At 66.3% G+C, this 57671-nt stretch carries 56 protein-coding genes, 1 tRNA gene and 1 pseudogene (1 of these 58 running past the window's edge); 21 read left to right on the top strand and 37 right to left on the bottom strand.

What is annotated here, in order from left to right; genetic code table 11:
- The 3 genes in view from JZ792_RS21010 to JZ792_RS21000 are tightly spaced (at most 31 nt apart) and all read right to left on the bottom strand, a layout consistent with a single transcriptional unit that may run on beyond the window.
- Positions 1-509: the 5' portion of an SDR family oxidoreductase gene (locus JZ792_RS21010; protein ID WP_438804357.1), read on the bottom strand. 1273 nt of this gene lie to the left of the window's left edge; the window shows 509 of its 1782 coding nt (coding positions 1-509); its start codon is at positions 507-509; its stop codon lies off the left edge, out of view.
- Positions 510-540: 31 nt separating this feature from the next.
- Positions 541-1644, bottom strand: coding sequence for a PDR/VanB family oxidoreductase (locus JZ792_RS21005; RefSeq protein ID WP_216912495.1), 1104 nt, complete (start codon positions 1642-1644; stop codon positions 541-543).
- The gene (locus JZ792_RS21000; RefSeq protein ID WP_216912494.1) at positions 1641-2537 is read right to left on the bottom strand and encodes a metal-dependent hydrolase; all 897 of its coding nucleotides are present in this window, start codon (positions 2535-2537) and stop codon (positions 1641-1643) included. Before JZ792_RS21000 ends, JZ792_RS21005 begins: the two co-directional genes overlap by 4 nt.
- A gap of 270 nt (positions 2538-2807) precedes the next feature.
- Between JZ792_RS21000 and JZ792_RS20995 the strand changes: the two genes are divergently transcribed.
- Entirely contained in the window at positions 2808-4205 is a 1398-nt protein-coding gene (locus JZ792_RS20995; protein ID WP_216912493.1) for a WS/DGAT/MGAT family O-acyltransferase, read from the top strand.
- 125 nt (positions 4206-4330) lie between these two features.
- Entirely contained in the window at positions 4331-5071 is a 741-nt protein-coding gene (locus JZ792_RS20990) for an SDR family oxidoreductase (protein ID WP_216912492.1), read from the top strand.
- On the opposite strand, the gene JZ792_RS20985 is transcribed toward JZ792_RS20990, so the two are convergent.
- The gene (locus JZ792_RS20985) at positions 5065-6081 is read right to left on the bottom strand and encodes a YdcF family protein (protein WP_216912491.1); all 1017 of its coding nucleotides are present in this window, start codon (positions 6079-6081) and stop codon (positions 5065-5067) included. The genes JZ792_RS20990 and JZ792_RS20985 overlap by 7 nt on opposite strands.
- A complete protein-coding gene (locus tag JZ792_RS43520; protein WP_438804358.1) occupies positions 6078-6362 on the bottom strand; it encodes a hypothetical protein in 285 nt (94 codons plus the stop codon). The genes JZ792_RS20985 and JZ792_RS43520 overlap by 4 nt, the downstream gene beginning before the upstream one ends.
- Before the next feature lie 88 nt (positions 6363-6450).
- Here JZ792_RS43520 and JZ792_RS20975 point away from each other — a divergent pair, with 88 nt between their 5' ends.
- Positions 6451-6978, top strand: a complete 528-nt coding sequence (locus JZ792_RS20975) for an AAA family ATPase (protein ID WP_216912489.1) — start codon at positions 6451-6453, stop codon at positions 6976-6978.
- A 148-nt stretch (positions 6979-7126) separates the two neighbouring features.
- On the opposite strand, the gene JZ792_RS20970 is transcribed toward JZ792_RS20975, so the two are convergent.
- From JZ792_RS20970 to JZ792_RS20955, 4 genes and pseudogenes are all read right to left on the bottom strand, one after another.
- Positions 7127-7852 (bottom strand): energy-coupling factor ABC transporter ATP-binding protein, encoded by a 726-nt coding sequence (locus JZ792_RS20970; protein WP_216912516.1) that lies wholly within the window; start codon positions 7850-7852, stop codon positions 7127-7129.
- Positions 7837-8598: a cobalt ECF transporter T component CbiQ gene (cbiQ, locus tag JZ792_RS20965; RefSeq protein ID WP_216912487.1), complete on the bottom strand. Its 762-nt coding sequence runs from the start codon at positions 8596-8598 to the stop codon at positions 7837-7839. Before cbiQ ends, JZ792_RS20970 begins: the two co-directional genes overlap by 16 nt.
- Entirely contained in the window at positions 8599-8967 is a 369-nt protein-coding gene (locus JZ792_RS20960) for a PDGLE domain-containing protein (RefSeq protein ID WP_308165381.1), read from the bottom strand.
- Between the two features lie 51 nt (positions 8968-9018).
- Positions 9019-9660, bottom strand: a pseudogene (locus JZ792_RS20955) (energy-coupling factor ABC transporter permease); the annotation flags it as partial.
- 115 nt (positions 9661-9775) lie between these two features.
- Here JZ792_RS20955 and JZ792_RS20950 point away from each other — a divergent pair.
- Positions 9776-10120 carry an ArsR/SmtB family transcription factor gene (locus JZ792_RS20950; RefSeq protein ID WP_405180229.1) on the top strand — a complete coding sequence of 115 codons (345 nt, stop codon included), beginning with the start codon at positions 9776-9778 and terminating at the stop codon, positions 10118-10120.
- A gap of 171 nt (positions 10121-10291) precedes the next feature.
- On the opposite strand, the gene JZ792_RS20945 is transcribed toward JZ792_RS20950, so the two are convergent.
- Positions 10292-10930: a carboxymuconolactone decarboxylase family protein gene (locus JZ792_RS20945; RefSeq protein ID WP_216912485.1), complete on the bottom strand. Its 639-nt coding sequence runs from the start codon at positions 10928-10930 to the stop codon at positions 10292-10294.
- Positions 10914-11507, bottom strand: a complete 594-nt coding sequence (locus JZ792_RS20940) for a VOC family protein (RefSeq protein WP_216912483.1) — start codon at positions 11505-11507, stop codon at positions 10914-10916. Before JZ792_RS20940 ends, JZ792_RS20945 begins: the two co-directional genes overlap by 17 nt.
- Before the next feature lie 131 nt (positions 11508-11638).
- On the opposite strand from JZ792_RS20940, the gene JZ792_RS20935 reads away from it, so the two are divergent.
- The 4 genes from JZ792_RS20935 to JZ792_RS20920 all read left to right on the top strand — a co-directional run bounded on the left by JZ792_RS20935 (position 11639) and on the right by JZ792_RS20920 (position 16346).
- Positions 11639-12271 carry a TetR/AcrR family transcriptional regulator gene (locus tag JZ792_RS20935; RefSeq protein ID WP_216912481.1) on the top strand — a complete coding sequence of 211 codons (633 nt, stop codon included), beginning with the start codon at positions 11639-11641 and terminating at the stop codon, positions 12269-12271.
- A gap of 66 nt (positions 12272-12337) precedes the next feature.
- Positions 12338-13588, top strand: coding sequence for a CaiB/BaiF CoA transferase family protein (locus JZ792_RS20930; RefSeq protein WP_216912479.1), 1251 nt, complete (start codon positions 12338-12340; stop codon positions 13586-13588).
- Positions 13589-13731: 143 nt separating this feature from the next.
- On the top strand, positions 13732-14916 hold the full coding sequence (locus tag JZ792_RS20925; RefSeq protein WP_216912477.1) for an acyl-CoA dehydrogenase family protein: 1185 nt from the start codon (positions 13732-13734) through the stop codon (positions 14914-14916).
- 80 nt (positions 14917-14996) lie between these two features.
- The gene (locus tag JZ792_RS20920; protein WP_216912475.1) at positions 14997-16346 is read left to right on the top strand and encodes a phosphotransferase family protein; all 1350 of its coding nucleotides are present in this window, start codon (positions 14997-14999) and stop codon (positions 16344-16346) included.
- A gap of 118 nt (positions 16347-16464) precedes the next feature.
- On the opposite strand, the gene JZ792_RS20915 is transcribed toward JZ792_RS20920, so the two are convergent.
- The 8 genes from JZ792_RS20915 to JZ792_RS20880 all read right to left on the bottom strand — a co-directional run bounded on the left by JZ792_RS20915 (position 16465) and on the right by JZ792_RS20880 (position 25249).
- Positions 16465-16755: a hypothetical protein gene (locus tag JZ792_RS20915; protein ID WP_216912473.1), complete on the bottom strand. Its 291-nt coding sequence runs from the start codon at positions 16753-16755 to the stop codon at positions 16465-16467.
- 84 nt (positions 16756-16839) lie between these two features.
- The gene (locus JZ792_RS20910; RefSeq protein ID WP_216912471.1) at positions 16840-19059 is read right to left on the bottom strand and encodes an MMPL family transporter; all 2220 of its coding nucleotides are present in this window, start codon (positions 19057-19059) and stop codon (positions 16840-16842) included.
- Between the two features lie 579 nt (positions 19060-19638).
- Positions 19639-20577 carry a hypothetical protein gene (locus JZ792_RS20905; RefSeq protein WP_216912469.1) on the bottom strand — a complete coding sequence of 313 codons (939 nt, stop codon included), beginning with the start codon at positions 20575-20577 and terminating at the stop codon, positions 19639-19641.
- 160 nt (positions 20578-20737) lie between these two features.
- Positions 20738-21190, bottom strand: coding sequence for a hypothetical protein (locus tag JZ792_RS20900; RefSeq protein WP_216912468.1), 453 nt, complete (start codon positions 21188-21190; stop codon positions 20738-20740).
- 28 nt (positions 21191-21218) lie between these two features.
- Positions 21219-21920: a hypothetical protein gene (locus JZ792_RS20895; RefSeq protein ID WP_216912514.1), complete on the bottom strand. Its 702-nt coding sequence runs from the start codon at positions 21918-21920 to the stop codon at positions 21219-21221.
- Positions 21921-22081: 161 nt separating this feature from the next.
- Positions 22082-22891, bottom strand: a complete 810-nt coding sequence (locus JZ792_RS20890) for a CbbQ/NirQ/NorQ/GpvN family protein (RefSeq protein WP_216912466.1) — start codon at positions 22889-22891, stop codon at positions 22082-22084.
- 14 nt (positions 22892-22905) lie between these two features.
- Entirely contained in the window at positions 22906-24435 is a 1530-nt protein-coding gene (locus tag JZ792_RS20885; protein WP_216912513.1) for a nitric oxide reductase activation protein NorD, read from the bottom strand.
- Between the two features lie 205 nt (positions 24436-24640).
- Positions 24641-25249: a TetR/AcrR family transcriptional regulator gene (locus JZ792_RS20880; protein ID WP_216912465.1), complete on the bottom strand. Its 609-nt coding sequence runs from the start codon at positions 25247-25249 to the stop codon at positions 24641-24643.
- 297 nt (positions 25250-25546) lie between these two features.
- Between JZ792_RS20880 and JZ792_RS20875 the strand changes: the two genes are divergently transcribed.
- Together JZ792_RS20875 and JZ792_RS20870 are read left to right on the top strand one after the other, a co-directional pair.
- Complete coding sequence (locus tag JZ792_RS20875) at positions 25547-26161, top strand: TetR family transcriptional regulator (protein WP_216912464.1); 615 nt, start codon at positions 25547-25549, stop codon at positions 26159-26161.
- A gap of 129 nt (positions 26162-26290) precedes the next feature.
- The gene (locus JZ792_RS20870) at positions 26291-26776 is read left to right on the top strand and encodes a hypothetical protein (RefSeq protein ID WP_216912463.1); all 486 of its coding nucleotides are present in this window, start codon (positions 26291-26293) and stop codon (positions 26774-26776) included.
- Between the two features lie 114 nt (positions 26777-26890).
- Here the strand turns inward: JZ792_RS20870 and JZ792_RS20865 are convergent, their stop codons facing one another.
- The 8 genes from JZ792_RS20865 to JZ792_RS20830 are packed head-to-tail and all read right to left on the bottom strand — an operon-like array spanning position 26891 to position 33195.
- Complete coding sequence (locus JZ792_RS20865) at positions 26891-27724, bottom strand: methylamine utilization protein (RefSeq protein ID WP_216912462.1); 834 nt, start codon at positions 27722-27724, stop codon at positions 26891-26893.
- A 28-nt stretch (positions 27725-27752) separates the two neighbouring features.
- Positions 27753-28055 (bottom strand): cupredoxin domain-containing protein, encoded by a 303-nt coding sequence (locus JZ792_RS20860; RefSeq protein ID WP_308165379.1) that lies wholly within the window; start codon positions 28053-28055, stop codon positions 27753-27755.
- A gap of 2 nt (positions 28056-28057) precedes the next feature.
- The gene (locus JZ792_RS20855) at positions 28058-28393 is read right to left on the bottom strand and encodes a plastocyanin/azurin family copper-binding protein (protein ID WP_216912460.1); all 336 of its coding nucleotides are present in this window, start codon (positions 28391-28393) and stop codon (positions 28058-28060) included.
- Between the two features lie 9 nt (positions 28394-28402).
- Positions 28403-29974, bottom strand: coding sequence for a multicopper oxidase family protein (locus JZ792_RS20850; RefSeq protein WP_216912459.1), 1572 nt, complete (start codon positions 29972-29974; stop codon positions 28403-28405).
- Positions 29971-31275, bottom strand: coding sequence for a hypothetical protein (locus JZ792_RS20845; protein ID WP_216912458.1), 1305 nt, complete (start codon positions 31273-31275; stop codon positions 29971-29973). Before JZ792_RS20845 ends, JZ792_RS20850 begins: the two co-directional genes overlap by 4 nt.
- Positions 31272-31946 (bottom strand): methylamine dehydrogenase light chain, encoded by a 675-nt coding sequence (locus JZ792_RS20840; protein ID WP_216912456.1) that lies wholly within the window; start codon positions 31944-31946, stop codon positions 31272-31274. Before JZ792_RS20840 ends, JZ792_RS20845 begins: the two co-directional genes overlap by 4 nt.
- Before the next feature lie 34 nt (positions 31947-31980).
- Positions 31981-32592, bottom strand: a complete 612-nt coding sequence (locus tag JZ792_RS20835) for a thioredoxin domain-containing protein (RefSeq protein ID WP_216912454.1) — start codon at positions 32590-32592, stop codon at positions 31981-31983.
- Between the two features lie 21 nt (positions 32593-32613).
- Complete coding sequence (locus JZ792_RS20830; protein WP_216912452.1) at positions 32614-33195, bottom strand: MauE/DoxX family redox-associated membrane protein; 582 nt, start codon at positions 33193-33195, stop codon at positions 32614-32616.
- Between the two features lie 320 nt (positions 33196-33515).
- On the opposite strand from JZ792_RS20830, the gene JZ792_RS20825 reads away from it, so the two are divergent.
- The 4 genes from JZ792_RS20825 to JZ792_RS20810 all read left to right on the top strand — a co-directional run bounded on the left by JZ792_RS20825 (position 33516) and on the right by JZ792_RS20810 (position 42314).
- A complete protein-coding gene (locus tag JZ792_RS20825; RefSeq protein WP_216912450.1) occupies positions 33516-35003 on the top strand; it encodes an APC family permease in 1488 nt (495 codons plus the stop codon).
- Between the two features lie 2 nt (positions 35004-35005).
- The gene (locus tag JZ792_RS20820) at positions 35006-35770 is read left to right on the top strand and encodes an IclR family transcriptional regulator (protein WP_308165378.1); all 765 of its coding nucleotides are present in this window, start codon (positions 35006-35008) and stop codon (positions 35768-35770) included.
- A 446-nt stretch (positions 35771-36216) separates the two neighbouring features.
- Positions 36217-38217, top strand: coding sequence for a hypothetical protein (locus tag JZ792_RS20815; protein WP_216912447.1), 2001 nt, complete (start codon positions 36217-36219; stop codon positions 38215-38217).
- A 515-nt stretch (positions 38218-38732) separates the two neighbouring features.
- The gene (locus tag JZ792_RS20810) at positions 38733-42314 is read left to right on the top strand and encodes an ATP-dependent DNA helicase (RefSeq protein ID WP_216912446.1); all 3582 of its coding nucleotides are present in this window, start codon (positions 38733-38735) and stop codon (positions 42312-42314) included.
- A 565-nt stretch (positions 42315-42879) separates the two neighbouring features.
- Here JZ792_RS20810 and JZ792_RS20805 read toward each other — a convergent pair.
- The 4 genes from JZ792_RS20805 to JZ792_RS20790 form a co-directional block, all read right to left on the bottom strand.
- Positions 42880-43095 (bottom strand): hypothetical protein, encoded by a 216-nt coding sequence (locus JZ792_RS20805; protein ID WP_216912444.1) that lies wholly within the window; start codon positions 43093-43095, stop codon positions 42880-42882.
- A gap of 114 nt (positions 43096-43209) precedes the next feature.
- Positions 43210-43464: a hypothetical protein gene (locus tag JZ792_RS20800; RefSeq protein WP_216912442.1), complete on the bottom strand. Its 255-nt coding sequence runs from the start codon at positions 43462-43464 to the stop codon at positions 43210-43212.
- Positions 43461-43778, bottom strand: a complete 318-nt coding sequence (locus tag JZ792_RS20795; protein WP_216912440.1) for a hypothetical protein — start codon at positions 43776-43778, stop codon at positions 43461-43463. The genes JZ792_RS20800 and JZ792_RS20795 overlap by 4 nt, the downstream gene beginning before the upstream one ends.
- 34 nt (positions 43779-43812) lie before the next feature.
- Positions 43813-43974, bottom strand: coding sequence for a hypothetical protein (locus JZ792_RS20790; protein WP_216912438.1), 162 nt, complete (start codon positions 43972-43974; stop codon positions 43813-43815).
- A 20-nt stretch (positions 43975-43994) separates the two neighbouring features.
- Between JZ792_RS20790 and JZ792_RS20785 the strand changes: the two genes are divergently transcribed.
- Genes JZ792_RS20785 through JZ792_RS20770 form a run of 4 tightly spaced genes read left to right on the top strand, consistent with a single transcriptional unit; the run spans position 43995 to position 46205 of the window.
- A complete protein-coding gene (locus tag JZ792_RS20785) occupies positions 43995-44330 on the top strand; it encodes a WXG100 family type VII secretion target (RefSeq protein ID WP_216912436.1) in 336 nt (111 codons plus the stop codon).
- Entirely contained in the window at positions 44327-44617 is a 291-nt protein-coding gene (locus tag JZ792_RS20780) for a WXG100 family type VII secretion target (RefSeq protein ID WP_216912434.1), read from the top strand. Before JZ792_RS20785 ends, JZ792_RS20780 begins: the two co-directional genes overlap by 4 nt.
- Positions 44618-44626: 9 nt before the next feature.
- Positions 44627-45901, top strand: a complete 1275-nt coding sequence (locus tag JZ792_RS20775; protein WP_216912432.1) for a hypothetical protein — start codon at positions 44627-44629, stop codon at positions 45899-45901.
- Between the two features lie 7 nt (positions 45902-45908).
- On the top strand, positions 45909-46205 hold the full coding sequence (locus tag JZ792_RS20770; protein ID WP_216912430.1) for a hypothetical protein: 297 nt from the start codon (positions 45909-45911) through the stop codon (positions 46203-46205).
- An 841-nt stretch (positions 46206-47046) separates the two neighbouring features.
- Here the strand turns inward: JZ792_RS20770 and JZ792_RS20765 are convergent.
- Positions 47047-47322, bottom strand: a complete 276-nt coding sequence (locus tag JZ792_RS20765; RefSeq protein ID WP_216912428.1) for a class I SAM-dependent methyltransferase — start codon at positions 47320-47322, stop codon at positions 47047-47049.
- A 207-nt stretch (positions 47323-47529) separates the two neighbouring features.
- Between JZ792_RS20765 and JZ792_RS20760 the strand changes: the two genes are divergently transcribed.
- Positions 47530-49479 carry a hypothetical protein gene (locus JZ792_RS20760; protein WP_216912426.1) on the top strand — a complete coding sequence of 650 codons (1950 nt, stop codon included), beginning with the start codon at positions 47530-47532 and terminating at the stop codon, positions 49477-49479.
- A 299-nt stretch (positions 49480-49778) separates the two neighbouring features.
- Here the strand turns inward: JZ792_RS20760 and JZ792_RS20755 are convergent.
- Positions 49779-49851: transfer RNA gene (locus JZ792_RS20755), tRNA-Asn, on the bottom strand.
- A 311-nt stretch (positions 49852-50162) separates the two neighbouring features.
- Between JZ792_RS20755 and JZ792_RS20750 the strand changes: the two genes are divergently transcribed.
- Complete coding sequence (locus JZ792_RS20750; protein ID WP_216912424.1) at positions 50163-50408, top strand: hypothetical protein; 246 nt, start codon at positions 50163-50165, stop codon at positions 50406-50408.
- Positions 50409-50988: 580 nt separating this feature from the next.
- Here the strand turns inward: JZ792_RS20750 and dnaG are convergent.
- From dnaG to JZ792_RS20730, 4 genes are all read right to left on the bottom strand, one after another.
- A complete protein-coding gene (gene dnaG / locus JZ792_RS20745) occupies positions 50989-52908 on the bottom strand; it encodes a DNA primase (protein WP_216912422.1) in 1920 nt (639 codons plus the stop codon).
- A gap of 55 nt (positions 52909-52963) precedes the next feature.
- Entirely contained in the window at positions 52964-54226 is a 1263-nt protein-coding gene (locus JZ792_RS20740; RefSeq protein WP_216912420.1) for a deoxyguanosinetriphosphate triphosphohydrolase, read from the bottom strand.
- On the bottom strand, positions 54226-54921 hold the full coding sequence (locus tag JZ792_RS20735; RefSeq protein WP_438804356.1) for a YdcF family protein: 696 nt from the start codon (positions 54919-54921) through the stop codon (positions 54226-54228). The genes JZ792_RS20740 and JZ792_RS20735 overlap by 1 nt, the downstream gene beginning before the upstream one ends.
- Before the next feature lie 154 nt (positions 54922-55075).
- Positions 55076-55753: an MBL fold metallo-hydrolase gene (locus JZ792_RS20730; protein ID WP_216912418.1), complete on the bottom strand. Its 678-nt coding sequence runs from the start codon at positions 55751-55753 to the stop codon at positions 55076-55078.
- Between the two features lie 50 nt (positions 55754-55803).
- On the opposite strand from JZ792_RS20730, the gene JZ792_RS20725 reads away from it, so the two are divergent.
- A partial coding sequence (locus tag JZ792_RS20725) for a TPM domain-containing protein (protein WP_216912416.1) occupies positions 55804-57671 on the top strand: 1868 nt, incomplete at its 3' end.

Raw genomic sequence — 57671 nt, 5'->3', positions numbered from 1 at the left:
GACAGCAGTTGGGTGAACGGCTGCCACAGGTTGCGCGGGGTCGGCCGAGAGAGCTTGGCGCGCACCCACTTTCCGAGATGATCGAGGTTCGGACCGGATACCGAGGTGAACGAGGCGACCCGCGCGTCGGCGCCGGGTTCGCAGACGGCTTCCCATACCTGGATCGAGCCCCAGTCGTGGGCGAGGACGTGCACCGGTCGATCCGGGCTGACCGCGTCGGCGACGGCGAAGAAATCGGAGGCGAGCGCCTCGAGACGGTAGTCGGCGGCGCGGTCGGTACGGGTGGATCGCCCGTGTCCCCTGGTGTCGTAGGTGACCACGTGGAATCGCTCGGCCAGCAGCGGTACCACCGCGTCCCAGAGGTGGTGGGTATCGGGCCATCCGTGCACCAGGACGACGGTTTCCGCGGCCGGGTCACCGTACTCGTAGGCGGCGATCTCGAATCCGTCGTTGCGCACAACCCGTTCGGTGACCGCCTCGTCGATATCGGTTGTCGTCATTGCCGTCATCTCCTGATTCCCCTGGTGTGCACCGATGTCGTCACAGGTCGAGCACCAAACGCCCACCCTCGGCGCGCGACACGCAGACGAGCATGTCACCCGCGGCGTGCTCGGCCGCGGTGAGTACGGATTCGCGATGTTCCGGTTCACCCGCCAGTATGCGCACCGTGCAGGTGCGGCAGAAGCCCTGGCGGCACGAGTACGGCCGATCCGGGCGACGCTCCAGTATCGCGTCGAGCGCGGAGCGGTCTGCGGCGACTTCGAATACCTCACCGGTGGAGGCGATTTCGATCTCGAAGGGTTGCCCTTCGACGATCGGCGGCGGCGAGAACCGCTCGGAATGCAGTTCGACACGCCGGTCGCGCAGTGCGGCGGCGACGGCGGTGGTCATCGGGGTCGGCCCGCAGCAGTAGACGGCGGTCGTGGCGTCGACGCCGGGTAGCAGGGCCGCCGCGTCGGGTAGTCCGTGCTCGTCGTCGGTCCTGATGGTCACCCTTGTACCGAATCCGGCGATTTCGTCGAGGAACGGAATGGTGTCGCGGCTGCGGCCGGTGTACACCATGGACCAGTCGAGGCCGAGTCGCCGAGCCAGGCGCGCCATCGGCAGGATCGGGGTGATGCCGATGCCACCGGCGACGAAATGCACTCGGGTGGAGGGTGATCCGTATCCCGGGAGCGCGAAGGGGAAGGCGTTGCGCGGGCCGCGCACCACGAGGGGTGTGCCTGGGATCAAGTCGTCGTGGACTTCGACCGAACCGCCGCCGCCCTCGGGGATGCGGCGCACGGCGATCCGGTAGCCGTGCCGGTCGGCCGGGTCGCCGCACAGCGAGTACTGGCGGAGCCGTCCGGACGGCAGTTCCAGATCGAGGTGCGCGCCGGGTCGCCAGCGCGGCAGTTCCCCGCGATCGGGAGCTTCCAGCCGCAGGCTGACGACGTCCTGGTCGCGGGCCTCGATCCTCCGATCGGTCACCACGAGGGCCTGCCTGCGGTCGCGTTCGGGGGTTCCGACCTCACGGCGGTTGACGATCGTCGTCCATTTCAGCCGCGCCGTCGCGACGGCGTCGAGCACGCGGACCGCGCGGTCACGCTCGCGTCTGCCGAACAGATCGGTCGGCAGTTGTTCGGGGACGGGCCGCGGGCTCACGAGGCCCGCGCGGCGGGTGATGTCGCCAGGTAGGCGACGGCCTGGGCGGTCGAACCCACCGATTCCGGGTTGTAGCCGGGTTCGAAGGTCGACAGCGCGCTGCGCAGCAGTGAAGGCATTCCGGGCAACGTGCCCCGCCACATGGCGCCGAAGACGCGGGTGAGCAGGCGGGGGTAGCCGAGATCGGGTAGCGCGGGGTCCTGGTGGACCATGAATTTGGTACCGCGCACGACCAGGGTCAGGAAGACGGGGAAGACCAGACTCATGACCGCCGCGCGCCGCAGGTAGCCCGCGCCGAAATACACCGCGACGTCGTGCGCGACGTGCCGATGTTCGACCTCTTCCGCCCCGTGCCAGCGGAACAGATCGGCCACCCGTGGGTCGGCGTCGAATTTCTCCAGATCGGCATTGAGCACCCAGTCACCGAGGTAGGCGAAGAAATGCTCGAGGCAGGCGATGATCGCGAGCCGCTCCACGAGTTGCTGGTCCCCCACCGCGCCGTCGACGTCGCTCGAACCCAAGGTCTTGCGGAAGAGGTATTCGGCTTGACGCACATACGGCAGTGGATCGACGCCGTTGGCGGCGAACACCTCGCGCAGCACCCGATCGTGCGTTTCGGCGTGCATGGATTCCTGGCCGATGAAACCGAGCATCGCCTCGCGGAGTTTGTCGTCCTTCACGTACGGCAGCGCCTCGGAATAGGCGGCGCAGAACATGCGCTCGCCTTCGGGCAACAGCAGGTTCAGCGCGTTGATCAGGTGCGAGGCGATCGGTTCGGACGGCATCCAGTGCAGCGGGGTATCCGACCAGTCGAACCGGACGTTGCGCGCGTGCAGGGCGACCTCACCGGGATCGGTCTCCGGCCGCTGCTCACCCCAGCGAAGTAGCTTCATCGGTACTCCTCGATCTCACCCATCCACGCGGCGACCGCACCGGCGGCCACGATCGCGACACTGCGTCTCGCCGCGTGACTGTATCAACGATCATACGCATATATAGAACCGCGAGTAACACACATGTTGTCGCGACTCGATATCGCAACTCATACGGATTGGGGTCGTTGCGAGAGGGTAATCACACAGCGAGAAATGGAGCCCGTCCACTGTGATCGATCACGCAGCCGTTCGACCAAAAACTAGAACACGTTCTAGTAGGATTTCGCTATGGAACGATTAACCGGATTGGATGCCAGCTTCCTCTACCTCGAGACCGAAACGCAGCACCTGCACATCTGCGCACTGCTGCTACTCGATCCGGCCACGGACGGTGCCGCGTACTCCTTCGACGCATTCCGCGAACACCTGGACCGAAGACTCCCCCTGATCCCGCAGATGCGCCGCCGCATGCGCGAGGTCCCGCTCAACCTTGACCATCCGGTGTGGGTGGAGGACCCCGAATTCGAACTCGACGGTCATCTCCACCGGTGGCAGATCGCGGCTCCCGGCGGCAAGGACGAATTGGCCGACACGGTCGGCGAGATCGCGAGCACACCGTTGGATCGCGAACGTCCCCTGTGGGAGATGCACGTCGTCGAAGGGCTCGAGAACGGCAGGATCGCGGTGCTCTGCAAATATCACCACGCCACCGTCGACGGCATCACCGGTGCCGACATGCTGATGCAGCTGTGCGATACGGAACCCGACGCCGACCAGGCCGTGCCGACCGAGAAATGGGAGGCCGAACCGCAGCCCGCGACCTGGAAATTGCTGACCGACGCCGTCGTCCGCTTTCCCGGCCGGGCGGGAGTCGTCGGCATGGTGCCGAAAACCCTCGGCATGCTCGCCGGTTTCGCGCGGCGGCGGCACAACAACGAGCAGGGCATGGCCCTGCCGTTGACCGCGCCCCGCACACCCTTCAACAAGGCCATCGGCCCGGACCGCGCCGTGGCGTTCGTCGAATCGGACCTCGATTCCGTCAAACGGATCAAGAAGGCGTTCGGGGTGACGGTCAACGATGTCGTGATGACGGTGATCGGCGGCATCCTGCGCACCTACCTGGATAAACACGACGAGTTGCCCGATCGCTCACTCATCGCCTCGGTCCCGGTGTCGGTCCACGACAAGTCCCGGCATTCCGAGGGCATCAACAAGGTGTCCTCGCTGTTCGCCGAACTCGGCACCGAAATCGACGATCACGCCGAACGGCTGCGCGCGGTGTCGGCGGCGAATCGGCACGCCAAGAGCGAACACGAGACGATCGGCGCGGATTTCCTCCAGGACTGGTCGGAATACGCGCCACCCAACACGTTCCAACTGGCGGCGCGGATGTATTCCGCGCTGCGACTGGCCGAATTCCATCCGGTCGTGCACAACCTGGTCGTCTCGAATGTGCCGGGACCGCCCATGCCCCTGTACTTCCTCGGACTGAAGGTGGAGGGCATGTATCCGTTCGGCCCGGTCTTCCACGGCGCGGGGCTCACCGTCACCGTGCTGTCCAACAACGGGAATCTCGATTTCGGTTTCATCGGATGCCGGGAACTGGTGCCCGATATCGGCGCGCTCGCCGACGCGGTACCCGACGTGATCGACGAATTGCTCGTCGCGGCAGCCGAATCGTCGTAGGCGCACGCCGTCCTGTCCGCCACCGCCGTCCTACGCCCTGCGAATGGCACGGATGCCCCTCCGCACGCGGCATATCTGTAACGTGTTCCAGAAGTGCGTACGAGACAGACCGACGGAGGTTCGCAATGGGGCGATTGACCGGCAAAGTGGCATTGATCAGCGGTGCGGCCCGCGGCATGGGCGCGGCGCACGCCGAGGCGATGATCGGTCACGACGCCCGCGTGGTGCTGGGCGATATCCTCGATGACGAGGGCGCCGCGCTGGCCGAGAAACTCGGCGACAACGCCGCCTACGTCCACCTCGATGTGCGTGACAAACAGCAGTGGCTCGATGCCGTCGCCGAAACCACCCGTCGTTTCGGCGCGCCGAATGTGCTGGTGAACAACGCGGGCATCGTCAACGGCAATCTGCTGGTCGATTTCGAACTCTCCGAATGGCAGCGCATCCTCGATATCAACCTGACCGGCACCTTTCTCGGTATGCAGGCGGTGACACCGGGCATGATCGAGGCGCGCGGCGGTTCGATCGTCAACATCTCCTCGATCGAAGGCATGCGCGGCAGCCCTGGACTGCACGGCTACACGGCTACCAAATTCGCGGTGCGCGGACTCACGAAATCCGCGGCACTCGAATTGGCCCAGTACGGGATTCGCGTCAACTCGGTGCATCCCGGATTCATCAGCACCCCCATGACCGAGGGGATTCCGCCGGACTTCCTCCAGATCCCCTTGGCTCGGGCGGCCGATCCGTCCGAGGTGTCGGCCCTGGTCACCTTCCTGGCGTCCGACGAATCCTCGTATTCCACCGGTTCGGAATTCATCATCGACGGCGGTCTCACCGTCGGCGTGCCGCACAAGAGTCAGTGAGCCGACACCCAGGGAACTCCGACCGTCAGAACCACGAGGGGCGGTAGCGCCAGCAGGGCCAGGCACGCGGTCGTATTCATCCACTTGTATTCGACGATCAGCCCGACGAATTCGCGTAGGACGGCGCTGGGCAGGTAGTAGTACGCGGTGCGCGCGCCGACGACTTCCGCGTCCAGTTCGAGTCTGCGAGCCAGGATCGCGGTGCGCAAGATGTGGAAATTGCTGGTGACCAACACCATTCGCGTGCTCCCACCGCGATCGCCCAGCAACTCCGCGGTGAACAGCAGGTTCTCGTTGGTATTGGTCGACCGGTCCTCGTGTACGACCTTTTCCGGAGGCAGACCGTTCTCGACCAGGTATGTCGACATGGCGAGGGCCTCGGAAACCTCCTCGTCCGGCCCCTTCCCACCGCTGGTCACCACGACCGGGCTTCTGCCCGAATCGAATTCGGCCCGGAAGACCGCGAGCGCGCGATCCAGCCGCGAGGCGAGCAACGGCGGCACCCGTCCGCCGTCCAGACCCGCGCCGTGCACGACGATGGCGTCCATCCCCGGCTGGTAGCCGAGCCGTCCGTAGAGGAAGGCATAGACCAGGAAGGCGATCAGCGACAGGCCGAAGTAGCCGATCACCAGGGTGAGCGACGCCGCCCCGACCGCGATCCAAATACTTTCGGCGACAACGGCTGTCACGAAGAGAACATAGGGAAACAAGAGTACGAGCCCCGCACCCAGCGACAACACATTCGGGAGACGCAACCCCTCGCGGGCCACCATCTGCACGCCGTTCCCGACCAGCAGCCCCGCCAGCGTCAACACCGCCACCGGCGAAAGAACGATCACCACCACCGCCAGCAACCGCAGCATCCCGTCACCCGCCGCGGTGACCAGCGACACCCCCGCGAAGAGGGCACCGAGTAGCAGGAACACGCCATTGCCGAGCCGACGCCGATCGGTATGGAACCGCGCCGCGAACACACCGAACATGACCAGGCCGATGGCGAGCAATATCACCTCGCCACGGTACGCGGGGTGTCAGCGCGAGTCCGGGTGGAGGTGGGGTGCGGCAACGCGCGGGTGAACGTGTGATGCACCGTGACCCGGCCTGGGCGGACATTCGCCGCCCCCGGCGACAGGTTCCCGCGAGTTCCCGCCGTGATTGTCCGTGCAGGCCGTACCGTTCGATCCACCACCAACCGCAACCGCCGCGAGAGGTCCGAGCCGAATACCCGCTCCGGGTCGACGGCGTCACGCACCGCGCGCCATTCGTCCAGCCGCGGGTACATGGCTCTGATCGTCTCCGGGTCCGCGCGGGAGGCCTCGGCGAAATAGAGTCCGGAAAATGGGTGGCAGGCAGTGCTCGGGACTCGAGAGGATCGGTGGATGTCCGCAGCCGTCTATCTGATCACCGGCATACAGGCCGCGGGGAAGTCCACCGTCGCGCAGGCGCTGGCCGAGCGGCTGCCGCGGTCGGCGCATGTGCGCGGGGATGTCTTTCGGCGTTTCGTGGTCGGTGGGCGGGCGGAGATGTCGGGGGAACCGAGCGCCGAAGCTGTCGAGCAGTTGCGGTTGCGGCACCGGTTGGCGGCGCGTACCGCGGACGGCTACGCCGATGCCGGGTTCACGGCGGTCGTGCAGGATGTCGTGCTCGGTGAGTTCCTGCCGTTCACCATCGGATTGATCCGTACGCGGCCGCTCTACGTCGTCGTACTCGCGCCGCGACCCTCCGCCGTCGCGGCGCGTGAAGCCGCGCGGGACAAATCCGCCTACGGGACGTTCACCGTCGAAGCGCTGGACAGCGCGTTGCGGGAGGGGACGCCGCGGCTGGGTCTGTGGCTGGATACGACCGATCTGTCCGTCGCGGAGACCGTCGATCGAATCCTCGAGCAGGCGCGGCCATGGTCTTCCTGATCGGGGCGATGACATAGCGCAGCGCGCCGGGCCCGTCGGGTCGCGATCAACTCGAGCGATGCGCGGCCGACAACTCCTCGTCACCGAGAATCTTGCCAACGGGCGCGTCGGCCACGACGTGAACCGCATCCGGAACGACCGCCCGATCTCAACTCAGCCGATGTGCGGCCAGCAATTCCTCGTCGCCGAGGATCTTGTCGATGGGTCCGTCGGCGACGATGCGGCCGGCGTCGAGAACGACCGCGCGATCGCAGACACGCTGCGCGTACGGCAGGTCGTGGGTGACCAGGACCAGGGTGGTCGGGAGGGCGAGCAGGATGTCGGCGAGTTCGCGGCGGGCCACCGGGTCCAGGTTGGCCGCCGGTTCGTCGAGGACGAGTACTTCGGGGCGGCATGCCAGGACGGTGGCGAGTGCGGCACGGCGGCGTTCGCCGAGCGAGAGCCGGGCCGGTGAACGGTCGGCACGGTCCGACATCCCGACCGCGTCGAGCGCGAAACGCACACTCTCGGAGAGAATTTCGCCGCGCAGGCCGAAGTTGGCGGGACCGAAGGCGACGTCCTGTTCGACGGTGGGCATGAACAGTTGATCGTCGGGATCCTGGAAGACGACTCCGACACGCTGCCTGATGACGCGCACCGTCGACCGATCGAGGCGGACCGCGCCGATGTGCACCTCGCCCGATGCCGCGGTGAGCACGCCGTTGAGGTGCAGCATCAGCGTGGATTTGCCCGCGCCGTTGGGTCCGAGTACCGCGACGCGTTCTCCCGCTCCGATATCGAGATCGACCCCGTGCAACGCGCCGGTGCCGTCGGGGTAGGCGTAGGTCAGGCCGATCAGGCGCACGGCCGCGGGCTCGGTCACGGCAGCACCCACGCGCAGGCGCAGACACAGATCGCGGCGACGGCGGGCGTGATGCCGAGCGACCACTGTCTCCTGGTCGCGGGTTCGGTGCCGAATTCGGTGATGCTGCCGGTGAATCCGCGCGACAGCATCGCCAGATGGACGCGCTCGCCGCGTTCGTAGGAGCGCAGGAACAGGCTTCCGATACCGCGTGCGGTCGCGCCTATCTGGCGGATCGTGCGCGGGTCGTCACCGCGCGAGATCCTGGCCAGGCGCATGCGGGCGGCCTCGTCGGCGATCACGTCCACGTATCGCAGCATGAGCACCACGATCGTGACGACCATGGCGGGCACGTGCAGTCGGCTGAGCCCGCCCGGCAGTTCCCTGATATTCGTGGTGGCCGCCAAGGTCAGTGATATCGCCACTCCGACAGTGCCTTTCGCGATGATTCCCCAGGCGGCGTAGAGACCGGTGGTCGACAGCGACATTCCGAGGAAGGTGGTTCTCGGCTCCCCCGCCGCGAACGGAAGCAGTACCGCGAGCACGACGAACGGCAGTTCGATCAGCAGCCGCGAGGCGATCCAGCGGAGCGAAATTCCCGCCGACCACCACAGCGCGAACAATCCGGCCGCGTACACCGCGAACGGCCAGAACAGCTCGCGCGGTGTGGCGACCACGGCGAAGACCGCGACGACGGCGCACACGATCTTCACTTCGGCCGGAACGCGGTGCACCGGCGAGCTGCCGGGCAGGTACAGCCGGTGGCTGACGGTGCTCACCTAGGTCGACTCCGGTTCGGGCAGATTCGATCCGGGCGAGACGCTCGTGGCCCGTCGACTGTTCGTGCCCGCCCTGATGACGCGCACCACAGCGAACAGCGCGGCGAAGGCCGCGGCCACACCGAGCACGCCCGCGATGCCGGTGAGCCGGTCGTCACCGTCGATGGTGTAGTCGGCCAGCGGCGAATGCGCCAGCGCGTGATCCCGGGTGTTCTGCGCGATGCATTCGCCGCGCAACTCCTCGGCTCCGTCGACGTCGACCACCGTGCACCCGCGTTGCGTGGTCGCGTCCAAACCGTCGGGGTGCGAACTCGCCGCGTAGGACAACACTCCCGCCACGAGCAGGGCGACCGCGGCGAAACCGAACAGGAATCCGTTCGTCGACAGCGCGACGCGACGCGGGGATCGCCGCGCGCGCTCGGTGGCGCGGAGCAGGTAGACGAGGTCGGGGCGGGCGTTGACGACGGCGACCACCGTGATCGCCGTGATGATCCCCTCTCCGATGCCGATCAGCGCGTGGGTGGCGAACATGTACCAGGCGACGGTGCCGACGGTGGATCCCGCCGCGCCGCCGATCGCGTATTCGACCACGAAACCCATGGCGGCACAGATCGTTCCGAGGAACGCCGCGACGAACGCGACCACGCCGACGCCGCCGCGTTTCGCCAGGACCGGCAGCAGTCGGCGGGCGACGAAGTAGCCCACGGTCACGCCGATGAGGGCCATATTCGTGATGTTCGTCCCCAGCGCCGTCAGTCCGCCGTCGGCGAACAGCAGTGCCTGCACGATCAGCACGATCGCCACGCACAACGCCCCGACGTAGGGCCCGACCAGGATCGCGGCGAGCGCGCCGCCGAGCAGGTGACCGCTCACGCCGGGCAGGATCGGGAAGTTCACCATCTGCACCGCGAAGATGAACGCGGCGACCAGACCCGCCATCGGCGCCGCGCGTTCGTCCAGTTCGGCGCGCGCCCGCCACACCGCGTAGCCGAGCCCCGCGAGCGCGACGAGCGCGAAGATCAGCGAGGTCGGTGCGTCGACGATGCCGTCGCTCATATGCATCGCCAGGGTGGTGTCGTTCACCCCCACAGACGATACTCGCAATATATGTTCAAGTGAACCGATATGTGAACATTGCGTCGACCGGCCATCGAGGAGAGAACGGCAGACCAGGACCGTGGCACCGAGCCCCCAGCTGGACCCCGAGGACGCCCGCACGGAAGTGCCGGGCCTGGACGCGGCCGGTATCGAGCACTGGGCGCGGCGCTTCGAACTGCTCTCCGACGCGAACCGACTCCGGCTGCTGGTCTGCCTGCACCACACCCCGGACCAGAGCGTCACTGACCTCGCCGCCGCGGTGGGCATGTCGGCGACCGCGGCTTCGCACGCGCTGCGTCTGCTGCGCTATCAGGGCTGGGTCACCGCGTCGAAGACCGGACGGATCGTGCGCTACCGCCTCGCCGACGAGACGATCCACCAGCTCCTGCACTGGATCGGCGCCACCCACGCCGCCGAACACTGAACCGTCCGCCGGGCGGTGGACAGCGCAGCGCGCGAAGGTGATTCACGCACCGCTGTTAACCCCGGCGACGACGCCCGCGATCAATTATCCGACGGCCCCGAACCATCCACCACCCCCTCCGGTTCGGGGCCGTCTCACGACTCGACCCGGCGGCCCCGCGTCGGTGGGCGCTCAATTCCCTGACAGATCCTCCGAGAGATCGCGTGCCGACACACCTTCGGGCAATCGGACTTCCTCGACCGGTTCGGGCCGGTCGTCGTATTCCAGGCGCAGGGCCCGGCAGATGGTGGCGTGCATGTCGTAGAGGGTGGTGATGTAGGTGAGTTCGAGGATCTCCCGGTCGGTCAGATGGGTTTTCAGTACGTCGAAGACCGCGTCGGCGACCCGACCGCCGTCGTAGACGAGGGCGTCGGTGTAGGCGAGCACGGCTCGTTCGAGCGGGGAGAAGCAATCGGCGACCTGCCAGTGCGGAATCGCCGCGATGGTCTCCTCCGGCACGCCGAGCGATCGCATCTGCTTGCAGTGCTGGGAGAAGACGAACTGGCTGCCGCGGGCGTAACCGGCCCGGCACTGTCCTAGCTCGCGCAACGTGGAATCGAGTGTGGCGTCGCGATATACGGAGAAGCCGCGCACGGCGTGGCGGAAGACCTCCGGCGACTGCGCGAAGACCGTCCACCAGTCGCCGGGCGTGGCGTGGACGGTGCCGTGGTCGACGGCGGGATCCCTGTCGGGGCCGAAAAGCCGGTCGTAGAAGTACCGGATCCGCTGGTCGGTGACTTCGGCGCGGGGCACTTCACGCAGTCGGGGCATGGCGCTGTTCCTTTTCGGTGTGGGGCGGGTTGCGGTCGGCGGCGGTCCTCGGTGCGTGCGAGACATCGTCGTCGGTGAAGGTTCGCGTCCAACAGGCGAATTCGAGCAGGATGCCGTCGGGATCGCGGAAGTAGAACGACCGGACGAAGGTCCCGGGATGGACCTCGCGCGACACCCCGTACCGGCTGTCGTCGTGGTTGAGCACACGGCTGACCTCGATCCCCTCGGCGCGCATCCGCCGGTGGTATTCGTCGAAACGTTCGGGCGGCACGGTGAAGGCCACGTGATTCATCGACCCCACCGCGCTGAGGAGTTCTCCCGCGTCGGGCAGTCCCCTCGGTGCCGAGATTCCCGGGACGGCGTCGGGGGCGTCGGCGAGCCAGAAGAAGGCCAGGGCGTTGCCGTTGCCGCAGTCGAAGAAGAAATGCTGTCCGAGATCCCCCGGCAGTTCGATGGTCTTGATCAGCGGCATACCCAATGTGCCGGTGTAGAACTCGATCGTGCGGCGCATGTCGGAGCACACGAGGGCGAGGTGGTTGATGCCCTGAAGTTCGTATCTCGGATCGGTCGAATTCACGGGAGTCCTTCCGGTGAGCGCCGCTGCCGCATGCGACCGATTCGACGGCGCGATCGCGGGAACGGTCGACGGCAGACGACTCGACAGTGGATGACTTGACAGTCATGTCAACTTGGTGGAAAGTCTGAGCCGTGGCGAAGTCGGCTGTCAATAGCGCACCGGCCCCGGTGGACACGCTGACCCCACGCGGCCGCAAGACGCGCGACGCCGTGCTCGACGCGGCCCGGCGGGTCTTCGAAACCGTCGGCTTCCTCGACGCCAGGGTGGAGCAGATCGCCCAGGAGGCGGGCGTCTCCTACGGAACCTTCTACCGGTACTTCGAATCGAAGGACGACGTCTTCGGTGAGCTGAGCACGCGGTTGTTCGAGGACATGCATCGCCGCGAGCAGACAGCGGCCGACCTTTCCCCCGCCGAGAAGCTGATCGCGTCGAATCGCGCCTACTACCGGGCCTATCGACGCAACGCGCCGATGATGGCGATCATCGAACAGGTCGCCACGATCAACGACGAGTTCCGCCTGCTGCGTCAGCGCCATCGCCACCTGCTCATCGATCGCACGGCGCGCGCGATCGCCCGCTGGCAGTCCGACGGACTGGTGCGCGCCGATCTCGATCCGGAACTGGCCGCCCGCGCGATGGCCGCGATGGTCGATCACACCCTCTACCTGTGGCTGATCCAGGGCGAGGACGCGGACGAGCAGGCGGTCCTGGACACCCTCGATCGCATGTGCGTCGGCGCGCTCGGCCTCGATCGGCGGCCCTGATCCGATGCGTCGTCGGGTGTCGCTCGACAGAAATCCCACTATGCCGCCGGTGCGAGGAGACAGCCCATGACGATCGATCCGGACGAACACACCCCACCCGGCCCGCTCGACGGTTACCGCGTGCTCGAACTCGGGACGTTGATCGCGGGTCCGTACTGCGGCAGGCTCCTCGGTGACATGGGCGCGGATGTCGTCAAGATCGAAGCGCCCGACCGCCCCGATCCCCTGCGGGAATGGGGTCAGGCCACCGGCGGGCACCAATACTTCTGGGCCGTGCACGCCCGCAACAAGCGCTGCGTCGGTGTGGATCTGCGCACCGAGGCGGGCCGCGAGATCTTCCTCGAACTCGTGCGCACCGCGGATGTGGTGGTGGAGAGTTTCCGACCCGGAACCCTGGAACGCTGGGGGCTCGGATACGACGTCCTCGCCGCGATCTCACCCCGGCTGGTACTGGCCCGGGTGTCGGGCTACGGGCAGACCGGACCGTATTCCGCGCGCCCCGGGTACGCCTCGGTCGCCGAGGGGATCAGCGGATTGCGCCACCTCAACGGATTTCCCGGGCAGGCGCCACCGCGGATCGCGCTGTCGCTCGGCGACAGTCTCGCCGGACTCTTCGCATGCCAAGGGGTTCTCGCGGCACTGCTCGCGCGTGAACGCACCGGACGCGGACAGATCGTCGACGCCGCCCTCACCGAGGCGGCACTCGCCGTTCAGGAGTCGACCGTCCCCGATTACCACAAGACCGGGCACGTCAGACAGCCGTCGGGCACGCGCCTCGACGGGATCGCGCCGTCGAATCTGTATCGCGCCGCGGACGGGCTGTGGGTGATCATCGCGGCCAACCAGGACACGGTCTTCGGACGGCTCGCCACCGCGATGGGCACACCGGAACTGGCGTCGGACCCCGAGTACGTCAACCACACCGCGCGCGGCGAACACCAGGACGAACTCGACGAGATCATCGCGGCGTGGGCGGGGAAATTCACCGCCGCCGACCTGATCGACCTGTTGACCGAATTCGGTGTCGTCGCGGGCCCGGTCAACACCGTCGCCGAGGTGCTGGTCGATCCGCAGTTCACCGCGCGCGAACTGTTCGTCGAACACCGCGACCCGTCGGTCGGACCCGGCGAGTCCGGGTTCGATCCGGAACCGGCGAGAGGTGTGGGTGTGGTGCCCAAACTCAGCGACACACCCGGCGGCGTCCGGTGGGGTGGCCCGAGCAGGCCGGGCACCCACACCGACGAGGTTCTCGGCGAACTGCTCGGCTACGACGGCGCACGGCTGGCCGCACTGCGCGCGGCGGGCACGATCGCGTGAATTCGACCGCGGCGGGGCCGCCCGGCAGTCCGGATGCCGAAGGCACGATCGGTCCGACCGCGACCGATGTCGCCACGGGCACCGCCCACTCGACGACGACTCGACCGCCGCACGACCTCTCCCCCGCGCGAAGGAGCGTTGACATGACTTACAACCACCCCGAGGGCAGGTCGGCCGAATTGGCGGCGGCGATGCGCGCGTTCATCGACGACGAGGTCATCCCCGTCGAATCCACGCTCGCCGTCGAGGGCGACGCCGCGCGCAACACACTGGCCGGACTGCGAACGCGGGCAAAGGAACTCGGCCTCTGGGCGCTCGGTCATCCGGCGGAGCTGGGCGGCGGGGGTCTGCCGTTCCTCGACTTCGTCTATCTCAACGAGATCATCGGCCGTTCCGAATTCGGTCAGCTGGCCGTCGGTTCGGTGTCCATGCAGGACACGCTCATGCTGCACCGGCACGGGACCGCCGAGCAGCGCGCCCGCTGGATCGCGCCGCTGGTGTCGGGGGAGATCCTGCCGTCGGTCGGACTGACCGAACCCGAGGTCGCGGGCTCCGATCCCACCCTGATCGAAGCCCGCGCCGAACTCGACGGCGATCACTGGATCGTCAACGGACACAAGTGGTTCACCACCGGCGCGGCGCAGGCCGCGTTCTGCACGGTCTTCGCCCGCACCGAACCCGAGTCCGCGCCGAGGCACGCGCGCATCAGCGCGATCATCGTCCCGACCGACACACCCGGATTCGAGATCGTGCGTTCGATTCCGACGATGGGCCACGACCCCAGCGACCACTACGAGATCCGGCTGACCGATGTCCGCGTGCCCGCCGCGGCACTGCTCGGCGCGCGCGGTCAGGGGTTCGCGGTGGCGCAGGATCGCCTCGGACCGGGCCGGATCTTCCACGGCATGCGCTGGCTCGGCCAGGCCCAGCGCGCCTACGAACTCATGTGCGCCCGCGCGAACACGCGCTTCGCCCACGGATCACTGCTCGCGGACAAGGGCGAGATCCACCGCTACATCGCCGAATCCGCCGCCCAGATCCATGCCGCGCGGCTGATGACCATCGATGCCGCGCGGGCGATGGACGCCGGAGAGGACTATCGCGTACGGGTCGGACTGGTGAAATTCTGGAGCGCCAGAATGCTGCACGACGTCATCGACCGGGCCATCCAGGTGCACGGCGCGCTCGGCCTGACCGCGGACACGCCACTGGAGCGCATGTACCGGCAGGCGCGCTACGCGCGGGTCTACGACGGACCCGACGAGGTGCACCGCATGTCGACCGCGCGCCGGTTGCTGCGCGACCCGGGGGCCGCGCCGTGGCTGTGACACCCCCTCGTGACGATGGCCGTGCCGAATTCGGGTCGCACCTCGAAGCAGTCGGTGTCGTCGAAGACCAGGAACCGGCCGTGACCACTCTGATCGACGGTGTCCGCGCGGTGCTCGGCGAAGCCGTCGGCACCGAGATCGTCACCGCCGAGATCCGCCGGTTCACCGGAGGCGCGAGCCGCGAGGTGTACGCGATCCACGCCACCGACCGGGACGGCGCGCCGGTCACGGCCGTGCTCCGCCGTGACCCGCCGGGCCACGGCGACCCCGCCCGCATGCGCGCCGAGGTCGCGTGTTTGCGGGCCGCCGCAGGGGCGGGTGTCCCCGTACCCCGGGTCCTCGGCTCCGGGGATACCGCACCCGGGATCGACGCACCGTACCTGCTGATGAACACCGTCGGCGGCGAGTCGATACCCCGTAAGCTGCAACGGAATCCGGAATTCGAGACCCTACGCGCGAATATCGCCGAAGAACTCGGCTACGTGCTCGGACGGATCCATCGCACGCCGCTCGACACACTCACCGCACTCGACGACAGCGATCAACTCGACAGCATCGAGCAGATCTATCTCGCCTTCGCCGAACCCCGCCCCGCCGTGGAGGCGGGTCTGCGCTGGCTCCGGGAGCACCGCCCGCCCCCGCGCCCGATCTGTCTGGTGCACGGAGATTTCCGGCTCGGCAATCTGCTGATCGATCCCACCGGTATCCGGGGCGTGCTGGACTGGGAACTCGCGCACCTCGGCAATCCGATCGAGGATCTCGGATGGCTCTGCGTCCGGGCGTGGCGCTTCGGCGCGTCCGCACCGGTCGGCGGGCTCGGCAGTCGGGAACATCTGCTCGACGGCTACCACCGCGCCACCGGTGACCGTCCCTCGGCGGGCGAGCTGCACTGGTGGGAGGTGTTCGGCACGCTGAAATGGCTGGTACTGAGCCGATTCCAGGCCGAACGCCATTTCGGCGGAGCCGAACACTCACTCGAACTCGCCGCGATCGGACGGCGGGTGTGCGAATCCGAATTCGACCTGATCGACGCGCTCGATCTCCTCGATACCGCCGTGCCCGAACCGGTGCCGGAACCGCCGAGCGCGACCGTGCACGACCGCCCGAGCGTCACCGAGATCCTCGAACTCGTCGCCGCGACGCTCGCCGAGGATATCGGCCCGGCATTGTCCGAAGACGCCGCGCGGCAACGTTATCTGCTGCGTATCTGCGTGTCGCTGCTGCGGATCGGCGGGCGAGAGTTGACCGAGACCGGCGTGGCGTCCCAGGCGCGCGAACTGCTCGGCCGGGTGGACTGCGCATCGGAGGCGGTGCTCGCGGAGAAGATCCGCTCGGGGGCGCTGTCGTACGAGAAGAAAGGCGTGCGGGCGGCGGTGACGGCGACGGTACTGGCGCGGTTGCGCGCGTCGAATCCGGGATACGTTGTCTGAGTGTCGGTTCCGCGCCTGAATTCCGAATCCGCCTGCGGGCCCGCGCTTGTCGTCCGTGCGGCGGCTCCGCACGAGCCGTCCCGGGGCGGGTGTCAGCGCCTGCGCTGGACCGACTCCGTCAGAGGCGGACCAGTTCGCTGGCGAGCAACCGGTCGCCGTCGATGTACTGCGCCAACTGCGCTGCCGTCAGCTTCGCGGCCAGCTTGTCGTGCTCGCGGACGATGTCCGCGGCGTCCTCGGCATTGATTTCGGCGAAGCTCGGATCGTTGTAGTACTCGATATAGGTGTAGAGCCCGCGCGCGCCGCCGTCGTAGGTGTACACGACCGCGAAGCCGCCGAGGGTCGGATCGAGGGTGTAGTCGGTGCCGTCGAGTTCGACGACGGTCCGGAGGGTGCTGGTGAGGTTCATGGATCTCCGTGCGCCGCTGATCATCGAGGTCTGTTCAATTCGATCCCGGGACAGAATTGAATGTCAATGTCAGCTACGCAACACTCAGCCCGCGTGCACCGCGACGGCGTCCTCCGGCAGTTCGGCTGGACGATCGTATTTCTCCAGCTGACGCCCTTCGATGTCGACGTCGGGCAGGATCCGGTCGATCCAGTTCGGCAGATACCACGCGTGCCTGCCGAGCAGGGTCATGAGCGCGGGCACGATGATCATCCTGATCAGGAACGCGTCGAACACCATGCCGATGGCCAACGCGAAACCCATGGTCCTGGCGATGGTGTCGGGCAGCAGAACGAACGCGGCGAAGACCGAGACCATCACGAAGGCCGCCGAGGTGACCACCCGCGCACCGTGCCGGAAACCGACGACGACCGATTCCCGTGCCGCGGCGTCGGTCCTCGGGCCGTGCGCGTATTCCTCGCGCATGCGGGTGACGAGGAAGACCTGATAGTCCATGGCGAGCCCGAACAGGATCGCGATCAGGTAGATGGGAACGAAACTGATCACCGGCTCCGGGTCGGCGACCAGGCCGAACCAGCCCTTCTGGAAGACCGCGACGGTCGCGCCGAAGGTCGCGGCGATGGACAGCAGGAACCCGAGTGTCGCGATCAGGGGTACCGGCAGCGAGCGGAACACCAGCATCAGGACCAGGAACGCCAAGCCGACGACCAACGCGAGATAGGGAATCAGCGCCCCGTAGAGGGCGACCGCGAGATCCGACATCATCGCCGTCTGCCCGGCGACCCCGAAACCGATGCCGTCGCGGTCGAGGAAGGAGCGCTCCAGACCGCGGATATCGCTGACCAGGTCGCGTGTCTGCGTCGTGCCCGGTCCGGAATCCGGGATGACCACGATCAACGCGCCGGTGCGGTCGGCGTTGAGCTGCGGCGGCGCGACGGTCGCGACGGCGGGCAGATTCCCGATCGCGGCGGCCAGGTCGCGGTAGACGGCTTCCGGCCGGGAAGTCCCGCTCCCGTCGACGGCCACGACGAGCCGACCGACGACGCCGTCGCCGAAACCCCTTCCGAGCAACTCGATGGCCGGTTTCTGATCCGCTGTCGCCACGTCCATTCCGAGTTCGAGGTCGGCGGCGGGCAGCGCGAACACCCCGAGCACCGCGGTGGTCGCCACCAGCGCGAGCACCGGCCGCGCCGCGATCCGGCGCACCCATCGCGCACCGTGGGAATCCGCGGTATCGGGTTCGTCTCCCCGTCGCAGGCCCGGCACGCGCAGCGCGAACGCGCGCCGTCCGAGCAGGCCCAGGAGCGCGGGCAACATGGTGAGCGCGGCCACGACGGCCACCACCACCGACAGCGCGGCGGTGTAGCCGAGCATCGACATCAGCGGGTTGTCGACCACGCGCAATCCGACGAGGGCGATCACGACGGTCATGCCCGCGAACACGACCGAGGATCCGGCGGTGCCGACCGCGCGGCCCGCGGCATGACCGAGATCGTCGGTCGCGTTCATCTCGTGGCGGTAGCGCGACACGATGAACAGCGAATAGTCGATGGAGACCGCGATACCGATCATCGACGCCAGCAGGATCGAGGACGAGTCCATCTCGAAGAACGCGGTCGCGCCGGTGAGTAGCGAGACCGAGATTCCCACGCCGAACAGAGCGGTGACGATCGGCAGCGACGCCGCGACCAGCGAGGCGAACGCGATGATCATGACGATCATCGCGATCCCGAATCCGACCGATTCCGCGGCGGCGCTGTCGACGCGCTCAGCACTGAACACACTGCCGGTCGCCTCCGCCCGCAGACCGTTCGCGCTCGACCGGGCGAGCACCTCCTCGAACGCGGCGATCTCACCCTCATCGATGAGATCGAACGTCGTGGTCCAGGTCAGTTCGACATAGGCGAGGGTGCGGTCCCGACTCACCCGATGCGCGCCGACCGGCTCCCCCAGCGGATCGACCACCGCCTGCGGGGCCGCGAGATTCTCGAGGCCCCGCAGCCCGCGCACCAGTTCGTCGACGCGCGCCCGATTCTCCGGCCTGTCGAGTGTGGTGCCCTCGGGCGCCTGGAAAACGACCTGGGCGGCGGCGAGATCGCGACTGCCCCGCAGCTGCGGGAACTTGTCGTCCATGATCTGCTGTGCGCGTTCGCTTCCCGAGCCGGGGACGGAGAAATCCGCGACGAACGGTTCGGCCGCCAGGGTGGTCGCGGCAGCGCCGCCGAGCAGCACGCACCACGCGAGGAGGACTGTCAGGCGATGCCGGAAAGCGAAGCCGCCCAGTCGATACAACATCGTCGCCATCGGCCTCGGACCTTCTGCTCGGCTCCGGGTCCCGAAGGTCTCGCAGACGCGGATACTTCACTGCCGCGCGACGCGCACCGCGCGCCTCACCTTCGACCACCCCGAGCGGTCGGCGCGCGCTCGATCGCGTGCGCCTTCGTTCGACAGAGTCTCGTTCAGTTTCTGACTCATGTCAATGAAATAGGTCGGCTCGACTGACCTACAGCGGCTGATAAACGCCACTCAAGTGAGTATATAGCCAGGTTTACAGCTCCAGAAAAGCGGGAAGCGAGGCGATCAGTTCAGTCTGAACTGACTATAGTCATTACTAATCGCAGTCTCGCCATGGCCACGGAAGGACACCGAGCATGACCACCCCCGGACGACCTTGCCGGAGGATCTCACCGACCCGGACCCGTTCTTCCGTAGACCCGGTCCGACTTCAATTGCGCTGGGGCTTCGGAGACTCCGAGGACACAGCGATCAATCTCGCCGGGCGGGACGCGTTCGACGACCGCCGCGGCTTTGCCTACCATCGCCATCGGACCGATGCTCGGGATCGACGTCGACGCCTTCGCCACGGCGTTCCGACGAGGCAGATCAGCTCAGCGCTTCCGCGACCACTCTTCCGACAGCGGCTTTGGTCAGATAGTTGACCGCGCTGTGCGGCGCCGACCCGTTGTCGACGAACGGCAGGGTCCGCGGCACGACGCGAGAATCGCGCGCGGGTGGGAAGTACGGCTCGAGGTCCAGGTGCGCCGCGACCAGATCGTCGCGGTCGACGACATTGGTCCACGCGGACACGGCGTCGGGCACACGCGGTGGCGCGGGGCGGAGTCTGTCGTAGACGATACTTCTCAGGCCGAGCGGCGATCCCAGCGTCAGGAACGATACCGGCCCGGTGGTGCGATGCAGTGCTTCGTAGGCGACCACGGAACCGAGAGAATGTCCGATCACCAGGCGGGTGTCGGCGTCGATGTGTTCGAGAACGCGGTCCTGAGCGAACTGTCGCACCGTCTCCTCGGTCAGATATCTCGACACCTGGGATACCGCGCGCCACACGAACTTTCCGGCGAGGCCGAGACCGAACGGCGCGAACCATCGCAGCCGCGCGAGCGCGTTGAGCGCGGGTCTGAGGGCGGCGGCCGGGCCTTGTGCGCCCTCGTCGGTACCGTCGATATTCAGCAATCGGCGGGTGGCTTCGGCCCGATCGCGGGGATCCGCGGCGCATTCGGCCGCCGTGCGCAGCCATTCGACGCTCAAGCGTTCCGCCAGATCCAGCGCGGCGAGATCCAGCACGGTGCCGTCGATAGCCCGCGCGCCCGATCCTTGCGCGTCGGGGTCGGTGAATCGGTCACCGTAATAGGCCATCCTGGTCGTGAGGCCGGACGGTCGGCTGTCGCGCCACAAACGGTCGGCCAGTTCGTGATGTCCCGCGGTGCGCACTCCCCCAGCCAGGGCTGGAAGCCATTCGGCCTCCAGGGAATCCGCGGACAACTGCTCCTGCGCGATGCCGTGGACCAGCACAATCGTCGACAACGTGACTCCGATGGGTTCGACCTGTGATTCCCCGCCCGGCCGACCGTGATTCATCACGCGCCGACCGCGGGTCGATGATAACCGGACGCCGGAATCACCCGTTGCCGCCGTGCATGCCAACACGACGGCAACGGGCCCGGGAGGTGGCAGCTTCCCGGGGTCAGCGGGGTGGAGGTGGTGTCGCGTTCTGCTGAGCCGCCTCCTGGCGCGCGATGCGTTCCTCGTGGATTCGGATCAGTTCGCGGAATCCGATTCTGTCCCACTTCGGTTTCGGCTGGATCCCCCAATCATCCTGCGCGGTCTGCTGTCCCGCCGCCTCGGGTGGTCCACCGAACGGTGCGCCGCTGAGCGGGTAGGGATGTTCGCATTCGACGGTGTCGTCGGAGTAGCGGACCTTCATCAGCTCACTACAGATCTCGGTGAACGACAGGGTCGGCCAGCCGTACCACAGCGCGAGCGCGGGCACGGTGAACGCCCCTTCGATGACCAGGGCGAACAAACAGACGAAAATGCCGCGCTTGAGCCACTTGTGCATCCCCGCGTACGCCGGGGTCGTGCCGAGCGGTAGTTCCTTGTCGTCCGAATTCTGCTCTGTGGGTGCGATTTTACTCATTGTCTCGATCCTCGGCGGTGTATTCGGTTCAGTCGGAGAAGATTTCGCGGTTGACCGTGTGCAGGTACGGAATCGCGAGGAACGGGGTGATGTAGAAGATGTCGTAGAGCCACCAGCCGATGACCGGCAGGACCACGCCGTCGTAGCGGACGTCGGCGTACATGGTCATGTTGAACGTGTAACCGATCCAGATGACGAGGCCGAACCAGCAGGTGACGATCATCCACTGATGTCCCCACCGCTTCATCTGGAGGAACGCGATGGCGGCGGCGATACGCATCGGGAAAACGGTCAGCATGAGCGCGACCTCCCAGCCCTTCTCACCGGGCGCGCCCGCACCACCGATCCACAGTTCGTTGTAGTGCCAGAAATAGCCCGCGTCGAAGAAGTTGCCCCAGGCGGTGATGATGACGCGGTTGATCAGGGTGTGGTTGGCGATCAGGTCCAACGCCCAGCCCAGACTGTTCAGGGCCGCGTCGAGAATGACGAGATATCCGATCAGGGTGACGATGAGCGGTCGCACCGACAGCCCCGACTCCTGGGCTCTGCGTTGCAGCCACACCCCGCGCAGGAAGATCGGCAGGCCGACGATGCCGAGCACCAGGGTGCCCATCAGCAAGGTGCCCGCGGTGAGCCACCAGTCGGCCTCACGTTGAGCGCGTTTGCTCTGGTCGTGGTGTTCGTCGTAGGCGTCCGCGCTTTTCGCCGGTGCGGCGGCACCGCGGCGCAGCTGGAAGGTCGAGAGTTTCACGGTGGCTCCTACCAGTCCCGGACCGAGTACATGTGCAGCTGGATGAGAAACATCGCCAGCAGAAATCCGTAGGCGAAGATCTGGACGGCGATCAGAGCTCGACGTCGCCGGCGATCCTGGTCGTTCATGGGCGGTGATCCTTACTTCCGGAGAGGTTGCGCGAGTGCGGTTTCGGTGGTCAGGTTCGCCGCCGCGATCTCGCGCAGACCGTCGGCGACCGCGCCGTCGCCGCCGAGTGGCGCGAGAACGCAGGCGTGCGCCGCTTCGAGTTCGGTGGCCCCCGCGGCGATCAGGTGCCCGGCGGTGACCAGGACCCTGGTCGAGGGCGGTTCGAAGTGGAAGACCTCGTCCGCCTGTCGAATCGCGTTGGCGCAGCCCACGAGTCGCTCGGCGACCGCGAGATCCACTCCGGTCTCCGCGACCACCACTTCCGCTTCCCGATCCGGGTCGAGGTAGTCCATGGCGAGGGTGACGAACCGCTGCCGGAACGAGGGTTTGAGCTCTTTGAGCGAGCTGCGGTAGGCGGGGTTGTAGGAGCACACGAGCATGAAAGTCGCGGGTGCAGTGACGATCTCGTCGGCGCGGTCCAGGTACAGGGTGCGGCGATGGTCGGTCAGCGAATGCAGGATGGCCAGCGAGTCGTGACGCGCCTCCACCACTTCGTCGAGGTAGCAGATCGCGCCGTTCTTGACCGCGCGGGTCAGCGGCCCGTCGTTCCAGATCACGTCACCGCCGGAGACCAGGAAGCGTCCGACCAGATCCGAGCTGGTCAGATCGTCGTGGCAGCTGATGGTGACGACCGGGCGGCCGAGCAGCCGACCCATGTGCTCGACGAACCGCGTCTTCCCGCACCCGGTCGGCCCGGTCAGCATCACCGGCAGCTGTCGCCCGAATGCCCTCTCGAACAACGCGATATCGCCACCGCTGCTGAAGTAGTGGTCGGTGGACATGCCACCCCTTCCGTTCATGCGACCAGCTCGCGATGGACATGGGCCAGTACGCGCGGCAGTTCCTCGACGCGGCGGATCCGGCGGGAACGGCGGTCCCCGAAGACGACCGGCAGCGGATCGACCCGCACCGGACCGACGCCGAGGTAATAGACCGTCACCCCCGCCTCGGTGGCTTCCTCCACCGCGTGCGCCACATCCGCCCAGGCGTAGCGGCCCTCGTAGCCCTCGTCGGAGATCAATCCGTCACCGATCACGATGAGCAGGCGTCGTTCGCAGGGTTGCGCGAGCAGGCGACCGGTCAGATGGCGCAGCGGAGCACCCAGGCGCGTGTAACCCCCGGCCGCGAGACCGAGACTGCTCGGATCGACGAAGTAGCGGTCGTCGAAATCCTTGAGGCACTTGACCTCTACTCGATGCCGCGTGTTGCCGGTGAAGACGAAGACGCCGTGCCGTTCGCGGGCGAGAGTCAGGGCCCGCGACAGGGCGTCGGCGCAGGCCAGCTCCAGTTCGAAGATCCGGCCGCCGTGCACTCCCAGCGACGAACTGCCGTCGAGCAGCACCGCGGTGGCGACATCGCGGGAATCGGGTAGCAGATCGCGGAAGACCCGCGGCTCGGGAACCGCACCGGTCGACGCGTCGACGAAATAGCGTGTGTAGCGGTCGATATCGAGGTCGGATCCGTCCTCCAGACCGGACTTCATCGCGCGCCGCGTGTACTGCTCGAACCAGCGCCGCACATCGGCCGACACCGGGACCGGCGGAACCGCCCGCGTGGGATGTTTGCGTTCCAGAACGGCCACGTGGTCACGCAGGAAGCTCTGCGACCACATATTCCATTCCGGGTAGGGAATGCCCGCTCGCTGATCCGGCCTGATCTCGATGTCCTCGTTCTCCGGCCTGCTCGGCGGCGGCAGGTTCGGATTGCGCACCCCGCCCTCACCCCCGACCGGCACCGACATCGCCCGATACGAATCCACGCGCGGAGAGGTCCACGGCATCCGCCCGTACATCCGCCGCACCGCGACCGACAGGGCACTTCTGCCCGGCACGGTCATGGGGAGCGAACCCAGCAGCGGATGCGAGACCAGCGGACGTCGCGAGCGGGCCAGTTCCCTCGCTCGCTCGATCATCTCGATGCCACCGAGGTCCGGATCGGCGATCTCGAGCTCGGGAATCACCCGCCGCAACTCGGGAATCAGGCCGGGCAGCCGCCGACCGATCCAGCCCGCGGCGACCGCGCCTTCGATGATCGACAGACTCCCGAGTTCACGGGGTGACAGTTCGTGCAGCGAGTATCCGGCGATCCGTTCCTTGGACGGCGAACATTGCAGTGCCACACCGCAGGTGACCGTTCTCCTGGTCCATTCCGGCGACAGCGGCGGATAGGGAACCTGCACGATCGACCGGGTCGCGTTCACACCGAAGGCCCTGCGCTCACCGGTCATCAGCCGGACACCGGTGCGGCGATTGTCGGAGAACGCGACGGCCGTCACGGCGCAACTGCGCTCCACCGCTGTCGCGCCGCCCTTCTCCGATCCGGTCATACGCACGACCACCGGATCGACTCCCGGCGCGGCGACGGCATCAGAAGGTCCCGATATTGCGCATCACCCAGTACCAGAATCCGATGACCGCGCCCATGGATCCCCACGCGATGACCAGACGCACGATGTCCTGCCACATGATTCGACCTCCGTTGTGATCGTTTCCCCGACTGCCGATTCGAGTCGAAGTTCGGTGACGGCATGGTCATCGGATCTCCATGCCGCGCAGCGTGAGCGCCACGTAGTTGTCCAGCATCACCGCGCGCGTGGACCTGGACTCGCCGCTGGTCGTCAGCAGCGCGTAGAGGCCGAGCAGGAAGAACACCGCGGCGTGGAACGGGTTCAGCCCGGCGAACGCTTCGCCGTCGTCGCGAGCGCGGGCGAACTCTTCGACCACCAGGACGATCACCGGGTGATCGGTCCACTCGTCGTCCTCGGGACGATTCGGCGAAAAATGCAGTGCGAGCAGATCTTTGAACAGGACGGAGCCGACGCGTCGCTCGACGGTCAGCACCGAGCGGACGACCTCGTCGAGAGCCGCCGCCAGATCGTGCGGTTCGGCGAGCCGGTGCGCCAACCGCTTGGCGATCCGCACCTCTTCACGCCGTTCCAGTTCGAGGAGCACGTGTTCTTTGCGGGGGAAATGGAAGTAGAACGTCGCGCGGGCGACTCCGGCGTCCGCCACGATGGCGCCGACGTCGGCCGCGGCCGCACCGGTTCGACGGAATTCCGCGAGAGCGGCGTCCAGCACGCGCCGTCGCGTCCGGAGGCGCTGGGCTTCCCGCCCATACGGTGTTGTCCGCGCCTCGGTCATGGAGATCTTTGTAGACGATGTGATTGACTCGAGTCAATGTTCGGTTTCAGTGACTTGGATCAGCAAAATCTCTGAAAATTAGGCTGTAGCTGCTCATTAATCTATGTCAAGCTGACTAGAATCATGATCTTGCACGGGACACGCCCGGTAGCATTCGATGAATGAACTACACCGTGCGGCGCTGAGGACACCCCGCACACCGAGGCAACCTGCGATCGCCCGGTGCACCATCCACCCCGCCGCATCCGACTTGGTACTTTGACCACCAGGAGTTGATGGTGCGGCCCGAAAGGAATCATGCCGACGGAGGGCAAGGTCCCGGCGCGGGAGTTGAAGCGTCGCCAGACTCGCGAGCGTCTGCTCGGCGCGGCCATCAGCGAGTTCAGGCGCAAGGGCATGGTCGCGGCCGAAGTCGGGGAAATCGTGTCGGCGGCCGGAGTCGCGCACGGCACGTTCTTCTTCCACTTCCCGACCAAGGAACACGTGCTGATCGAACTCGAGCGGCGCGAGGAAGAGCGCATGGCCGAGGAACTCACCCGGTTCTTCAAGAAATCGCCCGACCTGCCGTCGGCGCTCACCGAAATCGTCCGCGTGCTACTGGCCCTCGAACATCGACTCGGCACCACCCTGTTCAAAGACTTTCTCGCGCTGCACTTCTCCACCACCCGACCACCCCAGGAGGAGTGGCGGCAGCACCCGGTGATCGTCGCCGTGGTCGAGGAACTGGAGCGAGCCCGTGACCGTGGGGACATCCCGGCGGGCACGGACGTGTTCTACAACGGGGTGTTCTTCCTGCTGGGTCTGTATGCCCTGCTGATCACCATCCCCGACACGGCGTCGGTGCGGGAGCCGGTTATCGACAGGTACGTCTCCACCGCGTTGCACGGCATGCTCGGGCCGAGTGAATCCTGACGAGAGGGGTCGTCCCCCGGCCCCGATGGTTGTCCATTCACCCCGCATCGATTTCCGAAACCGTGGACCTCGTAGCGTGAGGCCGCGTAGTGTCCGGACCTCACGACGATCCGGACCGGAGGCGAAGCGATGGCGACGGAAGTTCGACGACGGAAATTCCGGGCACTGACCACCGGATTGACAGCCCTCGCGGCGCTATCGGCCCTGGTCATGGCACCCGCGACGGCTACGGCATCCCCCGGCGCCTGGTCCGCCGCGCGGTCACCCGCCGCGGCACCACCCGGCCCCGAGGTGAGCCTGAACGACTACTGCACCGACCGGGGCGCCGACGCCCACCTCGCCGACGGCCGCACGGTGTATTGCACGCCGGTCCAGGGCACCGACGCCCTCGTCTGGTCCTACAGCCGGGGTCCGCTCACCCGCGATCCCAACACCCGCGGCTACACCTGCGACGACGGCCGGTGCCGTTTCCCCGACGGCAGCGACGTCCCCGGATACCAGCGCTGCGGAATTCTCTGCGGCGAACCTCCCACCAGCGGCGATGTCCAGAGCGGCTTGGCCGACTGCTTCGAGGCGGGCACACCGTTCGAGGAATGCGAGCGCCGGATTCGATAGGCGAGGCCCTGCACCTCGAATCTCGCTGGCGAGCCCGCTCCGCGACACCGGCGATATCGGTGGGCATCCGGGATCGCAGCGAAGCCGCCGCGATCCCGGGTACCACCCCGAGCCTCACACCAGCGTCAGCGCGAAGGCCCCCAGCCCCACCAGGACCGCGCCGGTCAGCACTTGCACGCGGCGGTCGATGACGCACATCAGGGACAGGAAGCCCGGCATCGATCCGCCGTGGCGCGTATGCGCGATCGCCAGCGCGCTCGGCAGGCAGCGCCCGAGCGACACCGTCGCGAAGAGCACCGCGCCCAGGGCCGGTGATCCGAGTGCCGCCACACCGAGGACCAGCAGGTAGTAGGCGCTGGAGCGGATGTAGATGAGGAAACCGGGGCCGATGATCGCGCCGAACAGCAGCGAGACCTTCCACGGCGCGGCGCTGCGGCGCAGGTGACGTGGCAGTTGCTGTCGCCGCATCGGCGTCGGCATGCTGAGGAGGCCGAGTTCGTGCAGACCGTACGAGGCGGCGAGCACGGCCCAGGCCCCGAGCAGCACGGCGAACGGCAGCACGCCGAGGACGACGCCGCCCAGCACGCCGATCAGCGCACCCGTCACGGTGCCGGTCGCGAGTGAGCCGAGCGCATGCCAGCCGAGCCGTCGCAGCGGCGTGGAAGCGCCACGACGACCCGGCTGTTTCGGTGCGACGACGACGCCGGCGACGGACATTCCGCAGGTCGACCAGTTCGCGGCCAGCGCCGTGATCAGACCGGCCCCGACGACCGTTGCCGTCAGGCCGATCCGCTGATCCGGACCGAGCGCGAACGCCGTCGCGACGCCCACCGCGGCGGTGGCCGCGGGCAGCGCCAGACGGGAGCCGAGGCCGACCGAGCGGGGCAGTTCGGGCCGGATCTGCGGCATGTCGACGGGTAACGCCTCGTGATCGAGCAGTGTTGTCATGGAGGACCTCCTGTGGGTGAACTGCACGTCATCCGACGTGCACGATTCCGGACATGTACGGGTGGATCGAGCACCGGTACTCGACGTCGCCCGGCGTATCGAAGGTGAATCGGAAGGTGCGCTCGCCCAGCACGCCGCTGTCGAAGACGCCGTCGGCGTGTACTTCGTGCAGCAGACCGCCGTCCTCGAATCGCCATTCGACGGTGCCGCCGACGGGGATTCGAACCTCGCGGGGCGCGAAGCTGACCTCGCTGATGCGCACCACGGCGTCGACCCGGGCCTGGCTCGCGCAGCCACCGGCGAGGGCGAGCAGTCCGACGGCGGCGAGCACCCTCACCCCTCGACGACGACCGTGCCGAGCATCATCGTGTGCGGCGTGCAGTGGTAGGTGAATGTGCCCGACTCGGTGAAGGTGTGGGTGAAACTGCCGGTGGTCAGCAGGTCGCTGCGATACTTCCCGTCGTCGTCCACGACGTCGTGCGGTAGGCCGCTGTCGTCGAAGATCCATTCGACGGTCTGGCCCTTCTCGATGGTGATCGAGGCCGGGCTGTAGGACATGTTCTGCACGCGGATCGTCGCCGCGGGCGCGTCGCCTCCGGAATCGCCGCCGCAGGCGCTCAGCCCGAGAACCGCGGACAGCGCGGCGATCAGGACCAGGAGCTTTCTCATCGATACCTCTCATCGGATGTACATCAGGTTGGCCGTCATACCGGCTTCGAAGTGATAGGCGTTGTGGCAGTGGAACATCCACTCGCCGGGGTTGTCGGCGTCGAATTCGACGGCCAGCGAGGTGCCGGGCAGCACGTTCACGGTGTCGCGGCGCAGTCCGCCGTAGGCCGGGATCGCGAAGGTGTGCCCGTGGGTGTGCATGGGGTGCCACATCGTCGACCTGTTGTGCATCGTGACGCGGACGCGTTCCCTCTGCTTCATGACGAGCTTCCCGGCGTCGGCGCCCGCCATCGCCCAGACGTAGCGGTTGCCCGCCTGGAGCAGGTCCACCGAGTACTCGCGGTCCGGCGTCCTGTGTGCCAACACGGTCCGGGCGGCGGGACGTAATGCGCTCTCCGGCAACAGCTGTCCGCCGAGTTCGGCGATGACACCGCCGACATCGGGGTCGGCCAACGGCGCGGCATCGGAACTGCGCAAAACCGTCGAGGCGTAACCCGCCCGCCCCTCGACGGCCGCCACCACCGGCCACGCGCCGGAGGCGACCGTCACCAGCACGTCGTAGCGCTGGGCCATGCCGATCAGGATCGTGTCGGCCTCGGCCGGGACCACGTCGAATCCGTCGACCGCGACCACCGTCATCCGGTGCCCGGCGATGGCGAAGCGGTAGGGAGTTTCCGCCCCCGCGTTGATGATTCGCAACCGCAGCCGTGTCCCCGGCGCCGCCGAGATCACCGCCGGATCGTTCGGCGGACGCCCGTTGATCAGATGCAGCGGATAGGCGATGTGTTGGGTCATCCCGCCGAGCGCCCGCGAATCACCATGTCCCGCAGCTGTGATCGACGCCGCGACCGTGGCCGCGTCGGCGTCGATCGGCGCGGGAGCCGATGCGTCGTGTCCCGCGTGACCGCCGTGCAGGTTCGGGTTGAGGGCGGCCATGACCGCGTCCGGGGTCGTCCCCATTCCGTCGACCCAGTCGTCCAGTACGAGCACCGCGTCGGCATCGGCACCCGTGGCGTCGGCAGGATCCTCGACGATCAGCGCCCCGAACAGTCCTCGATCAGCCTGTAACCCCGAATGCGAGTGATACCAATAGGTTCCGGGATCGGGGGTGAGGAACCGGTACTCGAACGTGGTCCCGGGAGCGATGGCCTCCTGCGTCACGGGCGGCACGCCGTCCATATCGTTGCGGATCCGGATGCCGTGCCAGTGGATGCTGGTGGCCGCCGGGGCCGCGTTGGTGACAGCGGCCGACAGCGTGTCCCCCGCCGACAGGCGGATCTCCGGGGCCACCGCGCCCGTGCCGTAGGTCCAGGTATTCACCAGTCGCCCACCGAGATCCACGGTCGCCGGACCCGCCGCCAACGCGCGAGCCACCGTGACACCGGTGGTGGCACGGGCCGCCTCGGCTGCCGCGATCTCCGGATCGTGGGGCTTGATGTAGTCGTACCGGTCCCCCGCGGCGGGGGCCGTGCCGCCCGAGGAACCGCAGCCCGTGACGCCGAGCGCGCCGATTCCCGCCACGCCCGCACCCGCGGCCGCGAGCGACAGGAACCGTCGACGCCCGAGCGTGGCGGAACTCATTCCCTGACCTCCGGGGTGATCAACCCCGTGACGTTCTCGACGTTGCCGTCCAGATCGACCGCGCTGACCTGATCGCCGGTGACGGCGTCGAAGCCGATCAGACGCTGCGGGGCCTCGCCGTCCACCTCCGGACCGTCGCCCAGGACATAGAGTTTCGTGCCGTCGACGCTGTAGGTCATGGACGTGAACGCGGTGACTCCGAGGTCGGCCAGGGTGTATGTCCGCAGCGGGGCCAGATTCGCCGCGTCGAACACCACCACCTTGGCGACCGACCCGCCGCGAGCGGAATCGGGGTGGACGATGGTGTCGGTGTAGGCGATCGCGAGCCGGGTGCCGGTCGCGTTGATGACATTGTCGGCGAAACGTCCCGACGGATCCCCGGCGTTGCCGATCGGTTTCACCGGCGCGCCGGGCAGGCCACCGGCGAAGTCGAGGACGAAGACGTCCCCGTTCTCGCTCACCAGCAGCGCCTTCTTCGCCTTCTCCGCGAATGTGGTGGTGCGCGTGCTCACGAAATCGGCGGGCAGCACCTTCGCCCGGCCGACCTCCTTCGGCACACCGTCGTCACCGATGCCGACGTGCAACAACTCGCGCGTTTCCTCGCAGACGCTGAACAGGTCGTGGCCGACCATCCAGGTGAACGGGCCGCAGCCGACGATCCGGACCGCGCCGCTCTCCTTACCGGACGCCAGGTCGACGACGCGGATGCCGTAGAGCCCGTCGTCCCAGGTCACGAAATACTTGCCGTCCGAGGTGACGGCATGCGAGCCGGGCCGCGAATGCACCCGCGCCACCTCGGGCAATTCGACTTCGGCGGGTTCGAGCAGGTTGCCCGAATAGGTGCTGACGGTGAAGTCGGCGGCACCGCGCGAGCCGCGCGGACGCCACACCTCGGCGGCGAGGATCGCCGGATCGTCGGGCGTCTTCCCGACGAAGCCGTGCACGACCGGATCCCAGATCCCCGCCCCGACGACCACGCGGGTGGTGACCTTCCCGCTCGCCGGATCGATGGCGTTGACCGTCATCTCGAGTTTGCCGAAATCGCCTTCGATGCCCAGGATCTGATCGGCGCCGATCGGCGTGATCTGCCCGACGTGCAGTGGTTCGGGGAACTTCCCGTCGATTTTCTGGTCCTGGTCCCCCAGTCCGACTCCGGGTCCCGGCTTGCCGAATTCGACAGTGGGATAGGTGACTTCGGTCGACGACGCGGAATCCGTGTCGGACGAATCGCACGACGTGACGGCGAGCAGTACCGCCAGCGGCACGGCGGCGAGAACGGCCCTACGACGATCGGCGCTCATGATCCCGCACCCACCTTCGGGCGCGCGGCGGGACGGGCCTGGCAGTCGGCGCCGATGATCGGCGCCATCGTGCAGGTGTAGGCCTGGGATTCGTCGGAGACGCACCAGATGATCTCCTGGTCGTAGCTTCCGCTGACCGGGTTGTACATCGAGGCCTGCATATCCGGCTCACCGCAGAACGCGTTCGAGCAGCTCGGCGCGCCGCAGCAGTCGTAGTACGCGATCAGATAGGTCTTGCCGTCCGCGGGGTTGGTGCAGCACCCCACCCAGAATTCGGCGCCGGGCTTGGAACCCGGTGCGCACGTGGTCAATCCGCCGCCCTCACAGGCCGCGCAGGAGGTGCCGTCCATGCTGCACCAGCGCCAGTAATCGCATTCGGCCGGATTCGTGCCCTCGTATTCGGGCACCTGGGGTTCCGGCCCGGGCGCGGCCGCGGCCCGGGTGACCGGTAGTGAACCGATCACGGCGACACCGGAGGCGCCGAGGGTCCAGCGGCCGATCTTCGAGATCATCGACCGCCGTGACGTGCGTTCGGACAGCCGCCGTCCCGATCGGCTGACGATTCCGCCGCCGCGTCCCGCCATCCATTCGGCCTGTTCGGCCACCGTGTTCTCATCGACCGGATACCGCTGCTCGCTGGTGCCTGCGTGGTCGTGGGGATGATCGTTCATCTGCGCTCCGTTCCGGAATTCGTGGGGGTGGTATTCACGCCGCGCCGCGTTCGGCGGCCGCGCGGGTGTGCAGGTGCTGGAGCGACGGAGTGCCGGATTCCATTGCGTTGAGCAGACTTTCGACCTGTGCCATGTGATTGCACAGGCCCTTGGCCCTGACCTTGCCGTGTTCGTCGAGCATCACGCCGAACGGTGTGGTGCCGACCTGGTAGGCGATGCCGACATCGCGCCCGTCGACGTAACTGAGTTCCGCGCCGATGCCCGCGCCCGCGAGGAACGCCGCGTGCTCCTGCTCGGTGCCGTCGGAGATCACGACGATGTCGATATCGCCCTCGCCCTTGGCCATGGCCTTCATGCCCGGAAGCAGCGACTTGCACGTGGAACACCCCGGCGCGGTGAACAGCAGCAGCTGGGGACGCTCGCGGTGCCCGCCGACGCTGACGGCGCGGCCGAGATGGTCGGACAGCCCGTGGAAGGTCGGGCCGATCTGCTCGACCTTCGGCCCGGTGTCCATCATCCGCGCGCCCAGCGGCCCGAGGCGCACCTGCACCCGGCCGATCTCGCGCGCGAGTCCGAGGATCATCAACAGCATTCCCCCGGCGGCCGCGGTGAGCAGCAGGACCATGGTGAGCAGGAAAACGGTCATGGCACAGACCCTTTCGAGTTGTCAGTAGCGGCTGAGAGAAGAGACGGCCCGGAGTTCGACGGCGGCGGCCGAGAGGTAGTCGTCGACCGGCCTGCGTCCGAGTGACATCACCGACCGGGCGTAGACCCCGACGGCGACCACCGCGACCACGAAGATCCCGATCCCGGCGCCCGCGGCACGCTCGACACCGGACAGCGCGGGTGACCCGGCGACCACCGCGGCGGCGATCGCCAACGCCGCGGCCCGCGACGCGTGCCACCAGCCGATATGCGCGATCTCCTCGGCGCCCGCGCCGAAGGCGAAACATCCGCAGTCGAGATCGCGGCGGCCGCGCACCAGGTTCACCGTCAACGCGACGAAGAAGGCCGCGAACAGCGCCGCCGCGACCGCCCCGGTGATCCGCGGGGCGACACCGAGGACGAGGGCGACACCGAGCACGATCTCCAGCCACGGCAGCCCCGCCCCGACGACGGGGGCGAACGAATCCGGCAGCAGTCGGTATCCGCGGACGGCGCGCGTCATCCGGGCGCGGTCCCCGACTTTCGGAACCCCCGCCAGCACCAGGACCGCACCGATCCCACTCGACAGAGCAGCAGACAACATCGGCACACTCACCTCCCTCCGCGAACCGCTCGGTCATCGGGCGGTGAGGACGAGCATGCGAGGGCCGTGCGACGGATCTGCTTCACCCGGGTTAACCGATCGGCGTCACCGAGTGGAATTCACCGCGTCACCATCGGCACTGGTCAGGCCGGGCGCGAACCATGCCGAAATGATCCGGCTCACAATCCCGGGCAACCACCCGGCGATTTTCCCGGGCGATTCCCACTTGGCGAGCGCGTACCCGTCACCTGGGAAACATCCACGCAATCCGGCTCACCTAGATTGCGATTCCCCGGCAGATCGACCCCGTCAGGAGGCCCATGAACACCAGCGCCCTACGTGCCGCGCTGCAGCACGCGGCCGTCGCGGATCCCCCCGAGGTTCCGGTGTACTCGCCGCTGCGCGCACTCGGGCGACGGCAACTGACCCCGTTCGACCTGGCCGGTCAGTCGATGTCGACGATGGCGCCCGCGACCTGCATGGTGTTCACCGCGCTGTGGATGTCCTCGGCCGGATCGCGCGGCGTGGCCGGACTCTGCGCGATCATCGGCGCGACGCTGGTCATGGCACTCGTCGCGCTGTGCATCCGCCAGTTCACCGTACGGCTGGCCGCCTCCGGTTCGCTCTACAGCTTCGTCGCCCACGGCCTCGGTAAACGCGCCACCCTCACCGCCGGGGCCGCGCTGCTCGTCGGCTACCTGGGGGTTTCGGTCTCCGTGTTGTCCTACGCCGGTGCGGATCTCGCCGAACTGGTGGGAAACCCCGATATCCCCGGAGCCGGGATACTCCTGTGCGCGGGAATCGGGGTGGCCGTCGCGCTGGTCGCGATCCGCGGTGTGCTGTTCGCCACCAGGCTGATCCTGGTGATCGAAGTCGGCACCGTCGCACTGATTCTCGCGATGCTCCTGCGCGCACCCGAACCCGTCGCCGCGGACCTGACCGTCGACCCGGCCCCGTTCGGACTGCTGGTGTTCGTGGCGATGCAGACCGTGCTCAACCTCGCCGGATTCGAGAGTGCCGCCTTCTTCGGCCCCGAAGCGCGACGGCCACTGCGCACCGTCACCAGGACCGTCCTGATCACACCGCTGCTCGCGGGCACGCTGTACATCATCGCAGGCTGGGCCGGTATGAGCGGCCACGCCGGAACCCTGGTCAACGCCTACTTCGGCGGCACCGCCTCCGGCGCGAGTCCGGCACTGGTCCTGCTCGTCAATATCGGGGTCTGCTCGTCGTGGATCGCGTCGACACTCGGTTTCGCCCAGGCGGGTTCACGACTGCTGTACTCGATGAGCCTCGAACGCGTCATCCCGTCACTCTTCGAGAAGGTGCACCCACGATGGCGCACCCCCTACGCCGCGGTCGGCCTGTTCGTCGGCGCCTCCTTCCTCGGAACCCTGTGGCACACCCCCGGCCACGCACCCGGCGTCTACGACGCGGTCGTCGAGATCACCCTGCTCCTCGGCTACACCCTCGTGGCTTTCGCCGCCCTCCGCTTCCTGCACCGAATCGGCGAGCACACCACCGCGACCCGGATCACCGGCGTCGCCGCCGCCGTCGCGGGCAGCGGCCTCCTGCTGTTCGCCGCCGCCGACGCCACCCGCTCGGGAGCCTGGCTGTACCTCGCGTGGTGCGCCGCCCTCGGCGTCTCCGGCATCGTCTGGTTCGCCGTACTCCGCCGCTACCGCCCCCGAAGTATCGACGCCATCGGAGTCTTCGACAGTGTCGAAACCGAGGATCTACTCCCCGGCGCCGCTTCACTGCGAATAGACGCGGGCGGCAGAACCGTACTGACACCTCCCGGACGCTGACCGTGGTAACCGAACAACACCCCCACCGCCGCGACGGGCCGGGGTTCGGCGGACAGCAGCCCAAAGCGGTGCAGAAGGCGCTCGCGATGCTCGAAGCAGTCGCGCACCTGGGCGCGGGAGCGACCGCCAAACAGATCTCCGCGTACACCCAGGTACCGCCCGCCACCGCGTATCGGATGCTGAACCTGCTCGTCGCCGACGGATTTCTCGTCCGGACACCGGACCTCTCGGGATTCGCGCTCGGCAGGCGGACCTCCGAACTCGCCTACGCCGCCGCGTCCTCGGAGCCGGTGCGTACCGTCGCCGACGTGCTGGAAGGTTTGCGAGCCGCCACCCGACACAACGTGTACGTCGCGTCGTTTCGCAGCGGGATGCTCCGGCTGGTCGACACCGACCCGGATCACGAAGTCGTGCCCGCGTCCACGATCACCCGGAACCCGCACGCGCACGCCGTCGGGAAGCTGTTGCTCGCGTATCGGCCGCGGGCGTTGCGACGGATCCAGTTACGGGCGCTGACCGCGCACACGGTGGTGGACCCGTTGGCGTTGCGGGCACAGTTGGCGGACATTCTGGCCACCGAGATGTCGTTCGAGAGAGAGGAATCTCGGATCGGGCGGGCGGCGCTGGCGGTGCCGGTGCGGGAGAGGGGGGCCGAGGTGATCGGTGGGCTGTGTGTGCAGGGGACTGTCGGGAGGGTATCGGCGGATAACGCGGAGTTGGTGGAGTTTCTTCGGCACGGGGCGGCGGAGTTGAACGGGCTGCTGTGAGTAGTGGCTGATCTTGCGGCCGACGCAAACCTGGATGAACCAGACGCGCCGTCAACTTGGCCTCACGAATGAACCGCTGCGTCCACTGCAGATCGGCGTCGAGGTCGCGCCGAGTGAGCTTCACCGCGATGGACGGCCCAGATGGCGATCTAGCCCCCGGATGCCTGGCCTATGCCCCCGCGCGACCTGACTGATCAGCTTCATACTGACCGCCGACGACCTGCGATTGCTGCGCCACCATCGCCTCCGTGCCCCTCGACCGAGTGAGCGAACTTCCGCAAGGAAGCGGCTGACGCGCGCCGCCGACGGGAACTCTTCTTTACCCACAACTACTCGATACAAACCCAGAACAATCATCGGGGTCCGTGATTCAGTAGTGTTCGTCGCTAGAGTTTCGCTGGCTCGCAGATCCGGCGAACCGCACCATCGAGATAGGTGATAGTTACATGGGCAACGGGGGCGTGGACCTTTCCAAAATCGATTCGCTGGCCTTGCGTGAGCAGTTCATCCCGCTCCCGAGTAGAGCCCAGGGCTACCGCAAGGTTCTGTTGCTCGGTACGACGGGTGCGGGCAAGACCACCGTCGTCCGCCAATTGCTCGGCACCAACCCCCGCACCGAGAAGTTCCCCTCGACCTCGACAGCGAAGACGACGGTCGCCGATATGGAGGTCGTCGTCAGCGATGAATCCCTCTTCCGCGCCGCAGTGACCTTCGCTCCGCGTGATGTCATCGAAGGACACCTGCAGGAAAACGTCATCGAGGCGGCCCTGGCCGCCTTTGCGGGCAAAGACGACGCAGTCGTCGGTCGCAAACTGCTCGATCACGTGAACCAGCGTTTCCGGTTCAGCTACGCACTGGGCCGAATCGACGCCGTATCCGCCGACGATGTCATCGATGACGACGAGGACGAGGAGGACGACGACCTCGACCCAGAAGACTTCGGCGCGATAGACGCAGCCGCAACCGTTCAGGTGCTGGAAGTCGCCGTGCGGTCCGTTCGACTGATGACAGAGGAGTACGCGATCGAAACCGGATTCCGGGTCGCGGCCGATGATGTCGCAAAGCACGTCGAACGCAACGCGGATTCGGATCTGCCACGCAACCCGCGCTACCAGCAGATCGTTGACGCACTGCTCGACGAACTGATGAAGCGGTTCGCCGCGCTCGACAGCGGTGAATTGCGACATGATTTCCGCGGATGGCCGATCCTCTGGACCGTGCAGAGCTCCGACCGCGCCGAATTCCTCACCACGGTAACCCGTTTCACCGGCAACAACGCCAAACTCTTCGGCCGCCTGCTGACACCGTTGGTGAGCGCGGTCCGCGTCAGCGGGCCGTTCGTTCCTAAATGGACGCAAGTTCCGCCGCGACTTGTTCTCATCGACGGCGAAGGACTCGGTCACGCGAAATCTCATGCTTCGCCGCTGTCGACCCGGATCGCCCGCCAACTCGACAACGTCGACGCGGTACTGCTGGTCGACAACGCCCAACAACCCATGCAAGCCGCAGCAGCCGCCGCCCTGAAAAGTGTTGCAATATCCGGCCACTCGGCCAAGCTACATTTTCTGTTCACCCATTTCGACCAGGTGAAAGGCGACAATCTCGACAGCTTCACCGAACGCGAAGAACACGTCCGCCAGTCACTGCACAACGTTCTGAGCCAACTCCGTATCGAAGGCCGTCAGGTGAATCCGGCACTGGAATCGGCTGAGCGTGTCCTGCAATCACGGCTGGAACATGGCGCATTCTTCGTCGGCGGCATCCACAAACAGCTCAAGTCGACAACCAACGCGGGTCGCCGCACCATCGATGAACTCAACCAGTTGCTCGACCTGATCGCGCACCCGGAGACCGTCAACTCGGCAGGCAAGGCCCGCCCTGTCTACCGCAAGGACGAACTGGTCGAAGGAATCGCCAGGGCAGTCATCGATTTCCGGGACAAGTGGCGGGCGTTGCTCAAACTCAAACCTGACACCTCGATATTTCCAGAGCACGGTAGTCGCATCAAGGCACTTGCCCGCCGGGTGGCCAACCGATGGGACAACAACGAATACGACAATCTCAAGCCGGTCGCCGAACTCCGCGAATCCCTGAACGAACAGGTATGGAATGTGGTCCAGAATCCGCAGCGATGGCTGGGTCCCCGGCCGACCGCCGATGAACGCCAGCTCCTGATCGACAACTTCATGGCCGCGGTCACCAGCCGCCTCACCGAACTCGTGGAGAGCCGGATCGTGGAGCAACCGCACGCCGAATGGGTCGAAGCCTACGCGTTGTCCGGCACCGGATCCGTCGCACGCCGAGCCCAAGCGCTCGATATCCGCATACTCGAACGCGGCGCGCCGATGCCGGTAGCGGGGCGTGCACCGGAATCGAACACATTGCTTACCGCCGTGACCGGCCTCATCGTCGCGGCAGCCACCGAACAGGGCGTCGTGTTCGAGTAGCCACCCGAGCGGTCGACGTCGTGACACAGCGGTGTCAGCAATACGTTGCGACGAAGGGGAAAAGTGGTCGCGGCACAGGAAGTCGGTCTAAAGCGGATTCTCGAGGGAAGTTCCCAGTACTCCATCCTGCCACTGGGGCGACGAGCAGTTGCGGAAGGTGTCGAACGATGTCACCGATGACCGCACACTCCGACCACTCGTTTGAGCTGGACCTCGTCGCGGGCAGGGCCGTCCACGATGTCGAAGAGTTCGCGATGGGATGCCCCGCACTGACGCGTTGGGGCCCGGCCGAACATCCGCTACTCGTCCGCGAAGTCTCGGTATGGCCGCAATCTTCATGGCACAGTGTGTGAATGGCACCGATCCAACACCTGTCGATGCGTGTTCCGTGGCGAGATCGGGCATGGGACGGACAGCTGTGTGATCGCCCGCTGGACAATTCGTCATGCATCTTGTTGAAGAACATCGGGGATAGCCGACTCGACGAGTACGAGAGTGCAAACGCCGGCGCACCGATGGAAAACCTGATCGCGGAGCAGTTGCCGTGCCTGAACGAACGGGCAACATTCATGTCCGGCCACGGCTACACCGTGACCAAAACGCACCCCTACGCGTCGAACAAGAAGTTGAACGGCGCTCTCGAGCCGACACCTGTCGCCATGCCGGGCTACGCATTCGAGTCGATCCCGTTCCGCTGGCTGAACCGGGACACCTTCGAAGGCGATATCTGGCCGCAGTGGCGCACCGACTACACCCCTGACGCGGAGGATCGGATCGGGGCACTCCTCGGGTTCACGCCGAGCTGGGTCATGGATGGGCAAAATCAGCAGGCGATCATCCGCTCCTTCTTCGAGCCGGTGTCCACCGGTGAATCGCTGGTCTTCGCCTATCTCAAACACTCTCCGTTCCAGGAAAGCAGTACCCGCAGACTTCTTGTCGGCGCTGCTCGCGTCACGAGTATTTCACTGCCCGATATGTGGCGACAGCGCGGCAATCCACCGTTCGATTCCTCGATGTGGGAAACCGCGGTCGGTCACAGCCTGAGACCGGACATGCAAGACGGGATCCTGCTTCCGTACCAACAGCTCGTCGGATTGCTGGACACCGGCGTGGATGTCGACGCCGCGTTGGCGTGGGCACCGGAGGGCCGGGATGTCGAGTTCTCGTATGTGACCGAGCACGTGTCCGACGACGCCGCGATCGAGTCGCTGCTCAGTCTGTCCGCCGCGGCCCGAGGGATGACCGCTCTGGGCATAGAAGTGCCCTCCCATGCGGCGCAATGGATAGACGCCCAGCTGAGCCGTCTATGGCAGTTGCGTGGCCCCACTCCTGGACTTGGGTCCGTACTGGCGCACTTGGACGTGCGATCCGCCCACGGGGTAGCACGTCAGGTGCTGTCGAACATCCCCGAAGACGGCAATCCGTGGGATTTTCTCGAAGCCGGATTCGCCGACCCAGCCGCATTTCCCGAGATCGTGCGTTCTGCGATCGGGCCGTCGATCGGCAAGGTCTGGACGAAGCTGCCACAGATTCGGCGCGAAGCACTGCGCGCGCTGTCGGCGTTCGACATCGCCGCCGAACAGGTCTCGATGATCGTGAGTGGTGATACCGATGTCGCGCTGACACTCGAGGAGTTCCTCGCCGATCCGTACTACGCGGCGATCTGCACGTACACCGATCCGAGACACATTCCATTCACGACGATCGACCGCACCTGTTTCCCGCCGGAGCACGTATCGTGGTCCCCTCCACTGCCCGAGCAGGCACGGATGGACGATCACATCGATCGGCGTCGCATCGAAGCCTTGCTGGTCGATGTCCTGGAACGTGCGGCGGCAGAGGGAAACACAGTGCTCCCCCAGACCGAAGCGATCGCCCGAGCCGCCGATATCCCGGTAGCCACATCGTGTGTGCTCAACGATGACGTGTTGATAGGGCACAATCTGGACGCGCGGACCCTCGCGGACAGTGAGGACTGGACGCCGCTACTCGGCACCCTCGTGGGAGACGATGTTCACGCCTACAAGCTGATACGCCTCGCCGAGGTCGCCGAGGTGATCCGCGCCTGGATCATCCCGCGGCTGGAATCGAAACGGTTCGGTATCCTGGTCGAGGCACGCACTGTCATCGATGACATCATCGATAAACCCGTAGGCGATGATCTCGAAGAGGAAGCGGCACGACGTGAGAAGGCGGCGGGACTCGAAGAGCTCTACGCATCCCCGCTCTCGGTGCTCATCGGGCCGGCAGGCACCGGAAAGACCACGCTGCTGCGAGCTTTGGTATCCCTTCCCGGGGTCGCGGGTAGTGCACCGATCTTGCTCGCTCCTACCGGAAAAGCGCGGGTCCAACTACAGCAGAAGGTCCAATATCCGGCCCGGACCCTGGCCAGTCATCTGAGTCGATCCGGACGCTACGACGGAAGTAGCGGGCTGTACCACACTACGGACGAGTCCTCGACACGCGAGCGAGCCGACTTGGTGGTGATCGATGAAGCTTCCATGCTCACCGAGGAGATGTTGGCCGCGACCCTGGATTCCTTTTCCAGCATCAAAAGGCTTGTCTTGGTGGGAGATCCACGACAACTCCCACCCATCGGACCCGGCCGTCCATTCGTCGACCTCGTTAACCACCTGCGCCCGGAGCGGTTCCCGTCGGAGGAACGCGTCGGTTCCGGTTACATCGAGTTGCAGGTGACCCGTCGGCAGGGCGGTCTCGGCCGCGCCGATCTCGCGCTGGCGAAATGGTTCGGCGGCGACGAACTCGGACCCGACGACGACGCCATCTGGGAACAACTGCGCGGTTCCCGTGACTTGGGCACTGTCCGCCATGTGAACTGGGCAGGCCGCAGCCCCGAGCGGACTCTCATCGATCTCCTCCACGAGGAACTCGCCTTCGATACCCATCCCGACCTGGAGACCGCGTTCGCGCTCACCTACGGCGGCGTCTGGAATGACCCCTATCTGAACTGGGATCCCGGGAACGACGGGGCCGGATCACGATCGGAGGAGTGGCAGGTGTTGACCCCCACCCGGTCTCGTCAGTTCGGCAGCGTCGAGCTGAACAGGCACCTCAAGCGCACCTTCCGGACCCGCGATACAGAATTCGCCGCCAAGACGCGAAAGTGGAACATTCCCAAACCGATCGGCCCCGAACTGATCGTGCGTGGCGACAAGGTCATGCACACCCGCAACACCAAGATGCCCGCGTGGCCTAAAGGCGGTCTCGACTACGTCGCCAACGGGGAGATCGGTGTCGTCGTCGGGCGGCTCAACCAGAAGAAGAACCTCCCGGCCAAAGTCGAATACTCATCGCAGGTGGGCTCCACCTACAGTTACTGGCCATCCTCGTCCGAAGATCCCCCGCTCGAACTCGCTTGGGCGGTGACCGTTCACAAGTCACAGGGATCAGAGTTCGGCATGACCTTCCTAATCCTGCCGTCCAAGACTCGGGTATCGAGGGAGCTGCTATACACCGCACTGACACGGCATACCGACCGGGTGGTGATCCTTCATGATGGCGCGGTCGAGGATCTGCGTTTGTCGGCCAGGCCGTCCGCATCCGAGACCGCGACACGCCTGACCGATCTATTCCGGGCGCCGACTCCGCGGCAGATCCTCGTCGCCGGAACCAGCCATCGGGTCGATTCGAACCTGGTCCACGTCACAAGCAGCGGTGTGCTGGTGCGCAGCAAGAACGAGGTCATACTCGCCGACGTCCTCGAATCAGTGGCACCAGGTCGATGGGTATACGAGCAGGAAATGGTCGGAGGCGACGGAACAGTCCGGTACCCGGACTTCACCATCGAAACCACCACGGGGGATCGCATCATCTGGGAACACCTGGGCATGCTCGACAATCGGCGGTACGCATCGAACTGGGCAGCGAAGAAACAGTGGTATCGGGACAACGGTGTGCTTCCGATACACGACGGTGGCGGACCGGCGGGCACGCTGGTATGGACCGACGACCGAGGCGGTGTCGATGTTCCAGCCTGGCGACAGCTTGCGCGACAAGTGGTCGGGGTACCGCATCAATCAGGCATTCCGGCGAAGAAGACGCCCGCAAAGAAGGCTGCCCCCGGGCAGCGGCGGTAGTCACCGGGCACTGCGACCGTACATTCGACATGGCGTGTCCGAATCAGCGTTGGCCGATCGATGTGAGGAGGTCCTGTCTCGGCCCCGACGGCTGAAAAGTCACCGACGGCGAGGGGCGCCCATCCGACGGGCGATCGAGGTCGAGTCGCCGGAAATCGCTGCTGATACGCCCCTTGCTGATGGTCTGGATCGAGGCCGAAGCACCGGACTGGGCGGATCAGCAGCCGATCCCCCTGGGACCGCAGTCCGAAGCAGACGGTCGTCCACCCTGATCACTTTCTCTGCCTCGACCATCTCGCTGAAAAGCTCCTGCCGCCATGCGTTCTTCTGCTCGACCGAGCCGACATATCCCCGGGGTCCGGTGCTGCGGTGCCAGAAGTACTTCAGGCTGCGGGCTGTCTTCGGATAAGACTGCCGGAAGAGGTCCCACCCGCGCTCTGGAACACGGCCGAACACGAATACAGCCCGTAGCTGCGGTAGCCGCGCGATCGCATGGATGAGAAGATCCGCACCTTCGTAAAGATACGGTTCCAGTCCTTGCGGTTTGAATTCCCCGAGCCCTTTCTCATACCAGGGGTACATGTTCCAGCCGACACACTCCGCTCGGCTGTTTGTCCGCGGTATCGGTGATATCGCCTCCGGCGTCGACCTCGACGAGGACACCACGCCCTTCGCCGCGACCGCGCACGGCGGCGACGGCATCGGCCAGTCGGTCACCGCTGCGGCGGATCTCGGCGAGTTCCTGCTCGAGTTGGCCCTCCCACTCCTGTATGTCGGTCACCGCTGCACACCTGCCCCACCCGGAATCGAACCGACCGAGCCGGATTCGGTTCGCAACGCCGAGCCGGATTCGACAAACAGGAACTGCTCCGGTCCGATCTGTTTGTAGACCATGTCATTCCTGACGTTGGATCACGGTGACGATGGACCGGAGGTCGGCATCCAACACGATCGTCGTCATCCCGGGCCGACTGTGCAGTTCGATCGATTTGATCGTCGCGACCGTCGCCTGTTCACCATTGCGGATGAAGACCCGGTCGCCGATGTTGACCGGCTCGCCCGAGAGCACACCGGTGACGAACATCCACCCGGCTCGGCTCGGGAGGACATCGACACGCTCGACGATCAGTCGTGAGATCTCGTCGGTCATGGTGTGTTCCTCCGCCAAGTCTCGACGAACGCGTCCTCGGCCGCGTACGCTCCTTCCTCCAGGCCACGTGTCACCGAATTGATCTTGCCTTCCGCGTATTGACGGACATGCACATTCTCGTGTGCCAGCGTACGGACCAAGGTTTCCGGATCTTGAAAGGCTGCCGGTCCCAGCTGGACTCCCTGGGCGTCGGTCCTGGCTATCGCACATTGGAAGTCGAGGTAGGAAATCGTATCGGCGTCATCCAGGATCTCGATCTTCGCGCCGCGGAGGTCGATACCGGCCAATCGGGCGTATTCCTCGATCGTGTCCATAGTCCCGGCGAGGCCCATATTGCCTTCCAGGACTTCATGATCGGTCCACGCGACCGAGGAACTTGGCCCGGGCCGCCTGCACCCGGGACCGCACCTTGGTGACCAGCGGTTTCAATCGTTCGACGAGTGGCCTGACCACGTCGGTGACGATCGTGGCGACGTTCTTCGCGAGCGCGCCGATGATCGTGGCGATCAAGGCGCGAGTAGCATTGCGGCGTGAGCAGTTCTGGGGGAATACCGAATCCAAGTCAGGGGCTTTCTGTCGTACCTGACGAAGTCATTGAACTCGGCCAGCACATGTCGGACCTGGTTCAAGCACTGAAGTCGGCTCTCGATATCGCTACCCGGGAGGTGGACGGCCTAGCTGGCAGCTGGACCGGAGCAGCTGCGGACACGTTCGGCCAGGGGTGGAGCACCGTCTACGAAGACGGAACTCAATTACTGAACTCCCTTGCCGCTCTCGCCAGTTCGCTCGGCGTAGCAGCAAATAGTTACCAGCAGCAAGATGGCACGTCCGCTGTCAACCTCGGCTCGACGAGCCTGGATCTATGAGCAGCCGTTTCACCGTCGATATCGATCAACTCGAGCAAGTCGCAACCCAGTTGAGCGGACTGGCCGGGTTCATCGAGGATCAGATAGATGGACTCGACAGCAGAGTCGCCGCGATTCTTTCGACGAACTGGAACGGCGTCGCCGCAGGAGCATTCGGCGATGCACATTCTCAATGGGCGACCCAGGCAGCACAATTCGTCGCCAGCATCCGTACTGCGAGCAGTGCGGCGCAACAAGCTCGGGATCGCTACACCGCAGCCGCTGACCTCAACCGCCAGATGTCATAGGGGTCGAGTATGGGGTGGGACATCGATGCCAAGGATTATGAGCGGGCGGCCAAGGAGTGTCACGATCTTGCGACGACGGTACTCGTCCGAGTCGGTGCCCTACACAAGGAGCTGACCGGATCGTGTGCGGGAATGGCCGGTGACTACTCGACGACGCAACCGTGGATCTCGGCGTATGAATCCGCTGCCGTGCAATGGGTCTCGACGGGCACCCTCTTGGCGGACGCGCTGACACGATACGGCGATGTGCTCACGGCCATGGCCTACAACTGGGATATCTCGAATCAGACTCTGCCGCATCCCGATCGCCCGGTCCCCTCTCCATCGAGTGGCAACCCCTACAAGGAATCACACACTGCCAAGGGGGCGAACGGTGCAGGGATAAATATCAAGGGCGTCGGCCTGTCCAAAGTCGAGCCGATTCCTAACGGCGACACCGATAAACTTCGGCGAGCTAAAGATCGAGCCTGGCTCGCACACGCTCTGCATCCTGATCTGACTGAAGCCGGAGATCGGATCAAACGGATCGGATACAACTTCGACCATTCCACCGACGTCAATGTCGACGACATCCGAAAGCGGTTGAGGACACTCCAGGACGCGGCTAGCAGCATCGCGGATGCCTCGAAGGTCGTCGAGTTCTCCGTAGGCGATTACTGCGACACCCTGGGGGTGTTGCGTACTTCGATCAAAGAACGCCTGGAAGCGAAGATTTCGAGCGTGACGGTCACGATCGACCTGACCATGGTGGTTGTCAACTGTGCCGCACCGATCTTCAGCAAGGATCTCGAGGATCCGGTGTATATGACAGTGACCACCAGCAGATTCTCGGTCGTGGTCAGCAGTCTACCGTTCACGAAATTGCCTCCTCTCGACTTCCACGCTTCGCAGTTGCGCGATATCATCGCGCTACCCATAGTCTTGATGGAGGAAGAATCCGGAACAGGTAGCCAGCCCGGGAACGGAAATAGTATCCCCGCACCGGCCCTTACGGCCGACGGCGAGAACTATGTGCGGGAAAAACACTATCCGGGCGGCCGACTGAATACAGAGTGGAAGAGCACGTTCTACGCTACCGAGGATCCCCATGCACTCGTGGATGCCGCGAAGAACAGCCCGCCGATCGATCAGGGCAACGGCACCTATCGGCGCGAAGTCACAGTGCCCGACCGATACATCGGAAACGAGTCGAAGATGCGGGGTGGCGCAGCGACGCAACGCTATATCGTCGTGCAGGACAGGTTCGGTGCGGTAATTACGATGCACCCCGCAGGAGACGAGTAGGGATCAGGTGGCTCTAGAAATCGTTGTGCAAAACATGAACCACGCCGAGACACACCACTTCGGTGACGATACGGACGACACGCTGTTCAAGCTGTGCGCGGCGCAGCCCGAAACCAGTTTGCTACGGGGCGTCTACCAGTACGGCGACACGATGTTCAACCGGCACCAGCTCGGTATGATCCTGGATCAGATCGAGACGATCGAGGTTCGGACCGATGCCGAGCGGCAGGCTGTCGACCTCCTGAGGCGAGCATCGTCGATCGCGCTTCGCGCCAATGGCTATCTCCTGTTCATCGGCGACTGACGGACAGCACCAATCAGATACCGTGCGCGCATGCAGCGTGGGCGACGGACCATATCGCAATTAGCGGCAGGGCGACGAAGCCAAAATCGTGGGAAGTAGCCAGCCCGGTCATACATCAGATCACCCGCTCATAGCTGAATGTTCGCTTCGATCACCAACTGCCCACCCTGAACCGCAGGTCGTCCCCGTTGTCAAGCGAAACACGCCCCCGTGGCGCAATCGAGTTGGGGCCCGGGCGACCAACTCCCGCAGGGCATCACGATCCCTCAGACAGCATACGTACCCACGATGACCAGGCATTTTTCAGTTGCCCATGTTTTGTACGTCCTGCTGAGGGCACAAACCTGCGACCAGCATGGTCTTGCCATCTGTCTTCACAACCGATTCCCCGCCATCTTGAAACCTTGTTCGATTTATCAGCATCCATCCGTTGTCGAAAGCGACACGAAGAGTTCCCGATTTGAAACCCACAGACCAGGGGTTATCGAGAGCTGATCCAGCGCATGATTCGTCGTGCAGACAGACGTGCGTCGCCCGTAGTACGTGACGCAGGTAGCGGTGATCAGCTGACGGGCTCGACTCGGCTTCTCAGATCGGCCGGGTGGCGGAACCGTTCGGGCAAGCATCAACAGCGACAAATTCGGAGAGCACGTCGTCACGGGCGGTGGAGTTCGACGGTCAGAAAGAGCGGCTGTTTGTGCGTTTTGTCGTATCGATGTGGATCAACCAGCCGAGCTTCCTCGGTGGCTCGCGACTCCACCAACGCTTGGAGCACGAACCCGGTGCCGAAAGCTCTCCGAGGAACGTTTCCAGCGTCATCCGCCTGTAGCTGATGAAACCATCACCGACAAGATGGCACCGTCTCCGAGTCGCTCCTGCGCGGCGCGCAGCAGGGTCTCGCTTCCCTCGACTCCGATGACCTGCGCGGCCCCCTCTTCAGCAGTTCGGCGCCGTAGTGGCCTGCCCCGCATCCAAGATCCGAAACCCGCAGTCCGCGGACGTCACCGGCAAGCCTCAGCATGGCCGGTCGGTCGGTATGGGCGTTGTAGGCGTTGTCCGTTGCCAGGGCGGCGAACTGCTTGCCCATCTCACCGTGGTAGGCGGTCTCTGCACGCATTCGATCATCCTCGCAGCAGTCATTACCACATACGTTCTGTTCCAACGAGATTCGCCAGGGCACTTCATCGCCCGCCCGCTCAGGTGCGCGACCGATTTCGGTCCACCCGATCGACTTACGCGACGCACGTTCGAAGGCGGAGAAGAGCAGAGCACATCGGTGCCGCGACTTGCCGGATTGCCGGACGAGCGGGACGATGTACCACCGATGCGCACCTACTTCGAGCCCGACGATATCGAGACCTACGAAGCGGCCAGAGATCTGCTGATTCGGCGATGCGAAGCCTGGGCCGCCGAACGGCGGACCTCCGTCGATCCTTTCGCGCTGGCAGCCGCGCTGGATTTCCGACACCAGAGTATCGACGGACGGCTCGGCTACTGGACCGCGGCCTTGGCCGAGGAATTCCTGCTGTCCTATGCGCCGAGGACGCTGTCGGCCGACGCTCGCGACGCAGCCGGACTACCGGACTCCCTGCGCCTGCTCATCGAGTACCTACACACAACCGGGTTGACCGATCCGACCGGCGATCCACGGGCCGACCTCGACGCGGCCATCACGCGGTCCGTCCCCGAATTCGCCGCCGCGATGACCGAGCAGAGCAACTTCGGTGTGGCCAAGTTCTGGGTGATGACCGCGATGGGACACGGTATCGATCCCACCGACAGCTCCGCCATGAGCGGATTCTTCGACGACGTCGAGGCGGGCCGCATCGACCACGACGACGAGGTGCTCGCGCATATCATCAGCAGGCATGACCGCCAGGGTGACGGCAGGTTCGAACGCGCCGTCGCCCAACTGCCGGTATTGACCACGACCGGCAACCTGAGACTGGCCGACGCCCGAGAACTGGTAACGCTGCTCGATATCGGGGACACCATCGACCCGAAGATCGGTAATCGGGTGTTTCGCACCAAGAGCAGCGCCGAACTGCCCGGCCTCGCTCGCCTGATCGAACTGGCCAAGAAGATCCGGCTGGTACGGGTGGTGAAGAACAGGTTGGTGCGCGTAGCGAAAACCGCGCCACTGCTGCGCGACGGCCTGGCCTTGTGGACAGCAGCATTCGACGCGCAACCCGAACTCGGCCTCCTCACACATTCGACCCCGTGGGCGGCCGAACACACCCGGATGCTCGACAGCATCCTCGATGACGTGCTGCTCGACGTACTCAACACCGTCTACGGCCTGCCCGAGCCGATACCGGTCATCCACCTGACTGAAGGCGTATGGTCGGCCTGCGCCGCGACTTACTACCTCGATGATCTCGATCCCGCGACCGCGGCGCGATGGCGTGACGGCGTCGGCTCGAGTATGCGGCGACTGTTCGACCAGTTGGCCGAGTTGGGCGCTGTCGAACTGACGATCGGCCATCCTGATCCGCTGTATCGATCCGACCTCGACACCGACCCCGACGACTCGATGCCGTTGCCAGCGGACGCCCAGGAAGGGTTGCGTGCCGCGCTTGGACCCGACGCGGGCGAGGTCGAGTTGATCGCGCTGACACCCCTGGCAACCCAGGCGGTGCGCGCCCGGCTGCTCCGCGAAGGCCGACCCGCGCCGCTGGTCGGTGAGCTGTGCGATACCGAACCTGCCCAACTGCTCGGCATGGTCGCCGAGTACTACGGCGAGGATACCGTCCGCGCGGAAATCGCCGGCTGGTTGGCTGCTCACGGCGGCCGAGAGCACGGACTGTCACTGTTGCTGGACGGCCTACGCGGCTACCCGTTCCGTACCCGAACGGCCGCGATGCTCGACGTGCTGGCCCAAACCATGCCCGACCGGTCCGCGTTCCTGCACGGGTTACGGGCGGACCACGACCTCGGCCCTACCGCCGTGCAATTACTGATCGCCGATGACGAGGTCACCCCCGACGAACTCGACGCCACGGAAGGACTGCGCGGGATGGCCGAACAGTTCATCCACCTGATGGAAGCCGTCGGCCCCGAAGCCGTCACCGGCACGCTCGCCGACCTGCCCACCGCGCAAGCCCGTGACATCGTGGCCGCGTTACGGGACTGCGGCCACCCCGACGACACCGGCCTCGAGGAACTACTCGCCGTGACCGAAGCCCATATCACCGAGCGCCACCCCGGTCACGCCACCCCGGTCGCCCTGAAACGAAAGTCCAGCTCACGCGCCAAACGCAAAAAACACCGCTGAACCCACCCCTCGCTCCTGGCAGGCACCGTCCGCCTACAGAAAGTATTCGGCTCGGATCACCAACCAGCCACCCGAAAACCGCAGTTCGGCCCGTTCCCATGTTCGATGTGCCCCGCCGAAGGCACAAACCTCCGACGTTCAACCGTCAAGCCGGAAGCGACAGAGCGATGGGTCATACCCGCAGACGAATCGGTGGCAGCGCCGGGAAGTGCGGACCGGAATTCTTGGCGTATTCTTGGTCGGAACCCGCATACGAGAACAGGTCAGGCACGATGACCGTGCCTGACCTGCCAGTTAGGCTCCCCCATCTGGACTCGAACCAGAAACCTGCCGATTAACAGTCGGCTGCTCTGCCAATTGAGCTATAGGGGACTATCCTTGTGGCCGTTCCGTGCCGGTCGGCCGAGATGAAACTTTAGCGCACGGTTGGTCGGGTTCCCAAATCGTGGTTCTACCTGGGCTGATACTGGCGCGAAGGAAAACCACAGCAGCCACTCGAGGCGCAGGGGCAGCAGGCGGAAGGGGAGCCCCCCGCGGGGCAATGAACGATTCGGGCCGCAGAACGCCGGGTGGGGCGTATGCACCGGCGCGCCTCGTGCGGCACCCCGAATCCGGATCGACAGGTGGGGGCGGGGTCGGGCAGGATGGTAGCGCGCACTGGCTATTGGGAGGAGCTCAACGAGATGCTGCGGTTGATCATCGGCATTGCTGCCGGGTACGTGCTCGGCACGAAGGCCGGGCGGGCTCGGTACGAGCAGATCAGCGCGGCTACCCGCGCGGTGGCCGGGAGTCCGGTAACGCGCAAGCTGGTGTTGGTGGGGCGGCAGAGGTTGTCGGATCGGTTGAGCACGCGGGCGCCGCTGGAGCCGATGGAGCCGTTGGATGAGCGGACCACGGTGCTGGTGCCGCAGGATCAGTTGCGGCGCTGAAGATCGCGCGTTCGGCGGTGGATTCGCGCGTCGGCGGTAGACCGCCTCGGCCGCACCTACGGGAATGTGGACCGCGATGTGCTTCATGGTGACGGCCGTTTCGGGCTGTCCGCGTAAATTCGCGCTTCTGGCGGTAGACAGAGAGCGGTGGCAGGCGCTCCCCCATGCCCCGGACGCCCCTACATCGCCAGGGACGGCGACCTAACCCCCGCCACGATTCTTGGATCTCTTTGCGCACGATAATCGGCATCTCAGACGCTTGGATTCGGCAATGACAGTGGAGTGCGTCGGTACTGATCAGACCCACCCCCATGCCTGGATGAGAAGTACCTGACCTGGACGGTCTCATCGAACACAGTCCACCAACACAACCGTCAGTCGCGTCGATCCCGCGTTTCCGGCCGAGCTCGCGTTACGGCACTACGCGCTGATTGCCTGCCCGGTATGCGCGGGACCGACCGCTACGACTTCCACGCCGATACCGTCGAAGACGAGTCACCGCAGGAACCGTGACCTGCGAGGAAGCCGTCTCACCGCACGATCCTCGACGACCCAAGTACGGCGGCCCGCACCAGCAATCTCAGTTCGACACGAAGTCGTCCGAATTCCCCATCGCCTGCGTCAGCAGACTCTTCCGATACTGCTCCAACGCAACCAGATCCCCGAACAACGACATATACGTCTCCGCCGCGTCCGTCGACGAGACCCGCTGCAACTTCGACTTCAGCTCGGCGACCTGCCGCCCGACCCACGCTTCCTGGGCCCGCGCCAGCACCCCGGTGATGAACCGCGGAATGTCGTTGGCGGACTTCACCGGCAGCGGCGCGCTGGCCAGCTCGGACACCAGGGCGCGGAGGGTCAGTTCGTCGGTCCGGTCGGACACTGCGTTGACCCACTCGGCACCGCCGAGCCCGCACGAGGCACCGCCTGCTTCGGCGATCACCGCGCGAATGGCGATGTAGGCGGGGTGGGTGAACGCTTCCGGTTCGAGCGAGTCGAAGACGGCGCCCGCGATGGCGGGGTATTGCAGGGCCGCGCAGAGGACCTGACGTTGCGGTAGCAGCACCGGATCGTTCGGATTAGGCCGCGCCGCAACGTGTTCGGGTGCTGCGGGAGCCTCGGCTCGGCCTTGGCGGCGGGGTGCGGTAGCAGTGCCACCGGCGCGGCCGCGTTTCGCTTCCTCGCCGACGCGGCGGACGACGGTCTGGATATCGTCCCAGCCCACCCAGCCTGCCAACCGCGTCGCGTAGGCCTTGCGGGTGGCGTTGTCCTTGATCTGCGCGACGACGGGGACGGCGCGGCGCAGGGCCTCCACCTGGCCTTCGACCTGATCGAGGTTGTATTCGGCGAGCAGTCCGCGGATGACGAATTCGTAGAGCGGTGTGCGGCGGGCGACGAGGTCGCGGACGGCGCCATCGCCGGAGTGCTGACGGAGTTCGCACGGGTCCTGACCGTCGGGCGCTACCGCGATATAGGTCTGACCTGCAAGTTTCTGGTCGCCCGCGAACGCTTTGAGCGCGGCGGCCTGACCTGCCGCGTCGCCGTCGAAGGTGTAGATGATCTCGCCGCGCCAGAAATTGTCGTCCATCAGCAGGCGGCGCAGGATCGCCATGTGTTCGTCGCCGAAGGCGGTGCCGCAGGAGGCGACGGCGGTTTTCACGCCGGCCAGATGCATGGCCATCACATCGGTATAGCCTTCGACCACCACGGCCTGGTGGCCTTTGGCGATATCGCGTTTGGCCAGGTCGAGGCCGAACAGGACTTGAGATTTCTTGTACAGCAACGTTTCCGGGGTGTTGACGTATTTGCCCGGCATCGTGTCGTCGTCGAAGAGTTTGCGCGCGCCGAAACCGATGACCTCGCCGCCGAGGTTGCGCAGCGGCCACAGCAAGCGCCGATGGAAGCGGTCGATGGGGCCGCGTTTGCCCTGTTTGGACAGTCCGGCCGCTTCCAGTTCCTTGAATTCGAAACCTTTGCGCAGCAGGTGTTTGGTCAGGGTGTCCCAGCCGTCGGGGGCGTATCCGCAGCCGAATTGCTGGGCGGCGTTGCCGTCGAAATTCCGTTCGGTGAGATAGCGGTGGGCGGCTTCGGCGTCGGGTTCGCGCAGGCGGGCCATGTAGAACTCGTGGGCGGCGGTGTTCGCGGCGACGAGGCGGGATCGGGTGCCCCGGTCGCGTTGGACCGAGGTGCCGCCGCCTTCGTAGTTGATCTGGTAGCCGATGCGGTCGGCCATCTGCTCGACGGCTTCGACGAATCCGATGTGCTCGATCTGCTGCAAGAATTTGTAGACATCGCCGCCCTCGCCGCAGCCGAAGCAGTGGAAGAGGCCGTGGTTGGGCCGGACGTGGAAGGACGGCGATTTCTCGTCGTGGAACGGGCACAGGCCCTTCATCGAGTCGGCGCCCGCGCGCTTGAGGGCGACGTACTCCCCCACCACATCCTCTATCCGGACTCGGTCGCGTATCGCCGCGATATCGCGATCTGGGAGTCGTCCGGCCACCGTGCGAGTCTAGCCTCGAGCGCGGCGACGCTTCGATCCGGACGGGCGCGTTCGGTCAGGCGCGCAGGGTGGCCGCGACGCGTTCCAGACGGCTCTCGGTGTAGGAGGCGATCTGGTCGACGATCACGCGGACGCGAGCGGTGTCGTCGGCCGCGTCGTCCCACCACGGCAGCAGAACCGGGTCGAGGGCGGCGGGCGCGGCGCGGAGCAGGCGGTGGGCGACGTCGAGGATGCGTTCGCGCTGGGCGGCTTGGCGTTGTTTGTGATCCTCGTCGGACATGACGTAGCGCAGCGCGACCGTTTTGAGCACGGCGACCTCGGCCTGCACGATGGGCGGGACGGTGAGGTCGGCGGCGTAGCGGGACAGGCGGTCGCTGCCCGCGGCCGAGCGGGTGGCGCTGATCGCGGCGATGGCGAAGCGGCCGACGAGTTCGCTGGTCAGGGCTTTGAGGGCGACGGAACTGGTGAACGAACCGTCGTAGGCGGCGACGGCGGCGACAACGGGGAGTTCGGACAGTCGCTGGGCGGCCGCGATCAGGTCGTCGGTGGACAGGGTGCGGTGCTGGGCGTTGCCCATACCCGCCAAGGCGCGCTGTTCGGCGGGGTCGGCGAGTGCGCGCAGGTCGATGCGGCCCGCGATGACTCCGTCTTCGACGTCGTGCACGGAATAGGCGACGTCGTCGGACCAGTCCATGATCTGGCATTCCAGACTCTGTTTCCGGTCGGGGGCGTCCTTGCGGATCCAGTCGAGACGGTCGGTATCGATGTCGTAGGCACCGAATTTGGCGCCGGGGGCGGGGCGGACCCAGGGGTATTTGATGGCGGCGTCGAGGGCTGCGCGGGTCAGGTTCAGGCCCGCGCTGGTGCCGTCGGGGGCCATGACCTTGGGTTCGAGACGGGTGAGGATGCGCAGGTTCTGGGCGTTGCCCTCGAAACCGCCGTAGTCGTGGGCGAAGGTGTCGAGGGCCTTCTCGCCGTTGTGGCCGTAGGGCGGGTGGCCGATGTCGTGGGCGAGGCCCGCGAGGTCGACGAGGTCGGCGTCGCAGCCGAGGCCGTCGGCGATGCTGCGGCCGATCTGGGCGACCTCGATCGAATGGGTGAGCCGGGTGCGCGGGGTGTCGCCGTCGCGCGGGCCCATCACCTGGGTTTTGTCGGCGAGACGACGCAGAGCCGCCGAATGCAGGACGCGGGCGCGGTCGCGGGCGAATTCGGTGCGGTGGCCGCTGTCGAATTCGCTGCGTGGCGGGCCGAGACCCGCCGTCTTCGCGCCCTCGGAGACCAGGCGTTCCCGGTCCTGGTCGGTGTAGCCGCCGGTCATCACTGGCCCGCGGTGTAGGAGAAATCGGCGGAGAAATGGGTGAGCTGGTACCAGAGCAGCGCGCCGGTCTCCCTGGCGATGCCGTGGGCCTGGGATTCCCTGGTATAGACGGCGGGGCCGGTGCGGGTGGGGGCCGTCCACGCGTCCAGGCCCGCGTCGCGGGCCATGGTTCGGGTGCGCAGGGAATGCCACGGATCGCTGACGAGTACCGCCGAGGACATATCGCGCGCCGCCATGGCGGTGGCGACGGCCTCGATACTGCGCAGGGTGTCGGAGCCGGTTTCCACCGCGAGTATGTGATCGGCGGGGACGCCCCTGGATTGGAGGTAGTTCTTGCCGGAGGCGGCCTCGGTGTAGAGGTCGCCTTCCTGTTTGCCGCCGACGGTGATCACTTTCGACGCGACGCCGAGTTCGAATAATTCGTACGCCTGGTCGAGCCGGGCCTCGAAAACCGACGACGGGGTGCCGGAGTATTGCGCGGCGCCGAGGACGACGATCGCGTCGGCTTTCGTGTAGTCATCGATGCGGGCGACCTGCCAGACGCGAAATGCCGTTCCGCCGACCAGTACCGCCCCGGCGACCACCACGCCGACGATCAACCGGACCGACCAGCGCCGAAGACCGGCGCCGAAGCCGCGCGGCAGTCCGGGATCTCGGACGGATCCGGCTGCGGAAGGCGGGGTTGACGAACTCACCGGGCCAAGTCTGCCAGGTCAGCCCGAATGCTCGATGAATTGGTGGGCCGAACACTCTGGGCCGCCGACGGATATGTGACGAGGTCGCCCGAATTTCCGGGAAGTCGATGATTTTCGACCGGGTCCGATAACGCTCCGAGCACGGTGGAACGACTCACCAACCGCGCGATTTCCATTCCCCGAGTTGCGGCCGTTCGGTGCCGAGCGTGGTGTCGTCGCCGTGTCCGGGATAGACGATCGTGTCGTCCCCGAATACGTCGAAGATCTTGGCGGTCACATCGGCGAACAGCGACGCGAAGGATTCCGGGGTGGTCGTTCGCCCGAGGCCGCCCGGGAAAAGGGAATCGCCGGTGAAGAGGTGGGTGCGGCCGGAGGTGTCGGTCAGGGCGAGGGCGACGCCGCCCGGGGTGTGGCCCGCGAGGTGAATGACGGTAAAGGTGAGTTCGCCGATCTCGACGGTGTCGCCGTCGGCGAGCAGACGGTCCGGCGCGACCGAGAGGGGTTCGGCGTCGAGGCGGTGCGCGGCGGTGGGGGCGGACGTGTCGGCGTGCACCTGTTTCAGACCGAACCAGTGGTCGGCGTGCTGGTGGGTGGTGACGATGAGGCCGATCTTGCCCGGCGTCTCCTGGGCGACCAGTTCCGCGATGCGTTCGGGTTCGTTGGCGGCGTCGATGAGCAGGGTCGCGCCGGTGGCGGCGTCTTGGACCAGGTAGCAGTTGTTGTCCATCTTGCCGACGGACATCTTGATGACGCGCGCGCCGGGGATATCGCGCTGCTGCGGGTTCGACCCGGGGGACACGTGGCCGGTGTACGGCTGATCGATCGTGATCACTCTTCGATGCTAACCACCGGTCGGACCGGATCCGGGGATAGATTCATGACATGCCGCTGCCGTCGAATCACACTGTCCGCCGGTATGCCCGGGTGGTGGTGAGTTCCCTGCTGTTGTGCGTCGCGCTGATCGGCGGCCCGGTCGCCGTCGCGGAACCGCCGACACGCCTGGACACCTATGTGGTGGACGAGGCGAACGCGCTGGAAGGCGATCAGCCGGACCGGGTGCGTTCGGCGGTCGATCAGCTCTACGCCGACCATCAGACGCGGCTGTGGATCGTCTACGTGAACGATTTCGGCGGACTCACACCGGAGGCCTGGAGTTCGCGCACCGCGACCGAATCGCGGTTCGGACAGCGCGATCTGCTGCTGGCCGTGGCGACCGGGTCGCGCGAGTACGCCTTCGACGGCGTCGCGCCCGAGGGTGTCAGCGACGGGGAACTCGACGATCTGCTGATCCGCGACGTGGAACCGGCGCTGCGCGACAGCCGTTGGGCCGATGCGGGGATCGCCACGGCCGACGGACTGAACGCGGCGATGCGGGCCGACGGCATCGGCACCGGAACGCTGCTGATCCTCGCGCTGGTGGTGGTCCTCGTGGTGGGCGGCGTGGTGCTGTGGTCGCGCAAACGTCGCCGGGACCGGACGCGCGCGGAATTGGCGGCGGCGCGCAGCCTGGACCCGGACAACAGCGCGGCGCTCGCCGCGTTGTCGGTGGAGGCGTTGCAGGCGCGGTCGCGGGAGGCGCTGGTGGAACTCGACAACGCGATCCGGACCAGTGCCGACGAATTGGATTTGGCGACAGGTGAATTCGGCGACACCGCGACGATGCCGTTCACGGCCGCGCTGGAGAACGCGAAAGCGGCGGCGGCCACGGCCTTCCGGATCAGGCAGCGGTTGGACGACGATATTCCCGAGACACCGGACGAACAGCGCTCGCTGCTGGTGGAACTGATCGGGGTGGTCGGGCGCGCGGATCGTGAACTCGACGCCAGGGTGGACGAATTCGACGCGATGCGCGATCTGCTGATCGACGCGCCGCAGCGGTTGGACGCTCTCACCAGGGATCTGGTCGAGCTCACCGGACGGATACCCGGGTCGGAGGCGGAGGCGGCCCGGCTGACGGCGGCGCATCCGGCGAGCGTGCTCGCGCCGATCCGCGACAACGTCACGATGGCGCGGGAGCGAATCACGTTCGCGGAACAGAGTATCGACGCGGGACGGTCCGCGTTGACGTTGCCGGTCGGGCAGCAGGGCGGCGCGGTCGCGGCGATCCGCGCGGCCGAGGCGGCGCTGGGCCAGGCGCGGACACTGCTGGACGCGGTGGACAACGCGGCGACGAATATCCAGCAGGCGCGTGACGGTCTGCCCGCGGTGCTGGAGGAGTTGCGCGGCGATATCGCCGGGGCCGACGAACTCGCGAGTTACGGCGGGCCCGAACTGGTCGCGGCGCGCACTGCCGCGCAGGGCACGCTGGACAAGGCGTCCGCCGAGGGGCACGACGATCCGCTCGGCGCCTATCACGACGCGGTCGCCGCCGACGGGGACCTCGATCGCGCCATCGCCGCCGCGACCGACCGCAAACTGGCCGCCGAGGATCTGCGGCGCAGGCTCGATCGATCGTTGACCGACGCGCGGGCGCGGATCGGCGCGGCGAGCGATTTCATCACCACGCGGCGCGGCGGCGTCGACGCGGACGCACGGACCCGGCTCTCGGAAGCACAGCGCAACCTCGACGCGGCACAGCGACTCGGCGCCACCGATCCCGCGCAGGCGTTGCCACACGCCCAGGCCGCGGCGGATCTGGCGGGGCGGGCACTCCAGGAGGCGCAGGCGGGGGTGCGGGCGTGGGAGTCGAGCAGGCCGTCCTCGGGCTCGGCGCAGGCGGGTGCGGTACTCGGCGGGATTCTGATCGGCGG

It is taken from the genome of Nocardia noduli (assembly GCF_019038455.1).
GTDB lineage: Bacteria > Actinomycetota > Actinomycetes > Mycobacteriales > Mycobacteriaceae > Nocardia > Nocardia noduli.
Note: the sequence above shows the minus strand (reverse complement) of the source record. Positions and strands in the feature narration are given on the sequence as shown.

Coding starts and splice junctions, on each gene's coding strand:
- JZ792_RS20765 (WP_216912428.1), bottom strand. CDS start 47,322: ATGCGTGCAGAGACCGCCTACCACGGTGAGATGGGCAAGCAGTTCGCC.
- JZ792_RS20740 (WP_216912420.1), bottom strand. CDS start 54,226: ATGACCGGCGGCTACACCGACCAGGACCGGGAACGCCTGGTCTCCGAG.
- JZ792_RS20995 (WP_216912493.1), top strand. CDS start 2,808: ATGGAACGATTAACCGGATTGGATGCCAGCTTCCTCTACCTCGAGACC.
- JZ792_RS20830 (WP_216912452.1), bottom strand. CDS start 33,195: ATGTTGTCTGCTGCTCTGTCGAGTGGGATCGGTGCGGTCCTGGTGCTG.
- JZ792_RS20845 (WP_216912458.1), bottom strand. CDS start 31,275: ATGAGCGCCGATCGTCGTAGGGCCGTTCTCGCCGCCGTGCCGCTGGCG.
- JZ792_RS20760 (WP_216912426.1), top strand. CDS start 47,530: ATGCGCACCTACTTCGAGCCCGACGATATCGAGACCTACGAAGCGGCC.
- JZ792_RS20810 (WP_216912446.1), top strand. CDS start 38,733: ATGGAAAACCTGATCGCGGAGCAGTTGCCGTGCCTGAACGAACGGGCA.
- JZ792_RS20890 (WP_216912466.1), bottom strand. CDS start 22,891: ATGTCCACCGACCACTACTTCAGCAGCGGTGGCGATATCGCGTTGTTC.
- JZ792_RS20900 (WP_216912468.1), bottom strand. CDS start 21,190: ATGAGTAAAATCGCACCCACAGAGCAGAATTCGGACGACAAGGAACTA.
- JZ792_RS20865 (WP_216912462.1), bottom strand. CDS start 27,724: ATGACAACACTGCTCGATCACGAGGCGTTACCCGTCGACATGCCGCAG.
- JZ792_RS20880 (WP_216912465.1), bottom strand. CDS start 25,249: ATGACCGAGGCGCGGACAACACCGTATGGGCGGGAAGCCCAGCGCCTC.
- JZ792_RS20780 (WP_216912434.1), top strand. CDS start 44,327: ATGAGCAGCCGTTTCACCGTCGATATCGATCAACTCGAGCAAGTCGCA.
- JZ792_RS20825 (WP_216912450.1), top strand. CDS start 33,516: ATGAACACCAGCGCCCTACGTGCCGCGCTGCAGCACGCGGCCGTCGCG.
- JZ792_RS20930 (WP_216912479.1), top strand. CDS start 12,338: ATGACGATCGATCCGGACGAACACACCCCACCCGGCCCGCTCGACGGT.
- JZ792_RS20850 (WP_216912459.1), bottom strand. CDS start 29,974: ATGAGTTCCGCCACGCTCGGGCGTCGACGGTTCCTGTCGCTCGCGGCC.
- JZ792_RS20815 (WP_216912447.1), top strand. CDS start 36,217: ATGGGCAACGGGGGCGTGGACCTTTCCAAAATCGATTCGCTGGCCTTG.
- JZ792_RS20925 (WP_216912477.1), top strand. CDS start 13,732: ATGACTTACAACCACCCCGAGGGCAGGTCGGCCGAATTGGCGGCGGCG.
- JZ792_RS20840 (WP_216912456.1), bottom strand. CDS start 31,946: ATGAACGATCATCCCCACGACCACGCAGGCACCAGCGAGCAGCGGTAT.
- JZ792_RS20795 (WP_216912440.1), bottom strand. CDS start 43,778: ATGGACACGATCGAGGAATACGCCCGATTGGCCGGTATCGACCTCCGC.
- JZ792_RS20990 (WP_216912492.1), top strand. CDS start 4,331: ATGGGGCGATTGACCGGCAAAGTGGCATTGATCAGCGGTGCGGCCCGC.
- JZ792_RS20855 (WP_216912460.1), bottom strand. CDS start 28,393: ATGAGAAAGCTCCTGGTCCTGATCGCCGCGCTGTCCGCGGTTCTCGGG.
- JZ792_RS21000 (WP_216912494.1), bottom strand. CDS start 2,537: ATGAAGCTACTTCGCTGGGGTGAGCAGCGGCCGGAGACCGATCCCGGT.
- JZ792_RS20885 (WP_216912513.1), bottom strand. CDS start 24,435: ATGACCGGATCGGAGAAGGGCGGCGCGACAGCGGTGGAGCGCAGTTGC.
- JZ792_RS20975 (WP_216912489.1), top strand. CDS start 6,451: ATGTCCGCAGCCGTCTATCTGATCACCGGCATACAGGCCGCGGGGAAG.
- JZ792_RS20915 (WP_216912473.1), bottom strand. CDS start 16,755: ATGAACCTCACCAGCACCCTCCGGACCGTCGTCGAACTCGACGGCACC.
- JZ792_RS20870 (WP_216912463.1), top strand. CDS start 26,291: ATGGCGACGGAAGTTCGACGACGGAAATTCCGGGCACTGACCACCGGA.
- JZ792_RS20800 (WP_216912442.1), bottom strand. CDS start 43,464: ATGACCGACGAGATCTCACGACTGATCGTCGAGCGTGTCGATGTCCTC.
- JZ792_RS20910 (WP_216912471.1), bottom strand. CDS start 19,059: ATGGCGACGATGTTGTATCGACTGGGCGGCTTCGCTTTCCGGCATCGC.
- JZ792_RS20945 (WP_216912485.1), bottom strand. CDS start 10,930: ATGCCCCGACTGCGTGAAGTGCCCCGCGCCGAAGTCACCGACCAGCGG.
- JZ792_RS20750 (WP_216912424.1), top strand. CDS start 50,163: ATGCTGCGGTTGATCATCGGCATTGCTGCCGGGTACGTGCTCGGCACG.
- JZ792_RS20875 (WP_216912464.1), top strand. CDS start 25,547: ATGCCGACGGAGGGCAAGGTCCCGGCGCGGGAGTTGAAGCGTCGCCAG.
- JZ792_RS20775 (WP_216912432.1), top strand. CDS start 44,627: ATGGGGTGGGACATCGATGCCAAGGATTATGAGCGGGCGGCCAAGGAG.
- JZ792_RS20835 (WP_216912454.1), bottom strand. CDS start 32,592: ATGACCGTTTTCCTGCTCACCATGGTCCTGCTGCTCACCGCGGCCGCC.